Source organism: Paenibacillus turicensis, assembly GCF_050461185.1.
GTDB classification, from domain to species: domain Bacteria; phylum Bacillota; class Bacilli; order Paenibacillales; family Paenibacillaceae; genus Fontibacillus; species Fontibacillus turicensis_A.
On record NZ_JBCMOR010000010.1, the window covers coordinates 1 to 57,671 of the forward strand.

The 57,671-nt window shown below is 38.9% G+C and carries 50 protein-coding genes, 10 tRNA genes and 1 pseudogene (1 of these 61 running past the window's edge); 50 read left to right on the plus strand and 11 right to left on the minus strand.

Going from position 1 to position 57,671, the window contains the following annotated elements:
* The first annotated feature begins 71 nt into the window (after positions 1-71).
* The 16 genes and pseudogenes from ABE099_RS15185 to ABE099_RS15260 all read left to right on the plus strand — a co-directional run bounded on the left by ABE099_RS15185 (position 72) and on the right by ABE099_RS15260 (position 7,697).
* Positions 72-147 (plus strand) — tRNA-Asn (locus ABE099_RS15185).
* Between the two features lie 5 nt (positions 148-152).
* Positions 153-224 (plus strand) — tRNA-Glu (locus ABE099_RS15190).
* Between the two features lie 9 nt (positions 225-233).
* Positions 234-309 (plus strand) — tRNA-Val (locus tag ABE099_RS15195).
* Between the two features lie 13 nt (positions 310-322).
* Positions 323-396: transfer RNA gene (locus ABE099_RS15200), tRNA-Met, on the plus strand.
* 18 nt (positions 397-414) lie between these two features.
* A tRNA-Asp gene (locus ABE099_RS15205) sits at positions 415-491 on the plus strand.
* Positions 492-522: 31 nt separating this feature from the next.
* Positions 523-595: transfer RNA gene (locus tag ABE099_RS15210), tRNA-Lys, on the plus strand.
* A 13-nt stretch (positions 596-608) separates the two neighbouring features.
* Positions 609-690, plus strand: a tRNA-Leu gene (locus ABE099_RS15215).
* Between the two features lie 9 nt (positions 691-699).
* Positions 700-774, plus strand: a tRNA-Gly gene (locus ABE099_RS15220).
* Positions 775-785: 11 nt separating this feature from the next.
* A tRNA-Arg gene (locus ABE099_RS15225) sits at positions 786-862 on the plus strand.
* Positions 863-875: 13 nt separating this feature from the next.
* Positions 876-954 (plus strand) — tRNA-Leu (locus ABE099_RS15230).
* A 1,333-nt stretch (positions 955-2,287) separates the two neighbouring features.
* Positions 2,288-2,461 (plus strand): hypothetical protein, encoded by a 174-nt coding sequence (locus ABE099_RS15235; RefSeq protein ID WP_430031977.1) that lies wholly within the window; start codon positions 2,288-2,290, stop codon positions 2,459-2,461.
* A 67-nt stretch (positions 2,462-2,528) separates the two neighbouring features.
* Complete coding sequence (locus tag ABE099_RS15240) at positions 2,529-3,092, plus strand: radical SAM protein (protein WP_430031978.1); 564 nt, start codon at positions 2,529-2,531, stop codon at positions 3,090-3,092.
* A gap of 174 nt (positions 3,093-3,266) precedes the next feature.
* Complete coding sequence (locus ABE099_RS15245) at positions 3,267-4,721, plus strand: ABC transporter substrate-binding protein (RefSeq protein WP_430031979.1); 1,455 nt, start codon at positions 3,267-3,269, stop codon at positions 4,719-4,721.
* Between the two features lie 35 nt (positions 4,722-4,756).
* The gene (locus ABE099_RS15250) at positions 4,757-6,157 is read left to right on the plus strand and encodes an ABC transporter substrate-binding protein (protein ID WP_430031980.1); all 1,401 of its coding nucleotides are present in this window, start codon (positions 4,757-4,759) and stop codon (positions 6,155-6,157) included.
* 337 nt (positions 6,158-6,494) lie between these two features.
* The gene (locus tag ABE099_RS15255; RefSeq protein ID WP_430032071.1) at positions 6,495-7,172 is read left to right on the plus strand and encodes an ABC transporter transmembrane domain-containing protein; all 678 of its coding nucleotides are present in this window, start codon (positions 6,495-6,497) and stop codon (positions 7,170-7,172) included.
* Between the two features lie 96 nt (positions 7,173-7,268).
* Positions 7,269-7,697 (plus strand): annotated as a pseudogene (locus ABE099_RS15260) (ATP-binding cassette domain-containing protein).
* A gap of 278 nt (positions 7,698-7,975) precedes the next feature.
* Here ABE099_RS15260 and ABE099_RS15265 read toward each other — a convergent pair.
* Complete coding sequence (locus ABE099_RS15265) at positions 7,976-9,157, minus strand: serine hydrolase domain-containing protein (protein WP_430031981.1); 1,182 nt, start codon at positions 9,155-9,157, stop codon at positions 7,976-7,978.
* A gap of 171 nt (positions 9,158-9,328) precedes the next feature.
* Between ABE099_RS15265 and ABE099_RS15270 the strand changes: the two genes are divergently transcribed.
* Positions 9,329-9,772 carry an Lrp/AsnC family transcriptional regulator gene (locus ABE099_RS15270; protein WP_430031982.1) on the plus strand — a complete coding sequence of 148 codons (444 nt, stop codon included), beginning with the start codon at positions 9,329-9,331 and terminating at the stop codon, positions 9,770-9,772.
* A gap of 103 nt (positions 9,773-9,875) precedes the next feature.
* On the opposite strand, the gene ABE099_RS15275 is transcribed toward ABE099_RS15270, so the two are convergent.
* Positions 9,876-11,075 carry an MFS transporter gene (locus ABE099_RS15275; RefSeq protein WP_430031983.1) on the minus strand — a complete coding sequence of 400 codons (1,200 nt, stop codon included), beginning with the start codon at positions 11,073-11,075 and terminating at the stop codon, positions 9,876-9,878.
* Positions 11,076-11,371: 296 nt separating this feature from the next.
* On the opposite strand from ABE099_RS15275, the gene yhfZ reads away from it, so the two are divergent.
* Entirely contained in the window at positions 11,372-12,289 is a 918-nt protein-coding gene (yhfZ, locus tag ABE099_RS15280) for a GntR family transcriptional regulator YhfZ (protein ID WP_430031984.1), read from the plus strand.
* 134 nt (positions 12,290-12,423) lie between these two features.
* On the opposite strand, the gene nagB is transcribed toward yhfZ, so the two are convergent.
* A complete protein-coding gene (gene nagB, locus ABE099_RS15285) occupies positions 12,424-13,149 on the minus strand; it encodes a glucosamine-6-phosphate deaminase (RefSeq protein ID WP_430031985.1) in 726 nt (241 codons plus the stop codon).
* Between the two features lie 176 nt (positions 13,150-13,325).
* Between nagB and ABE099_RS15290 the strand changes: the two genes are divergently transcribed.
* From ABE099_RS15290 to ABE099_RS15360, 15 genes are all read left to right on the plus strand, one after another.
* Complete coding sequence (locus ABE099_RS15290) at positions 13,326-13,670, plus strand: PRD domain-containing protein (protein WP_430031986.1); 345 nt, start codon at positions 13,326-13,328, stop codon at positions 13,668-13,670.
* A gap of 28 nt (positions 13,671-13,698) precedes the next feature.
* Entirely contained in the window at positions 13,699-14,055 is a 357-nt protein-coding gene (locus ABE099_RS15295; protein ID WP_430031987.1) for a DUF2620 domain-containing protein, read from the plus strand.
* Between the two features lie 72 nt (positions 14,056-14,127).
* Entirely contained in the window at positions 14,128-15,423 is a 1,296-nt protein-coding gene (locus ABE099_RS15300) for a YhfT family protein (RefSeq protein WP_430031988.1), read from the plus strand.
* A gap of 21 nt (positions 15,424-15,444) precedes the next feature.
* A complete protein-coding gene (locus tag ABE099_RS15305; RefSeq protein ID WP_430031989.1) occupies positions 15,445-16,377 on the plus strand; it encodes a phosphotriesterase family protein in 933 nt (310 codons plus the stop codon).
* Positions 16,374-17,480 (plus strand): aminotransferase class V-fold PLP-dependent enzyme, encoded by a 1,107-nt coding sequence (locus ABE099_RS15310; RefSeq protein WP_430031990.1) that lies wholly within the window; start codon positions 16,374-16,376, stop codon positions 17,478-17,480. Before ABE099_RS15305 ends, ABE099_RS15310 begins: the two co-directional genes overlap by 4 nt.
* A 56-nt stretch (positions 17,481-17,536) precedes the next feature.
* On the plus strand, positions 17,537-18,649 hold the full coding sequence (locus tag ABE099_RS15315) for an alanine racemase (protein WP_430032072.1): 1,113 nt from the start codon (positions 17,537-17,539) through the stop codon (positions 18,647-18,649).
* A gap of 1 nt (position 18,650) precedes the next feature.
* A complete protein-coding gene (locus tag ABE099_RS15320) occupies positions 18,651-19,844 on the plus strand; it encodes a phosphopentomutase (RefSeq protein WP_430031991.1) in 1,194 nt (397 codons plus the stop codon).
* A 189-nt stretch (positions 19,845-20,033) separates the two neighbouring features.
* Positions 20,034-21,281 carry a HipA domain-containing protein gene (locus ABE099_RS15325; RefSeq protein ID WP_430031992.1) on the plus strand — a complete coding sequence of 416 codons (1,248 nt, stop codon included), beginning with the start codon at positions 20,034-20,036 and terminating at the stop codon, positions 21,279-21,281.
* A gap of 366 nt (positions 21,282-21,647) precedes the next feature.
* On the plus strand, positions 21,648-22,568 hold the full coding sequence (locus ABE099_RS15330) for an ABC transporter permease (protein ID WP_430032073.1): 921 nt from the start codon (positions 21,648-21,650) through the stop codon (positions 22,566-22,568).
* Positions 22,569-22,585: 17 nt separating this feature from the next.
* On the plus strand, positions 22,586-23,464 hold the full coding sequence (locus ABE099_RS15335) for a carbohydrate ABC transporter permease (protein WP_430031993.1): 879 nt from the start codon (positions 22,586-22,588) through the stop codon (positions 23,462-23,464).
* Between the two features lie 247 nt (positions 23,465-23,711).
* A complete protein-coding gene (locus ABE099_RS15340; protein WP_430031994.1) occupies positions 23,712-25,412 on the plus strand; it encodes an extracellular solute-binding protein in 1,701 nt (566 codons plus the stop codon).
* A 145-nt stretch (positions 25,413-25,557) separates the two neighbouring features.
* On the plus strand, positions 25,558-27,273 hold the full coding sequence (locus ABE099_RS15345; protein ID WP_430031995.1) for a histidine kinase: 1,716 nt from the start codon (positions 25,558-25,560) through the stop codon (positions 27,271-27,273).
* The gene (locus ABE099_RS15350; protein ID WP_430031996.1) at positions 27,248-28,855 is read left to right on the plus strand and encodes a response regulator transcription factor; all 1,608 of its coding nucleotides are present in this window, start codon (positions 27,248-27,250) and stop codon (positions 28,853-28,855) included. Before ABE099_RS15345 ends, ABE099_RS15350 begins: the two co-directional genes overlap by 26 nt.
* Before the next feature lie 137 nt (positions 28,856-28,992).
* Positions 28,993-29,916, plus strand: coding sequence for an oxidoreductase (locus ABE099_RS15355; RefSeq protein WP_430031997.1), 924 nt, complete (start codon positions 28,993-28,995; stop codon positions 29,914-29,916).
* A gap of 127 nt (positions 29,917-30,043) precedes the next feature.
* Complete coding sequence (locus ABE099_RS15360; protein ID WP_430031998.1) at positions 30,044-31,057, plus strand: glycoside hydrolase family 5 protein; 1,014 nt, start codon at positions 30,044-30,046, stop codon at positions 31,055-31,057.
* On the opposite strand, the gene ABE099_RS15365 is transcribed toward ABE099_RS15360, so the two are convergent.
* Both ABE099_RS15365 and ABE099_RS15370 read right to left on the minus strand, forming a co-directional pair.
* A complete protein-coding gene (locus ABE099_RS15365; RefSeq protein ID WP_430031999.1) occupies positions 31,048-31,758 on the minus strand; it encodes a MerR family transcriptional regulator in 711 nt (236 codons plus the stop codon). The genes ABE099_RS15360 and ABE099_RS15365 overlap by 10 nt on opposite strands.
* A gap of 9 nt (positions 31,759-31,767) precedes the next feature.
* Positions 31,768-32,409, minus strand: coding sequence for an Hsp33 family molecular chaperone HslO (locus tag ABE099_RS15370; protein WP_430032000.1), 642 nt, complete (start codon positions 32,407-32,409; stop codon positions 31,768-31,770).
* A 186-nt stretch (positions 32,410-32,595) separates the two neighbouring features.
* Here ABE099_RS15370 and ABE099_RS15375 point away from each other — a divergent pair, with 186 nt between their 5' ends.
* From ABE099_RS15375 to ABE099_RS15395, 5 genes are all read left to right on the plus strand, one after another.
* Complete coding sequence (locus ABE099_RS15375) at positions 32,596-33,036, plus strand: OsmC family protein (RefSeq protein ID WP_430032001.1); 441 nt, start codon at positions 32,596-32,598, stop codon at positions 33,034-33,036.
* Between the two features lie 270 nt (positions 33,037-33,306).
* A complete protein-coding gene (licT, locus tag ABE099_RS15380) occupies positions 33,307-34,167 on the plus strand; it encodes a BglG family transcription antiterminator LicT (protein ID WP_430032002.1) in 861 nt (286 codons plus the stop codon).
* Between the two features lie 148 nt (positions 34,168-34,315).
* Positions 34,316-36,256 (plus strand): beta-glucoside-specific PTS transporter subunit IIABC, encoded by a 1,941-nt coding sequence (locus ABE099_RS15385; protein ID WP_430032003.1) that lies wholly within the window; start codon positions 34,316-34,318, stop codon positions 36,254-36,256.
* A gap of 74 nt (positions 36,257-36,330) precedes the next feature.
* Complete coding sequence (locus tag ABE099_RS15390) at positions 36,331-37,800, plus strand: glycoside hydrolase family 1 protein (protein ID WP_430032004.1); 1,470 nt, start codon at positions 36,331-36,333, stop codon at positions 37,798-37,800.
* 140 nt (positions 37,801-37,940) lie between these two features.
* Positions 37,941-38,225: a hypothetical protein gene (locus ABE099_RS15395; RefSeq protein WP_430032005.1), complete on the plus strand. Its 285-nt coding sequence runs from the start codon at positions 37,941-37,943 to the stop codon at positions 38,223-38,225.
* A 102-nt stretch (positions 38,226-38,327) separates the two neighbouring features.
* Here ABE099_RS15395 and ABE099_RS15400 read toward each other — a convergent pair whose 3' ends face one another.
* Positions 38,328-39,380, minus strand: a complete 1,053-nt coding sequence (locus tag ABE099_RS15400; RefSeq protein WP_430032006.1) for a hypothetical protein — start codon at positions 39,378-39,380, stop codon at positions 38,328-38,330.
* A gap of 223 nt (positions 39,381-39,603) precedes the next feature.
* Between ABE099_RS15400 and ABE099_RS15405 the strand changes: the two genes are divergently transcribed.
* From ABE099_RS15405 to ABE099_RS15430, 6 genes are all read left to right on the plus strand, one after another.
* Positions 39,604-40,290, plus strand: a complete 687-nt coding sequence (locus ABE099_RS15405) for a hypothetical protein (RefSeq protein ID WP_430032007.1) — start codon at positions 39,604-39,606, stop codon at positions 40,288-40,290.
* 128 nt (positions 40,291-40,418) lie between these two features.
* Positions 40,419-40,958 (plus strand): hypothetical protein, encoded by a 540-nt coding sequence (locus ABE099_RS15410; RefSeq protein WP_430032008.1) that lies wholly within the window; start codon positions 40,419-40,421, stop codon positions 40,956-40,958.
* 129 nt (positions 40,959-41,087) lie between these two features.
* Positions 41,088-41,795, plus strand: a complete 708-nt coding sequence (locus tag ABE099_RS15415; protein WP_430032009.1) for a response regulator transcription factor — start codon at positions 41,088-41,090, stop codon at positions 41,793-41,795.
* A 1-nt stretch (position 41,796) separates the two neighbouring features.
* Positions 41,797-43,113, plus strand: a complete 1,317-nt coding sequence (locus ABE099_RS15420; protein WP_430032010.1) for an ATP-binding protein — start codon at positions 41,797-41,799, stop codon at positions 43,111-43,113.
* A gap of 191 nt (positions 43,114-43,304) precedes the next feature.
* Complete coding sequence (locus ABE099_RS15425) at positions 43,305-43,904, plus strand: DUF1349 domain-containing protein (protein ID WP_430032011.1); 600 nt, start codon at positions 43,305-43,307, stop codon at positions 43,902-43,904.
* 243 nt (positions 43,905-44,147) lie between these two features.
* Positions 44,148-44,618, plus strand: coding sequence for a hypothetical protein (locus tag ABE099_RS15430; RefSeq protein ID WP_430032012.1), 471 nt, complete (start codon positions 44,148-44,150; stop codon positions 44,616-44,618).
* Positions 44,619-44,785: 167 nt separating this feature from the next.
* Here ABE099_RS15430 and ABE099_RS15435 read toward each other — a convergent pair whose 3' ends face one another.
* Positions 44,786-45,859 (minus strand): FAD:protein FMN transferase, encoded by a 1,074-nt coding sequence (locus ABE099_RS15435; RefSeq protein ID WP_430032013.1) that lies wholly within the window; start codon positions 45,857-45,859, stop codon positions 44,786-44,788.
* Positions 45,860-46,077: 218 nt separating this feature from the next.
* Between ABE099_RS15435 and ABE099_RS15440 the strand changes: the two genes are divergently transcribed.
* The gene (locus tag ABE099_RS15440; RefSeq protein WP_430032014.1) at positions 46,078-47,127 is read left to right on the plus strand and encodes an NAD(P)/FAD-dependent oxidoreductase; all 1,050 of its coding nucleotides are present in this window, start codon (positions 46,078-46,080) and stop codon (positions 47,125-47,127) included.
* Between the two features lie 201 nt (positions 47,128-47,328).
* Here ABE099_RS15440 and ABE099_RS15445 read toward each other — a convergent pair whose 3' ends face one another.
* Genes ABE099_RS15445 through ABE099_RS15455 form a run of 3 tightly spaced genes read right to left on the minus strand, consistent with a single transcriptional unit; the run spans position 47,329 to position 49,731 of the window.
* A complete protein-coding gene (locus ABE099_RS15445) occupies positions 47,329-48,063 on the minus strand; it encodes an ABC transporter permease (protein ID WP_430032015.1) in 735 nt (244 codons plus the stop codon).
* Positions 48,064-48,067: 4 nt separating this feature from the next.
* The gene (locus tag ABE099_RS15450) at positions 48,068-48,817 is read right to left on the minus strand and encodes an ABC transporter permease (protein ID WP_430032016.1); all 750 of its coding nucleotides are present in this window, start codon (positions 48,815-48,817) and stop codon (positions 48,068-48,070) included.
* Positions 48,817-49,731, minus strand: a complete 915-nt coding sequence (locus ABE099_RS15455; protein ID WP_430032017.1) for an ABC transporter ATP-binding protein — start codon at positions 49,729-49,731, stop codon at positions 48,817-48,819. Before ABE099_RS15455 ends, ABE099_RS15450 begins: the two co-directional genes overlap by 1 nt.
* 165 nt (positions 49,732-49,896) lie before the next feature.
* Between ABE099_RS15455 and ABE099_RS15460 the strand changes: the two genes are divergently transcribed.
* From ABE099_RS15460 to ABE099_RS15470, 3 genes are all read left to right on the plus strand, one after another.
* Positions 49,897-50,637, plus strand: coding sequence for a response regulator transcription factor (locus ABE099_RS15460; protein ID WP_430032018.1), 741 nt, complete (start codon positions 49,897-49,899; stop codon positions 50,635-50,637).
* On the plus strand, positions 50,634-52,007 hold the full coding sequence (locus tag ABE099_RS15465) for a sensor histidine kinase (protein WP_430032019.1): 1,374 nt from the start codon (positions 50,634-50,636) through the stop codon (positions 52,005-52,007). The genes ABE099_RS15460 and ABE099_RS15465 overlap by 4 nt, the downstream gene beginning before the upstream one ends.
* 100 nt (positions 52,008-52,107) lie before the next feature.
* A complete protein-coding gene (locus tag ABE099_RS15470) occupies positions 52,108-52,743 on the plus strand; it encodes a hypothetical protein (protein WP_430032020.1) in 636 nt (211 codons plus the stop codon).
* 143 nt (positions 52,744-52,886) lie between these two features.
* Here ABE099_RS15470 and ABE099_RS15475 read toward each other — a convergent pair whose 3' ends face one another.
* A complete protein-coding gene (locus tag ABE099_RS15475; protein WP_430032021.1) occupies positions 52,887-53,066 on the minus strand; it encodes a hypothetical protein in 180 nt (59 codons plus the stop codon).
* Positions 53,067-53,088: 22 nt separating this feature from the next.
* Here ABE099_RS15475 and ABE099_RS15480 point away from each other — a divergent pair, with 22 nt between their 5' ends.
* Both ABE099_RS15480 and ABE099_RS15485 read left to right on the plus strand, forming a co-directional pair.
* Positions 53,089-57,633 (plus strand): beta strand repeat-containing protein, encoded by a 4,545-nt coding sequence (locus tag ABE099_RS15480; protein ID WP_430032022.1) that lies wholly within the window; start codon positions 53,089-53,091, stop codon positions 57,631-57,633.
* 23 nt (positions 57,634-57,656) lie between these two features.
* A protein-coding gene (locus tag ABE099_RS15485; RefSeq protein WP_430032023.1) for a DUF7507 domain-containing protein crosses the window boundary here: on the plus strand, positions 57,657-57,671 show its beginning. It continues 1,941 nt past the right edge of the window; 15 of the gene's 1,956 nt are visible here — the first part of the coding sequence; its start codon is at positions 57,657-57,659; the stop codon falls past the right edge of the window.

Consider the following 57,671-nt stretch of genomic DNA (forward strand, 5'->3'; position numbering starts at 1 on the left):
GGGTCCTGGGAGAGTAGGACGCTGCCAAGCAGACAAGCCATGAGATTCTAAACCAATCTCATGGAATCTATTCCCTGATAGCTCAGTTGGTAGAGCACTCGACTGTTAATCGAGTTGTCACAGGTTCGAGTCCTGTTCGGGGAGCCATTTAAGGCCCGTTGGTCAAGCGGTTAAGACACCTCCCTTTCACGGAGGTAACAGGGGTTCGATTCCCCTACGGGTCATTTATATATGGAGGCTTAGCTCAGCTGGGAGAGCATCTGCCTTACAAGCAGAGGGTCGGGGGTTCGAGCCCCTCAGCCTCCACCATATATAATATTGACGCGGGGTGGAGCAGTTCGGTAGCTCGTCGGGCTCATAACCCGAAGGTCGTAGGTTCAAATCCTGCCCCCGCAATTAAAAATTATTTAGTGTGGAGCCGTGGTGTAGAGGCCTAACATGCCTGCCTGTCACGCAGGAGACCGCGGGTTCGAATCCCGTCGGCTCCGCCATTAAAAATTTTTAAAAAGACTCTCTTATTAAGAGCCATTAGCTCAGTTGGTAGAGCACCTGACTTTTAATCAGGGTGTCGAAGGTTCGAGTCCTTCATGGCTCACTTTTATGAATGCGCGCGTATGGCGGAATTGGCAGACGCACTAGACTTAGGATCTAGCGTCTAACGACGTGGGGGTTCAAGTCCCTCTACGCGCATCATAAATTGCGGACGTGGCTCAGCGGTAGAGCATCGCCTTGCCAAGGCGAGGGTCGCGGGTTCGATTCCCGTCGTCCGCTCCATAATTTAAAATGCGCCCTTAGCTCAGCTGGATAGAGCGTTTGACTACGAATCAAAAGGTCGGGAGTTCGAATCTCTCAGGGCGCGCCATTTAACTTAATAAGCCGGTGTGGCGGAATGGCAGACGCGCTCGACTCAAAATCGAGTGGGAAACCGTGGAGGTTCGAGTCCTCTCACCGGTATAAGTAAAAGAGTTCATTAGAGATATTTCTCTGATGGGCTTTTTTTGTTTGAGTTTTACTACCCTATTCATTGTCTGAAATGGCAACAACGTGTAACGAACATCTAAAATAATTTTGCTAACTGTCATAGCGAGTCGCTAACGATGGGAAATATTTTAATTTTAGAAAAGGACTCGGCTAGGTGGCGTTCTTTGTATAAATGCCATCGACTTTCCATGGATGTAGACTATTCTCTCTATGTGGAATGGTATAGTATGCTTTCTTGTGGCTGACCCAATAGCTAATGGTTTTCTGACTCTTACGCTTTGTAACAGTGAATATGACCTCCTGTAATATCAAAGTGTTGGAGTAACTCTACCGCTTGAGAGATGTCGTTAACTTGACCTCCTGTTAGAAGAATGAAGGCAGATTTCCGAGTCCATCTTCGAAAGTAAAAAGTGCAGTTATTTTACTCATGGGCTCGGACCGAAGTGCTGATTAACGCCAAGCATCACAATTACTAGCAATTCAAATAATGGCATTCAACATCGTAGAATCATTGCTTTTGATGGATATCCAAATCGATAAGGTGTGAACATATCCTTCCTTAATTTGTTCCCATTGTCCATCCTTAGTTTATACTATCTCTGATTCATTATTAAGGCTTCAATCGTTTTTCTCAAATGATACCACGATTTCTTAGACACGTCCTAGTTAATAATAATAAGGTAATTTTCTACTTATAATTTGATGATATCTTATAAAAAATTACTGTTTTTTTATATATTAATAGTTTAATATTAGACTAAAGGTTGATTTATGAACATTAATGTGATTTTTTTCACTTTATAAATTTGGTTTTTATAAATAGTTTTTTTATTGAATCCTGTAAAATAGAAAGTTTATAAAGAATAGCATAATAACTAACATCTATATTCTATTTAATTTACTAATCTTCTAGATATACTCCTTAATTACCCCACGATAATTACACTACAAAATTCTTTTATAATGTAATACTGAATTTTCGTTTTCTTATCCATCCCATGAAAAATAAAAGAGACTCTAACTTACAAATGTTTGTGAAACGGTTCCAATTCTTTTTAGTAAATGTATTTTTTTAAACCGCAATTTTCATTTTGTTCCTATCCCTGAGATCGGAGTCCAATAGGAGTAGAACTATGGAAATCTTAATTATAAATTAGAGTATTCATAATTAAGATACAAGCATGTAATCCCATAAATATCAAATTCAAATGCTGTTCTTCCTTTCTTATTTTTAGTTACTAATATTATTTTTTGAATAAATTTAATATTTAAAGAAGCAATAAATATATTAAGAGGAGGATTTTAGATGAACAACTCATTAAAGGTAGCAGGAATTCATAATGAAATTCACAAGTTTAAGGAACTATTTATTAATTTGAAAAAGGGATTTAGATTTTCTAGATTAGGTAAGCCTTTTAAAACTTCTAATTGTAAATACTTTCTAGATTCTGGAACTGGGAAAGTATTTTACGCTCGATGAGAATACCTACCGAGTAATAGAATGCTTATGGAACACGGATGAATTTGAACGTTTGTTTGAGTTAGAAATGACTTCTGAGGAATTGTTACATAGCTTAAAAGAAGTAGAGGAAGCTGTAAATACTGAGAATATATTAAAGATTCCCTCGATTGACGAAATGTATAGCTATAATGGTGAAGTTTTTTATGCTAAGGAAGCCCCTAATATTCAAACCGAACATATTTCATTTGAGATGACAGAACGTTGTAATTTAAGGTGTAGATATTGTATTTACCATGAAGGTGAAGCTGGATTCCGTTCGTTTGGAAATAGAGATATTAATTTAGATACTTGCAAAAAAGCGGTGGATATGTTGTCAGAGTCAACGAAAGAAGAGGTCTACATTACTTTTTACGGTAGGGAACCTCTACTTCGGTTTGATATCATGAAAGATACGATAGAGTATAGCAAGGTCAAGCTTCACGGTAAAAAAGTATTTTATAATATGACCACAAATGCGACTTTGATTACTGACGTAATCGCAAATTATTGTGCATCGTTAGAGCACCATTCTACATTGGTTAGCTTAGATGAACCTGAATGGATGCATGATAAAAATAGAGTCTATTGCAATGGAATAGGAATGTTTTAAATTTAACAAAGCATCACATGTTCTATTAAGTAATCTAGGTTTGACTTTCCTGTAAAGTAGAAGTGTGATAAGTGAGGTCTTATTATAATTCATTTAATGTTCGCACATTTGCATGAGATCATACTTCAGAACATTATGGGAAAGTTGAATAATTTTTCGAAAGGGGGGATTAGTTTGCCCAAGTCCCATCTACTGTCCTTACTTCTTATAGGTTTAGTTATATTTGGATTAGTAGGGTGTACAAGCTTGCCAGCAGGTGACACTACACAGTTAAGAGTAATGACTTACGACAAAGAAAACCGATACTTTAACAGTAAATACGGTGATATGTTCCATACCCAGAACGATTCAATTAAGATTGATCTTGTTAGAACCAAAAGTATAGAGCTTGATAGGAATGCATCTAATTATGTACAAGCTCTACAACAATCTATTGAACAAGAAGAATTGGATGTCCTTCAGTTAAGTACTTATGAATATAAACAATTATCAGAAGCAGGGTTTTTATTAGACCTCGAACCGCTAGTGGTGCGGGATAACTACAATATCGATACTATTTATCCTTCAATTACCCACTTCTTAAGGGAGCAAGGTAGTGGAAGGTTATATGGTTTTGCACCTACTTTTCAGCGACAAGCTATCTATTACAATATTGATTTGTTTGAGAAATATAGAATTGAACAGCCACACGATGGAATGACTTGGCAAGAGCTTATTAACTTGGCAGAGCAATTTCCTACAGATGGAGATGAGCAATCTAGGATATATGGTGGATTTGATACTTTTGGATTAAGCCAAGAAGGTCATTTAAGAAATTTAGGTTTGACGATCGGTTTATCTATGGGATTAAAAGCGGTAAATCTTGATATAAAACAAGCTACTATGGATACAGAAGGCTGGAAGCAGGCATATCAACAAGCTCAAGCGGCATTAGCCACTAATTCCATCCATAAGAGAGGGCATAACACGGATAAAGATTTCAATGAACAGCAACTATTTTCGCAGGGACGACAAGCAATATTGATAGATGATCCTAACTATGTATATAGTGAGCTTGCCAATATAGGTGAGGGAAAATCAGGGGTTAAGTCCTTCAGAGTAGGTATGGTTGTTGGTCCGGTAAATCACTCTGACAGAGAAATAACAAGGGATCTGAATTTGAATAATGACTATGTATATGCAATTCGTGCCAAATCATCGAATGTAGATGCTGCATGGGAATTATTGAAATTTATGCAGGGTGATGAGGTTGCAGGTGAATTGGCAAGAAGACCTGATAACGGGATACCTTCACGAATGGGTCAAACAAGTAATTTTTATGGTATTAACCTAGAAGGATTTTATCACTTAAATTCTGTACAACAGGGTGGTTACTTTGATGATCCAAAGAAGATTCTTGCGGATGATTTCCCATTAAAATATGAGGAGATTACGTATCGTGAATGGGCTCTAGTAGAGAAGTCTCTAAAAACCATTGATGAGGCGCTACAGAGTATTCAACGAGACTTACAAGTTGCTCTTGATGAAGCAATCCTATCTAAGAAAATGAATGGAGAAAATGGTGAAATGAAGACAGACAATGGTATGACAATTCATTGGGATGATTTTAAGACAATTCCCTTTAAATGACTATGCTGCAAGTTGAGCAGAGATCGGAGTCAATGATGTATAGAAAATGGTTACGTATAATTACGATGCTTATTGTTAGTTGCTTGCTAATAGTAGGTTGTACAGATAAATCAAAGGTTCCGATTGGACCAGAGAAGAATCAGGATATGATTACGCTTAAGGTCATCTATTATGATTCTGAATTATTTTACAAGCAATATGGAGATTGGTTTACTACACTCAATAATCATATTCAGTTTGAAGTAATTAGTGATGCAGATATTTACAAGGATATGGGGGATAAGACGAAGGAAGAAGTGTACGCACAGTTTATCTCTGAAGAACAACCAGATATTTTAATTCTGAATACAGATCAGTTTAAAAATCAACTAAACGATGGTAGTTTGACAGAACTTGGTTCGCTAAGTGTTAGAGATGAATATAGTTTGGAGGGGTTCGTTCCTGGTTTAGTTGAGCAATTGCGTGAACTAGGCGGTGGTGGATTGTATGGACTGACTCCGTCATTCTCAAGCAAGGCAATATTATATAACAAGGATCTGTTTAAGAAATATGGTGTAACATTGCCGACTGATGGAATGAGCTGGTACGATATCATTGATCTTGCCCGTCATTTTCCTACTGGCGGGGATAAGCAGTCAAGAATTTATGGATATACCGATGGAAATATATATGAAGCTCCGATGGAGTTAATTACATTAATAGATAAGATGAGCCAAACTGAAGGATTATCTATCGTCAATACAGACAAGATGCAGATGACTATAGATACAACTGCGTGGAAGAAAGTAATTCAGACCGCAATACAAGCAGAACAATCTGGTGCCATTTTTAATTCTATGGATACATTATTTACAAGTGGAACAAGAGATGAGTTTTATGATAGCCAACCATTTCTAATGGGACGTTCTGCTATGCACATTGGATCCGTAACGTCACTAGCACTTTTAGATCATTTTAAGCAAGATTTAAAGGAAGATATGCCCTTTGAGATGGGCATAGTTGCTGGACCAGTCGATCCCCTTGATCCTGATTCCACTTATGTGACTCCAGACGATGTATTCGCCATTCACGCAACATCCGTTAATCAAGATGCAGCATGGGAATTTATTAAGTATGTGTGTGGTGAAGATTACGCTCGTGCTAGCTCCAAATCTAATGAACTATTGTTAAGTCAGCAACTGTTATTAAGTCGATCTGGGTTTATGAAGGAATATGAAGGAGTAAGCTTAGAGCCATTTTATAAGTTGAAAGCAAAGCTACTAAAACGAAGTAGTGATTGGGAAAAGCTGCCGGATTCATTTTTTAATGATTTTGCTACGATCTTAGGTAGAGAATTAGAGCTAGTGATAAAAGGACATAAGAGTCTTGATGAGGCATTAGCAGTAGTAAAGACTGAGTCTCAAGGTAAACTAGAACAATCTGTTAAGAATAGATAGGATAATGAATTTAAGCTAAAACAAATGTAAGATGAAGGGAAGCAGCACAATGAAAAAATATAAAAAAGATTTTGTGCTATTTTTAAATACTTTAAAAAAGCTGCATATACGAAAAAGTTCAATACTGCTAGTATATTTATAATGATAATATCAAATTTATTATCATTGGCTTTCCCTTTATTCTTTGGAAACATTATTAATGCTATAGTAAGTCAATCATTTTATACAATAAAAATGAATTTATTGTATATGTTATAATGTTTTATAGTTTCAACTATGCTAGATTATAAAAATCAAAAATTGATTATTAAAACTTAGCTATTCTGTAGAACTTAATATTAAAGAGGATTTGTTTAATTCGATTTTGAAGATGCCTTATTCTAGGTTTAATAAAATTGATAAAGGGAGACTAATCAATAATATTGAAAGTGATTCATCAATTCTTTTTGATAATATGAATGTTGTAGTTCAGACATTAAGTATGCTAATTTCCTTAATATTTATGGTATACATAAGTCCGCTACTAACGCTTGTAACCATAGTTACATTTCCTATTATATTCATAATATACATTTATTCGGGTAAAATGATTAAATCTAAAGAGATTGAGTATATGAAAATGCATGATTCTTTTATATCATTTTTATATGAATCCATATCAGGATTGAAATCAATAAAACTTTTTAAGGTTGAAACCAAATGGAATGAAACTTTTAAAAAGAATGTCAAGGATATTAATAATAAAAATATAGAGAAGTTTAATGTTCAACTAATAACTCAAGTGATCATTAGTTCAGTAACATTTGTAATAAATAATTTAAATATAATTTTAGCAATATATTTGATATTTAATGGTAGACTAAGTTTAGGTATGATGACTGCTTTCAATGAATACTCGGATAAGTTTAAAGGTGTACTGTTACTATTATCAAGTCTTAACTCTAAAATACAGCAGCTCTCTGTTTCCCTGCGTAGAGTAATTGAAATTTTAGAACATGGAAGTATAAAGTTGTAGGAAGTTAATAGACCAGAAATATATAACAAGATTGAAAAAATAGAAATTAAAAATTTAAATCACACTACACAAAGCAATGTTGAGATTTTTAAAGATATGAATATCAATTTCTATAAAAATAATATATATATTATAAAAGGTGAAAGTGGTTCTGGAAAAACATCTTTATTAAATATATTATCAAAATTAATTGACGATTATACTGGGGAAATATTAATTAATGGTATAGAATTAAAATGCTATAGTGAAGAACAACTAAGAAATAGAGTGAGTTATATAACACAAGAAAACTATATATTTTGAATTAATAATAAGTTTACCAATCAATACGATACTGTGTTTAATGAAGAGGGTTTAAACTTCTCAGGGGGGCAAATACAAAGAATATGCTTTGCGAGGGCAATTGTAAGTAATCCTGATGTATATTTATTTGATGAAATTACGTCAGCCACTCATGAAAAATTCAAATTTAATATTCCTATAATTGAATGTAGTGTAGTTAATAAATCAATAATACAATTTTAAGAATTGCATTTAATCTAAGATGATGGTCTACCCATTTTTCAGCAAGTAGGTATTACTAAGTATCATCTTATGGTTTACTGCCTCAATGCTTGATGTCTCTGATCCTGATCAGAGCATTAAGCGTTTTTTATTATTACTACCCTATTGATTGTTGAAACTGAAGACCGCTTTCATCCTCACATTACTTAACTCAATTGCCGACCATTTTAACCAATCAGACAGCTATAAAATAAAAAACGGACGTTACTCTTGCAAGAGTACGCCCGTTTAGAAATATTCTATTTACTTTTTCCTTTACTTAACCCTCGAATACCCTTGTAGACAGATTCGCACAACTCCGTGGTAAACCTGCCTGACATTCCTTCAAGCGCGGTATTGGTGAACGCTACAACACTAAGCTCCTCGCTCGGATCAACAAACCAGGAGTGACCATAGGTGCCGCCCATCCGCCATGTTCCCGGCGATTCTGGTGTATTGGCATCCGCTGGATCTTTAAGCAGCGTGAATCCAAGTCCAAAGCCTCTTCCCGGCCAATAGGGCATGACAAGGTCTCCAATTTGATTGCTTGTCATTTGTGTGACAAGAGCACTTGGCAGAATCGGATCTCCTCCTTTTCGCAAAACTTCCAACAGTTTAAGAAAGTCCCCTGCGCTGCCAATCATACCAGCTCCCCCGGAAGGATAAGCTTTTTTATCGGTAAACCTATTGGGTGAAAGGAGGAATCCTGCTGTCCCCTCCACAAAAGGAACCGTATCAAAATCATGCAATCGCCGAGGTTCTCCAGCGTTGTCTGCGTAAGCAGTGGTCAATCTTTCAATATCCACGGCCTTGAAATCCGTGTCCATCATGGAAAGCGGATGAGTTACAAGCTTTTGTATAGCTTCAGGTAGTGGCATTCCAGTCACCTTTTCAATTACCGCTCCGAGCACGTCTGTGGCTATGGAATACCTCCACATCTTCCCCGGCTCATATAGAAGCGGAACAGAAGCGAGTCTTTGCAGATTCTCTTCAAGTGTAATTTCCGTCAGATCCATGCCGTCCGATACTCCGGCAAGCTCATAAGTTCCCGTTTCTTCCTGGAAGAAACGGTAGGTTAGACCAGCGGTGTGTGTCATCAGATGATGTATGGTCATGCGGGCATATTGTCCGTTTGGCAATTTGGGTCGAAAGACGGGCAACCATTTCTCCACTGGATCGTTTAACTGCAATCTCCCTTGTGAAATTAATACTAAGGCCGCCGTTGAAACAATCGGCTTGGTTACTGATGCATATCTAAACAAAGTATTTTCCTGCATCGGCCGTTTTTGCTCGCGGTCGGCCCAGCCAGCAGGCCTGTTGTAAACAAGGTTTCCGCCTAATGCAATTTGGACGACGGTACCCACAATTCTTTTTTCCTCAAGTGTATGGTCAATTACCTCATTGACGCTTTTATACAGCAATTCCAGATCTACTGTTTTCATGCTTCTCATCCTCTCCTGTTGTAATTTCCTTGATTATTTATAGCAAGTGTGTTTATTATATAAATAATTTCTGTTACCTTACATAAAACAAACAAGTTAGAAAAAGAAATTTTTGATGATTATAAAGGTATTTAAAGGAAATAACTTTTAAATTAAAGGGAGGCAATTTTCTTGGACGAAATCGATAAAAATATTCTGCTTCATTTGCAGAACCAGGCGAGATTATCAATGACGGATTTAGGAAAGCTGGTGGGACTGTCACAGCCAGCCGTAACTGAACGTGTAAAACGCATGGAAGAAAAGGGGATTATTGAGGAATACCGAACCGTCATTTCTTGGCAAAAATTCGGTAAGCAATGCACAGCTTATATGCTTGTTCGGACCCGTAATTGCTATCCTTTTCTTGACTTTTGTCATTCTTCACCAGAGGTTATGGAGTGTTACCGGATAAGCGGAGAACATAATTATGTATTGAAGGTCCTCACGAATACAACCCAGGAGCTGGAGGAGTTTGAAAACCGATGTGATCAATACGGAACCTATACGACTATGATCGTAATGTCTTCACCGATTGCTTATAAAAATCTCATTGGAGAAGCGGATTTACTCGTATAAAATATACTTCTTTAGACCGTACACACCCTAATTCAAAAAAAAAGAATCCGCGTCATATAGCAGATTCTTTTTTTGCTTATGTTACATATACTCCTGTATTCCTTTAGGAAGGAAAGCCATGCTTTTTAGCTTTCAAAGCTGCATGCAAAGAGGGGATTAGTAGGAATATTAATGACCACGGAAGGAATTTAGCTCCAAGCAACTCGAGAAGGAACCCGCCGATAATACCTCCTCCGCCGATTGCCACATTCCACGCAGTAACCAGCATCGATTGGGCTATATCTGCGCTTTTTCCCCCAGCTTGTGCAATTGCTGTTTGCAGTAAAGTGGCGGCTCCACCAAACGTTAGCCCCCACACTGCAACGCCAAGCATGATGATTACAGGTTGATTCATTCCGATTCCTAGCGCTGTAGAAGCCAAAGAAAATCCTGCAATACTGATTAAAACGAGTATTCTTAGAAAACGGTCAATCAGTATGCCTATGACCCAAATCCCGACTACTGATGTAATTCCGAAAATAAGGAGAACCAAATCCACTCGGTGAGCCAACTCAGTTTCCGCAAGATATGGGGAAATATAAGTGTACAAAATATTATGAGCTAGTACCCAAGTTAAAACGACGAACAAAATCGTCCGTATGCCAGGAATTAAGAAAACCTTGTGAAAAGGAAGTTGGTTACCTGAAGGTTCACCTGCGTAATCGGGCACTTTCCAGAGTACCCAGCCAATAAGGGCTGCAGTCAGTAAAGATACAGCTCCGAAAATAAGACGCCACCCTGTATATGTTCCCAAAAAGGTACCAAGCGGAACGCCTAGTGCCAATGCTAGCGGGGTACCGACCATGGCCACGGCCATCGCTTTTCCTTTCAGCGAATCAGGTACCATCCGCCGTGCATAACCGGCTGTCATCCCCCAGAGAACACCCGCAGATACACCAGCGAAGAAACGCGCAACAAGTGTCAATACATAAAAGGAAGATAACGCAGTAATGGTGTTAAATACAAGAAAGCCGATGATGCACAACAGCAGAAGCGGCCGACGTCTCCACCCACGTGTAGCCGTGGTCAAAGGAATGGCGGCTAGAAGAGATCCAATCGCATAGAGAGTGACCAATTGTCCTGCAAGAGCTTCTCTAACCCCAAGATCCTGTGCAATTTGCGGCAGTAATCCAGCAGGTAGGCCTTCCGTTAGAATGCAGATGAACCCCGCCATGGCTAAAGCTAGTAGCCCGGCCCACGGGAGATGATTGGAAGACGGCACATTTGGACAGTAAACTTTTCTAAGAGCAGTGTTTAAGTTCACGAAATAATCTCCTTTAATAATTTTTTTGCGGTTACAAAAGTTTTCACTCCTATAAGCTTATATAAATAAAGAGCCTTCTTACATAGATGATTAAAGGTGGACGAAGTAAATTACGATGAAATTATTTTTATTTTTATAGAAATACCATGATTTTAAAACCAATGAGATAGTATCAATAGAATGGAGGGGACTACGTCAGTTTTTTCCAAAAATATTTGTTGAAATTACAATTTGAAGATGTTATGATCCATTTATCTAAAATACAGAAAATTGTATATTGAAAGGAGGAGTTATTGTTGTTTGAAGGGCTAAACTCGAAAAGCAGTATAGTAATTCAAAAGGTTGCTGAAGAGCTTCTGTTTGTTGAATTAGATTCAAGAATTCCTAAAATTGATGATTTATCGCAAAAGTATAACGTAGGACGTGGCACTGTACAAAGTGTGTTGAGAAAATTAGAAGAGACTCACTGCATTTCTTTAGAGTCCAGAGGACACTTGGGAACATTCCTTAGAAGCAAAAATGTAAATTTACTGCTTCAATGCTGCGGTTTAAATAATATTGTAGGCGTTATGCCTTTGCCTTACTCCCGTAAATACGAAGGACTTGCTACTGCGCTGCATGAAGTATTTGAAAAGTTGGGTCTGTCTCTTCATTCCGCATTTATGAGAGGAGCAACTATCCGAATAAATAATGTGTTGGAGGGCAGATACGATTTTGCGCTTGTATCCAAGTTTTCAGCGAATGAAGCTGTGGCAAAAAATGATGATTTGATGATTGTGAAAGATTTTGGCCCCAATTCGTATGTTTCTCGTCATGCACTTATTTTTGCCGAGGAAAAGAGCGAAATTGAAGATGGAATGAAGATCGGCGTTGATAGTTATTCTATTGACCAACAAGTTTTAACTCAATTGGAAGTGAAAGAACGAAATGTGGAGTATGTCAATTTGAACTATATGCATTTGCTGAAACATTTAAAAGCAAAGTTAATTGATGCTATGGTATGGAATATGGATGAAATCGACAGTAGTTCTTTGTATTTATCAGGCTTGACGTCGCCAGAAGCTTTAGAGATGGACCACGAGATGAGCCAGGCAGTATGCGTAATACGCAAAAATAATAAGAAGATTGAGTATTTGTTTAATCTGATTTCAACTGCTGAAATTGTAAAAACCCAGCAGGATGTGGAATCTGGCAAATGCATACCCAAATATTGATGCAAATGAACACTTCTGAATAAGCAAGATCAATTTCTTGCTATTCGCTATTGTAAGCGCTTTATAAAGATGGTGCTTAAAAAGCCACCGCGATATGCAATGGCTTGATTTTTGATATTTTGAGATTCTAGTTGCTAAAATGCGCCTGCATCGGCATCCGTTAATATAAGGACACGGGGATGAACCTGTAGAAATGATGCTGGACATTGAGTGGTGATGGGACCAGAAATAGCCCTTTGTAGTGCGTCCAATTTTTCCTTTCCTTTAGCAAGAAGTAATATCTGTTTGGCATGTAATATAGCTCCAATCCCCATCGTAATCGCCTGAGTTGGAACATCTTCTAACGATGCAAAGAAGCGTGCATTAGCTACACGTGTTGATTCATGAAGGGAAACGACATGCGTATTTCCAATCAGTTCATTACCTGGTTCATTGAATCCAATATGTCCATTGTGACCAATACCCAGTAATTGCAGATCAAAAAATGGTGACTTTTCAAGTAATGAATTGTAGTGGGCAGCGGCTTCATCGGCGTCTCCCGAGTTTCCATCGGGAATAAAAGTGTTAGCTGGATCAATATCTATATGCTCAAATAGATGTTTTTTCATAAACTGTGAATAGCTCTGATCATGATCTTTTGGGAGGCCGACGTATTCATCAAGGTTGTAGGTCGTTACGTTGCGGAATGATAGCATTCCCTTTTGATATAATTCTATAAGTTTATTGTATACTCCAATCGGCGTGCTCCCTGTAGCTAAACCTAAAACCGCTTTGGGGTTTGTTTGGAGCAGGCTGGCAATAATAGCGGCCCCTGTTTCATTAAATTGTTCCTCATCGTGCACTCTAATAATATTAAACATTGTTTCCTCCTGGAGAAATAATTTTGCTTATAAACTATTGAACTTAATGTAACACGATGATATGATTAGTTCAATACAAAATACAGAATATTGTATATTGAAAAGATGAGAACAAGGATCAATTCCTCTGCTAGGTGTTTATACAGGGGAAAATATCAAGAGGAGCGTGAAGAAAAGTGAGTGCTTTAAGAGAAAGACTTGATATTTTGTTTACTACTAATACCATCACATTAAGCGCTATGAAGCTGTGTGAGGCAACAATTTCAAAATTTATAAATGCAGATAATGAAAAGCAATACACTAAGTTAATTACTCATCTCGCTATGGCTGTCACACGGATAGAGCGAGAAGAAGAACTGATTGCTCCACCTGAAGATATTATGGAAGAAATCAGACGATCGCCACATTTCTCTCAAGCTGTTGAAAACGTGAAATGGATCGAGTCCCAGATGAGCAATATGTTTCCTAATGAAGAACGACAATATCTGATCATGCATTTTGTTAATGCTTCGCATCATTAAAAAACTTTCGGAAAAGAGGAGAGCACATATGAAAATTGTAATTGGTGGGCAAGTGGAGAAAAAAGAAATTGAGGCATTGGTTAAACAATACGGCGGGGATGCTGTGGAGGTAACCGTAAAAAATGATTTGGAAGCTGCAATGGCACTTAAATCGGGACAAGCTGATTATTATTTGGGCGCTTGTTATACAGGGGGAGGCGGTGCTTTAGCTATGGCGATTGCTCTTGTTGGCAAGCCAAATTGTGCAACGATTTCCATGCCTGGTCAGCCGCCAACACAAGAGAAAGTAGATCAGGCTGTCACTCAAGGTGCAAAAGCATTTGGATTTACTGGCGACCATAAAGACAAAGCTGTTGAGCTTATTATGAGAGCGCTTACCAAGTGAGCATTCCTTCAATACCGATAGGCATAACATCAATACCGGTAGACATTACATCAATATTAAGGGGGGCACTTTATGTTGGAAGCTTTGTTAATCATCGCGTTAGGAACTGTAACTGCTATTATGGCCAATCTAGGAATTGCTGTATTTAATGATGGTCTTAGACCTATTGTCCCTGAAAACCTGGAAGGAAGAATGAGTCGAAAGGAGTTAGGTGTGACCGCTTTTGCCATGAGCTTTGGGCTCGTGATCGGATACGGTTTGCCTATTTCGATTTCAGCTAGTATTTTGCTTATTCACAGTATTTTACTGGGAACGGATATCATCGGGTTAGTTTTTAATCGTGGGAAATTGAGTACAGCTATTGCTGGTGTGCTTGGTGGCTTATATGGTGCTGGCATTTATTTTGGGCTTCAAGCGGTGGTTAAAGCATTTGAAATGCTTCCGCTCAACTTTATTGATGGTTTTAACAAAATAGGTGAGCCTGTCGTTGTTTCCTTTATGGTGTTTCCTGCTCTCGCCATTGCGCTTCAATTTTCGGTGAAGAAAGGTATTATCGCTTTTCTAGCAGCGGCATTAGTTAGACAAATTGCTGTCTTTAGTAACACTAAACAGCTTATTCAAATTGACGGCACGCCAGTTGTTTTGAGTCCGGAAGGTATTGCGTTGATTGTGGGCATGGTATTTTTAATTGTATTTGCGATGAAGGAAAAATCGGACGATCAGAGTCTTTCAACGTTGGCTTCGATGTTCACGGATCGTGTGACACGAATTAAAAAGTTTTCGTGGATCATTATGATCAGCGGCGGTTTGGCCGCAGCTGCCACTAATCTCCTGCTGATTGCTGGCGATCCAATTTCGTTAAGCTTACTGGCAGATGGAAAAATTACAGAGGGTGGGATTGCTGCCTTAGCCAAAGCGATTGGATTTGTACCTCTTATTGCTAGTACGGCAATTGCTACCGGTGTTTTTGGTCCGGTTGGATTTACATTTGTATTCGGAGTAGGGATATTTTCACCGAATCCGCTTATTGCAGCACTGCTTGGTGCGGTCGTTATTTTCTTGGAAATTCAGCTGTTGTCGAAAATGGCTAAATTTTTGGACCGTTATCCAGGAATTCGTTCTTCTGGAGAAAGCATCCGAAATGCAATGACCAGAGTGCTTGAGATTGCACTTTTGATTGGTGGGGCCAATGCGGCTAACGCCATTGTACCGGGACTTGGATATTTTGGAATTGCAGGTTTCTACTTGTTGAATGAAGTAGCAGGACGTCCGATCGTCAGAATGGCAGTAGGTCCTGTGGGAGCAATTGCTGTCGGTATTATAGGGAACATATTAGTTCTGCTAGGACTGTATACACCGCCGCTGTAAGAAGAGAGGGGAGAGTGGAAAATGTATATTCAGACCGTACTTGGTGAAATAAAACCAGAGGAACTTGGCGTTTGCGCCTGTCATGAGCATCTTTATGTGGATTTGAGCCGGATTAAAAAAAATGAGGATACGTGCTTGCAGGATACGAAACTTGTACTGGATGATTTGAAAAGTTTTTATGGTTACGGAGGACGTGCCATTATTGAGGTTACTAATGATGGAATGGGACGGGACGTAAGTAAGCTTGCTGTGATTAGTAAGGCTGCAAACATTCATATTATTGCAAGCACTGGATGTTATAAAGATCCTTTTATTCCTGAGGAGAAGTTGCAATGGAATCGGGATCAGTTCGCTGACTGGATGATTCGGGAAATACAATATGGGATTGATGATACAGGAATCAAGCCTGGTGTGATTGGTGAGATTGGAAGTAGTCTGAACGAGTTTAAGCCGATAGAAATAGAATTGTTTCACGGAGCGATCGTAGCAGCGATAGCGACTGGTCTTCCGCTATCCACGCATACAACGCTTGGAACCTGTGCGCTGGAGCAGATTGAGTTATTTACAAGAGAAGGAATACCCTTGGATCAGATTATTATCGGGCACCAGGATCTTAATGAGCAAGATGATGTGGTACTGGAGGTGCTGAAAGCAGGTGCCTATGTTGCGATGGACACAATTGGGAAGGAAAACTATCGTAGTGACAAGGCTCGCTTGGAATCCTTAGTGAAGTTTATAGATCATGGATTTGAAAACCAACTGCTGTTGTCAACCGATTTGACTCGGAAATCGCATCTTCGTGCACGTGGAGGACAGGGCTATGATGTAGTATTAAGATCGTTTGTACCTTCATTACAAGATAGGGGAATAACAGATGAAGTAATCAATAAGCTGTTGGTGACCAATCCACAGCAGGCATTCAGCATTAGGGAGGCGGGTGACACTTCAGCATGAGATATGAACAATCCGTATTGAAAAACCGCACGATGGAGCAGGCCCAACAGTTGCAGTTTAAATTGATTGATGAAATCACTAAGGAGTTTACAAATAATGATTTTTTCCAAATTGGAGATGTGGGACTGCATCCACAGTACAACAGACCGCTAACTACCGCTAGAGTTGAAAAAGTACTTGCTCGAACATTTGGTGGAGAACAGTGTGCACTGGTACGAGGAAGTGGTACCGGAGCAATTAGAGGGATTTTAAGTGTGTTGGTGGAACCAGGTGACTCTGTTATCGTTCATACCGCACCAATGTACACCACGACAAAGGAAACTTTCCGTTTGATGGGACTTCGCCAGTCTGCTACGGATTTCAACGACATGAATGCTGTGGCGGATTTGCTAGAGAAAGATCAGACTTCCAAAGTATTTTATATCCAGCATGCAAGACAGCAGCCGACGGATACGTATGAGCTCCAAGAACTGATTGAGTTTGTTAAAACCAATCGACCTGATCTGCCAATTGTGGTAGATGATAACTACTGTGCGATGAAAATGCAGGGGATCGGTTCAGAATATGGAGCAGATTATTCTACATTTTCAGGTTTTAAGCTAATGGGTCCGCAAGGGATTGGTGCCATTATCGGTAAAAAGGATGGAATCCAGAAGCTACAAGCTAGCAACTATTCGGGTGGTGGCCAAGTGCAAGGGTATGAAGCACATGAGTTGCTGCGCAGTATGGTGTTTGCTCCGGTTATGCTGGCGATTCAAAACGAACAGGTAGAAAAGTTGTGTCATCGTCTAGCAAGCGGAGAAGTTGCAGGGATCAAGGAAGTATATATCACCAATTCGCAATCCAAAAACGTGATTGTAGAGCTGGAACAGCCACTTGCATCATTAATTATTGAACGTGCTTCCCACTATGGTGCGGCTACTTATCCAGTAGGGGCAGAGTCTCGCTTTGAGCTGATACCGATGATTTATAGGGTATCGGGGAGTTTTCTGGAAAGTCAACCAAGGCTTAAGGAGTATGGTCTTCGTATTAACCCAATGAAAGCCTCGGCAGATACGGTTATCCGCATTTTAGAAAATGTGCTGCAGGAATTTAGGGGGTAAAACAAATGTTTATAGATATGACTTTAAAACGGAATGAGGGATTGATCACAGCAGCGATGCACCTTCACCAGAGAGGGGAGATCCCCCCTAATACGTACGTGATTGATGCGGACGGGCTTACCCATAATGCCCAAGTTCTGTCAAAGACAGCGGTTGAGCATGATATGAAGCTCTATTACATGACCAAACAGATTGGGCGTGGAGGTTTTGCCGGAAGGCTGATTGAAGAAAACGGGATAAAGCAAGCAGTAGCTGTTGATATAGATGAAGCTTACGCGCTGTCCAAGGCTGGATGTAGTATTGGCAATATCGGGCATATCGTACAGCCCGGCAAAAGCCAGTGGCGTGATGTTTTAAGCCAAATGAAACCAGAGGTGGTAACCCTATTTTCTCTGGAACGAGCTGTGCAATTGTCAGATGCCGCCTTGGCACTTGGGTATGTGCAGGATGTCATACTGAGAGTCATACGACCAGGTGATGCTATTTTTCCGGGACAATTCGGTGGATTTCTACTGCATGAGCTGAATTCATTGCTACCTGAAATGTTGAAACTACGTGGAATACGAATCGTGGGGGTTACGAGTTTTCCTGTGCTACAGATTAATGCGGAAAATACGGACTTTGCTTTCACATCAAATTTGCAGACACTACTGACTTCAGTAGAAACCTTAGCATCGTATGGCATTGAGGTAAAGCAGGTAAATGCTCCGAGTGCAACAAGCTGTTATACTATTCCACTGTTGAAACAATATGGCGTCACACATGGTGAGCCGGGTCATGCGCTGACAGGGACAACACCGCTTCATGCTTACAACGATAAACTTGCTGAAATTCCAAGTATCGTCTATGTTTCGGAGATTTCGCATATGGACGATGAGTACGCCTATACGATTGCTGGAGGTTTTTATGCTCGCTCTCATATGCAACAGGCCTTATACGGTGCAACATCGGAAGAGGTTACTTCTCAAAGGGCAAAGATAAGTCAAGTTTCTGCGGAAAATATTGATTACTACGGTTGTCTGGATCACGAGAAGTCAATGAAGGTCGGTGATACCGTGATTTATGCCTTCCGTACGCAAATATTTGTAACCAGAGCCCATGTCGCTTATATAAGAGGGGTAAATAGCCTCAAACCCGAATTGGTTCATTTCCAGAAAAGAGGGATTTAACGTGGGAAAACTCACCTTGTTTGTGCTTGATGGATTTGGTATTGGAGCTATGGCAGATTGCCATAAGCTTAAGCCAGAAGATGTTGACGCCCATACGTATAGACATATTCGAGAAACAGTGCCGTTAAATATTCCAGTCCTGTATAACTTAGGTCTTGGTAAGCTAGTGGATGATATCGGAGAGCCGCTTGGAGCATACGGTCGCAGTAATCTGGCTCATTATGGAGCGGATACCTTTATGGGCCATCAGGAGTTGATGGGGAGCAAACCCGGGATGCCAGCAACACGACTAATGTCAGAGATCGGTGCGGTGCTAAAGTCTGCACTTGAAGCGGCGGGATATCGAGTGGAAACCCCCATTGCTGGCGCAACAGTTTTACTTGTGGAAAGTGCTGTTGTTGTGGGGGATAATCTGGAGTCACAGCTAGGGAATATTATCAATGTGGTAGGGGATTTGAACCTGCTATCTTTTGATGAAGTTGTGAAGATTGGAAAAGTCATCCGTGCCAATGTAGACACGAGTAGGGTGATTGTGTTTGGCAATAAAAAGACAGATATCAATGTCATTTTATCGGTGGTACATGAAAAAAATCCAGGACAATGGGGGGTGGACGCACCCAAGGCTAATGTGTATGGTGAAGGCTACCAAGTCGTGCATCTTGGCTACGGGGTGGAGTTTGAGAAGCAATTTGCTTACATGGCCGAGAAAAGTGGAATTCCAGTGTATCGTATCGGAAAAACGGCGGATGTTATTCAAGCTGATGGATTCAGTGATCCTGTAGTAGAAACGAAGGAAGTTTTGGCCACGTTTGAACAAAAGTATCATGAAGCTGAACATAATGCTGTGTTCTTAGTTAACGTGCAGGAAACTGATCTTGCTGGGCATAAGGAGGATTCCCTCTGGTATAAGGAGGTGCTCGAAGAATCGGATCGCTTCCTAGAAACCTTTATTAAGGAGCTTGGAGATGAGGATCTGCTCATTATTACAGCCGATCACGGCAATGATCCCACCATCGGTCACTCTAACCATACCCGTGAACAGACGCCGATTTTAATAATAGGTAAGCAAACTCTACCTGTATTTATAGGAGAACGGGCTACGATGGCTGATATCGCAGCGACGATGGCGGAATATGTAGGTATTGAAGCACCGGAATATGGAACAAGTTTTTTACAGTTAATCAAAAAGAAGTAACCACTCTCGCCCAGAGGATGAAGAAAGCAGAAATGTAGTTAATGGTCCATTAGAGAATTTCTCTAGTGGGCTTTTTTTGTTTCTGGCTTTACATCCCTTGGGTATATAGTTTGAAACACAATTTATAGATTGAATAAAATATAAAATGTAAAATATAAAATTAGATAATCAGAAGTGGAGGAAATAAGGATGGCTGAATCCTGGAATAAATTTTATACACTCATGCACAAAAGTGAACCCGTGGCCGAGATTGAGCTCGATGATGCGACTAATTCCATTTCAGCGATAAGACAGATTTATGCACCACAACATGTACCAGTGGGGATACGTGTTAAAGACAGGAACATAGACCGCGCAGCATTAAATGAATGGTGGAGGGAACGAGCGATTCCCATCACTCGTGACGGAATTAAGGAAGCATTGCTTGAATTGAACGTGCCCACAACACAGAAATTGCTAGATAGAAGCTACGGGCTTAGTTTGACCGATCAATATTGGATTTCCCCATCTGCATCACATTTGGAATGGAATGATATTAACTTTTTTCACAATCCTTTTTCGGAGGATGTAGGGAATATATTGATTGGGCAAGGTTCATCTGATCCGACGAATCTGGTGTCACCAGATAATACAACCGATGGCTGGTTAAAAAAGAAATGGACGATTATAGATGGGAAGCGTTACTTGTTAAAAGCAGGAAGCGGAGAGACTAGACAGGAGCCATACAATGAAGTCATTGCCACCAAGATTATGGAGCGCCTGGGGATTCCTCATGTTCCCTACACGTTGATAGAACAGGAAGGTTCCCCCTATAGCGTGTGTGAGAATTTAATAACTCCAAAGACAGAACTCGTCACTGCGTGGTACATAATGCAAACTAGCAAAAAGCGGAATCATATATCTGTGTATCAGCATTATGTGAATTGCTGTGAAGCGCTGGGTATCGCTGGCATAGTGGAGGCGCTTGATCAAATGATCGTGGTGGATTATCTGATTGCAAATGAAGATCGGCATCAGAACAATTTTGGCGTAATTCGCAATGCAGAGACCTTGGAGTGGTTGGGTCCAGCACCAATTTATGATAGCGGTTCGTCTCTTTGGTTTGCTAGTTCACTTAGTCTGATTCGTGCAAATGCTAAGCTGACATGTAAACCATTCAAGTCTGACCACAACGAACAAATCAAGCTAGTAACCTCCTTCGATTGGCTAGACCTATCTCTATTAGACGGAATTGAAGAGGAGGTGCAGACTATTTTTTCTAATTCACATTTTGTAAATGAAGCCCGTTGTCATAGAGTTTGTCAGGCTCTGCGTGGACGCATTGAACGTTTGCAGAAATTTATTGATCGTCGTGATCCGCATCTATGGGTGGATGATCATAGTACTGATGTGAAAGAAAACATTGCATACAGTGGGTTGCAGGAAGAAGACAAATAGGAAAATTAACTTATATAGTTGATAGTATCCTTTAACCATAACAGCATTAACGTCTTTACGAGACTAAATCGTAGAGGCGTTTTTTGTTGTGCTAATAAATGAATACTGATTTGATAAAGGCAATCATGTAAAAATGACAACTCATAAACATTTGTATGCTTTCATTTTGTTATCCAAGCTTTGAATTTATCGTATATCTGACAAAGTGGACTAGTTATGATAAATCTATAGAATATTTTCGGGTCATGTTAACCGACAAAGGGGCGTAAAGACATGAAGAGTTCGACTTCTCCTACCGATTTAAAGTCCACAGAACTTACAAAACCAACAAAAACAACAAAACAAACACAACAGATACAACCGACTATGGAATACGAAAGTGTAAAGAAAAAATCGAAATGGAAGCAGACGATTGCACTTGATTTCATGGTGTTACCGGCATTAATTATTACGTTCATCTTTTCGTATATTCCAATGGCCGGTTTAGCTATCGCTTTTAAGAATTACAAACCGGGCTTGGGTTTTATGAAATCGAAATGGGTGGGATTTGAGCATTTTGAATATTTATTCAGCATTCCTGAGAATGTACAAATCATATGGAATACGCTTATTATTGCTGTTTTGAAAATGATTGCAGGTTTAATTGTTCCTTTTATTTTTGCACTGCTTTTGAATGAAGTACGAAGGATGGCATTTAAGAAAGTAGTCCAAACGATTGTGTACATGCCACATTTTTTATCATGGGTAATTCTCGGCGGTATTTTAACCGACCTACTTGCACAAAATGGCGGTTTGATTAACCAAGTTCTTGTAAGTGTATTTGGGATAAAACCTATCTTTTTTTTAGGTGACGGAAATTGGTTTAGATTCATTGTTGTTGTCAGTGATGTGTGGAAGGAATTCGGATTTAGCACAATAGTATTTTTAGCTTCGTTAGCAAGCATTAATCCAGCTTTGTATGAGGCGGCAGAGGTAGATGGCGCAGGAAGATGGCAACAAACACGCGCAATTACAATTCCTGCTTTGCTCCCCATTACAATCGTTGTGGGAACACTTGCACTTGGTAATGTTTTAAATGCAGGATTTGACCAAGTTTTTAACCTGTATAATGCGCTTGTATTTGATAAAGGGGATATCATTGATACGTTTGTTTATCGAATAGGTATTGTGGATGGTAAATTTAGCTTTTCAACCGCAGTAGGGTTGTTCAAATCCGTTGTTAGCTTTGTTCTAATTGTTTCGGCCTATCGTTTATCGTACAAGCTAGCCAATTATCGTATCTTCTAGGTGGGGGGAACATCAAAATGTATTATAAAACAAGGGCTTATCGAGTTTTTAGTTTTTTTAACTATACACTGCTTATTGGAATTTCAATATTGTGTTTAATACCTCTTATCCATGTATTAGCTGTTTCCTTTAGCGGTAAAGCGGCAGCAAACGCCAATCTTGTTGGATTGATTCCGATAGATTTTACATTTGATGCTTATGCAAAAACAATAGCTAATGAAAATTTTGTTCGCTCCATATGGGTTACTTTACAGCGAACGGTGATAGGCACTGTGTTTAGTATGGTCGTAATTATTTTAGCAGCCTACGCTTTGTCAAAGGAAAATAGTAATTTCAAGCGACGTAATGTGTATGTTTGGATTTTTGTATTCACCATGTTGTTCAGTGGTGGTCTGGTGCCTATGTATATTTTGATTCAAAAACTAAATTTGATGAATACGATTTGGGTATTGATTCTCCCAGGTGCCGTCTCGGTCTGGAATTTAATTTTGCTCCTTAATTTTTTTAGGGCTGTGCCAAAGGAAATGGAAGAAGCTGCCTTTATTGATGGCGCTGGTCACTTCCGTACACTTTTAAGTATCTATTTGCCCGTATCGATGGCTTCGATCGCTACATTATCTCTGTTCACTTTAGTAGGACATTGGAATTCTTGGTTTGATGGGTTGCTATTTATGACTAATCATAGAAACTACCCGTTAGCTACGTTCCTGCAATCTGTCATTGTACAGCAAGATTTTAGTAAGGTAACAGTTAGACCAGAGGATTTAGAAAATATATCTCAAAGAACCGTTAAAGCCGCACAAATTTTTATTGGCATGGCACCAATTCTGATCATTTATCCATTTTTGCAGAAGTTTTTTGTGAAAGGTATTGTTTTAGGGGCGGTAAAGGAGTAGTGCTCTCTAAACATTAAATCTTTCAAATTCAACTTAGATTTGTTCAAATGTAGTTCTAAGTTGACTCTAGATAAAAATTTAGTACAGGGTAGAGAGGTTTGTAGGGAATGTACGAGAGAGGGAGTAATCATTTAAAAGGGGAGGTGATGTATGAAGGAGACGGCTGATTAGCCTATATTATTTAATTTCGAGCTAAATTGAATTACATTAAGTTACTTTTAAATTCAATAAAAAGGGGTTGCGCAAAATGCTTAATAAAGTAAAAAAAAGCTTGGGGGTTGTTTTGACTGCAACGTTAATGATGGCCTTGCTTGCGGGTTGTGGAGGCAAGACAGAATCTAACAATACTTCGAGTGGAAACAATGCGGCAAAAGGGGATTCCATGTATTCCGCTCCATTTGAAAATGGAAAATATACAACCCCAGTTACAATTACGACTGTATTTCCGATCTCAAGCAGTGTTAAGTTCAAAAATGGTGAGAATATGGAAAACAACGTCCATACAAAATGGGCAAAAGAAACACTCGGAATTGATATTAAATATTTATGGACTGTAAGCGATCAAAATAATGCCTATGAAACTAAGCTCCGTCTTATGTTGACTTCTGGTGAAAAAATGCCCGATATCATTTCATTTCGTGGTAGCCAAACTTTAATTTCTGATCTTATTGATAGTGGGCAATTTGCAGATGCAGGCGAGTTGTTTGATAAGTATGCTTCGGATTTTTACAAAGAGGCGATGGCAGATGATCCAAATGTGTGGATTCCATATATGCGTGATGGTAAACGTATGGGTATCCCTATTTTAGAAAACGCATACAACAACGATCCAGTGATGTACATTAGAGAAGATTGGTTAAAAAAGCTTAATCTCAAAGCACCTACGAATCTAGCAGAATTAGAGACAGTATTAGAGGCATTTACAAATGGTGATCCAGATGGCAATGGTAAAAATGATACTACTGGCTTATCAATTGGCTTTAAAAATAACTTAAATACATGGATGGCGGATGCAGGCTGGATTTTTGGGATGTTTGGGGCTATGCCTAACCAATGGAATAAAGCCGCAGATAACACGCTCGTATATGGCTCAGTACAACCAGAAATGAAGCAAGGGCTTGCGACGTTGCAAAGCTGGATGAAGAAGGGGTACATTTCCTCAGAATCGGGATTGTATGATGAACCTAAAGCAACAGAAGCATTTACAGCGGGTAAGTCTGGTATTATCGTGGGTCCTTATTGGATGACAGGTTGGCCGATTCCTGATTTGCAAAAAAATGTACCTGATGCTGAATATAAAGCATACCCACTTCCTGCAGGTCCAGATGGAAAAATTGGACGTCACGGAACTAAGATTAGTACTGGAGCTGTATTAATCAATAAAGATATGGAGCATAAAGATGCATTTTTTGTATATCAGAACTACTTATTTGATCATTGGGCTAATCCAGAAAGTACTACATTTGTAAATGGCTTTGCAGAAGGCTATGATTACGATTTTGGTCCTAATGGAGAAATTCTTAGAGAACAAGATAGTGATAAAATTCCAGGTGGTTGGGTGGATGCTATTCGTTATACTTTAACGTTTGATGGGGCAATTAAGCCTAATCTAGCCTTAAATACATTAGCAAAATTAGCTGAAGGAGCGGAGCCGGCTAATCAATATGAGAAAAATATGGCGATGCGAATTCCTGAGCAAATTCAGGCTGCAAAAATTGTAATTGATCAAAAGGATTATGTTATGCCTGAAATGTTTACAGGCCCACCAACAGAAACACAGCTTTCTCGTGGTGATTTGCTTACCAAGCTCGAGAAGGAGATACTTAACAAAATTATATATGATAAAGCTCCCGTAGATGAATTTGATTCCTTTGTGGAAAAATGGAAAGCTTCGGGTGGGGACAAGGAAACGGAAGAGGTTAATGAGTGGTATAAGTCAGTTCAATAACATTAACTACATTTTTTATAGCTGTTCAGCCACATTTAAAAGGATTTTTTGGCATTTTATAGCTTACAGCTTTAACAGCATATAAGGGCGATCTATAAGGATCGTCCTTTATTTCCTTTTGATAAAGCTTACTGGGGGATTTTAAATGACAAGACGCCTTTCTATTTCCGGTTGGCTACTATTTGTGTTGACGCTTATGTTACTTACCATTGTAGCTGCTTTTTGGATTATTTATAGACTAAATGTAAAAGATATTCAAAGTGAACTTAATAGAAACAAAATGAAGGAGGTTGAATTTATGACCTCGCAATTATCAACACAATTTGAACAAGTGCTAATGAACACAATTACGCTATCACAGGATCAATCTGTTCGTGGGTATCCGTATGTACTTCAACTCGGAGATCAGTATTCAAAATACGAGATGAAATTAAACATTATTGATAAGTTAGCCCTCAACTCGGCTTCTACCTCGTGGAAAAATACAGTTATTTTATATTATCTAGAAGAAAAAGAAGCGGTATCATCGGATTCCTCTTATTCCTTTAGTTCCTTTAATCTTCCTTCTCAAGATTATAATCATTGGTTTTTGAATATCGAAGAGCAGGGGACAGGCTATTATTCTAACGTAATGCGAAGTCACTTGAGTCCTATACTTATTGAAGTAAGGGTTTCTCTTGAAAATCTGAAAAAAATGATGGAGCAATATGTTTCAGGAACCCCTTTATTATATGATTCACAGCAAAAGCAATTTATTGCACAAGGAAAAACGTTTAGTGAGGAACTTTATGCCATGCTTAAACCACATATTGTTGGGGAGAGAGGTACCTTATCGATAAAACAAGGCGGTCATGATTATTTATTTAATTTTATGAAGTCAGATATGTTAGATCTTTATTTTATTGATGTTTCCCCAAAGCAACAATATATTGAGCCTATAAAGCGAAATAATCAATTATTTATGTATGCGGTGTTTATCGTGTTAGTTGGCGTCATCATCTATACCTTTCTACTGCAAAAGCAGGTGCAAAAACCTGTCATTACATTAAGAAAAGCGATTGATCGGTTCGATCGTGGTGATTTCTCCAGCCGAGTACCTGACCTTCAGGTGAATGAATTCCGTATGCTTGGTAACTCCTTTAATCGAATGGCTGAAAATACACAACGGCTTATTGAACAGGTTTTGCTAGGGGAAATAGAAGTGAAGGAAGCAAAACTGAAGCAATACCAAGCCCAAATTAATCCTCACTTTTTATATAATTGTCTTAATTTTATTCAAAGCAAAGCAAGTATAAGAGATTTTGAAGGTGTTACGGCTATGACACTTCATTTGGCATCCTACTGTAGATATATTCACAAAATAGAACAAAGAGATTCCACACTTGAGGAAGAACTTAAATTTGTTGAGCATTATTTGTCTATAGTGCATTTGCGGAAAAGGCAAATTACTTTTGATATCGATATCCCACTCCATATTGGAAAGCAGCTTATACCAAGAATGATCTTACAGCCATTAGTAGAAAACTGTATTAAGCATGGCGTTGAGCCTAGTCTGATGCCTGGTGTCATTACTTTAACAGCAGAGGAAACTGAAGAACAACTCCTGATTAAAGTTAAAGATAACGGGGTGGGGATGACAAAGGAAAGATTATTTGCGGTACAAAAAAATATAGAAGATGATTTTCTCATTAAAAATGAAGCAGTTGGAACGGGGTTACGGAATGTAAACCAGCGGTTGCAGCTATATTTTGGTAAACAATCTAGACTTTTAGTAGAATCCCATTTATCTCGAGGAACCGTTTATGTTATAAAAATTAACAAAATGGAGGAATATGATGGTACATATTTTACTAGTGGATGATGAGCAATATGTTGTAGACGATCTTATGCTTGCCTTTCCATGGGAAGAACTTGGGCGTATTAAAGTATATAAAGCATATTCTGCTTATCAGGCTTTAGAAATCGTTGCGTCAACGCCTATAGATATTCTAATCACAGATATTGCGATGCCTGGTATGAATGGACTAGATCTGGTGAAGCAGGTTCGACAAAAAAAGCAAAAAATAAGATGTCTTTTATTAACAGGGTATGCAGAATTTGAATATGCCAGAGAAGCTTTGCATCAAGGTGTAATTGAATATCTTGTTAAACCACTTGACCATAACCTATTGAAGATAGCCTTAGAAAAAGTTATTCACTCTATTCATGCTGATATTGAAAGAAATGCTTCCTATGAAAAAGCGTTATTAACCTTTCGAGAAAATCTTCCTGCCCTTAAGGAAAAGCTTCTTCATGAGCTGATTCAAGGGAAGGTGTATTCACCACATGCATTACAGGAGAGGTTAATTAACTACCAATTGAGCTTTAAGCAGGATGATACGATTTATGTGACCTTAATCCGGTTGGAGGAGCATTTTACTAGCTTTGGTCACGACAGTCAGTTGTTATTTGAATATGCGGTATCCAATATTACTTGCGAGATGCTCGCAGATTTTGAAGTGTGGCATTGCCGAGATAATTATGAAAATCTAGTATTCCTTGTTAAGAGTAGAGATAACTTGCTCCAGCAGGATCCTGAGAACATAGTCCAACAATTAGGAAATATTACACAACAGTTGCATCATAATGTGAATGATTATTTAAAAGGGGGAATTTCAGTCATTCTTTCCTATGGAGGTAGATTTAGTAATGATTTAAATTCGATGTATGAGGATGCCTTGGCAGCACTAAGACAGCAAATTGGGAATGAGAAGGGCTATTTTCTATCTCTGACTAATAAATGGAAATCTACCAAAATTGAGCCGCTAAAACTGATCTATTCACCCCCAACCTTAATGCATTTGCTAGAGACAGGACAGTGGGCCTCTTATAAAAAAAGATTGCAAGACTTAAATGAAGCTTTGAGCAATTTACCTACCTATAACGAGGAGTACATTGAAGAGATTCATAGCTTAATCCTTAGTTCTTTTCATTATATTGCGCATACCAATCATGTGCTTTTGTCAGAGCTTGTTGGAAGAGAATTGTTAGAAAAAACTACTTTTCGTTCTGTTTCACAGCTTATTGAATGGAGTGAGACGCTGGTAGATACGCTGGCTTCAAAGCTGGAACGAGAGACGACAACAAATCAGAAAATGGCGATTACCGAGATTCAAAACTGCATTGTTGAGAATTTAGCGCAGGCAAGCCTTCAATACGTTGCAGACTGTGTTTCCCTGCATCCTGCTTATGTGACTAAATTATTCAAACAATGTGTGGGAATAAGTGTGAGTGAATTTATTTTGAATAAAAAAATGGAGCAGGCTGTTTCTTGGTTACGTGATTCTGAGCTAAAGGTGTATGAAATTTCTGATCAATTAGGTTATTCTAATTCGCAATATTTTATTAAGGTTTTTAAGGAGAAGTTTGGGATTACACCGCAGGAGTATCGGGTGAAGGTCTGAATAAGTATAAAGTAAATTCAAAAATAGCTTCTCTATAAATACGGCTGTATTATAGTTGTATGACAACTTAAATGATACAGTAGAAATGGTGAATGGTTCCAATTAATTCAATATTTTATTTATGGAGGGGATTAGGTATGAGTGGGAATTGGACAAAGGAAAGTATGCCAGACTTAACGGGGAAGGTCGTTATTATTACTGGTGCGAGTAGTGGCTTGGGATTAGCCACGGCAACAGCAATGGCTCAAAAAAATGCAACGGTAATTGTTGCAGTTCGAAACCTACAGAAGGGACAAGCTGCACTTAATCATATTAAAACAGTATATCCGATGGCTAACGTAAAGCTGATGAGGCTTGATTTGACTGATTTAGCACTGATCAGGTCCTTTGCGGATCAATTTCTTCATGAATACCAGACCCTCTCCATCCTTATTAACAACGCTGGAATTATGAATACACCTTTTAGATTGACTAGCGATGGCTTTGAGTCTCAATTTGGATGTAATCATTTGGGACATTTTGCGTTGACGGGGTTACTATTACCAAGGCTTCTTAATACGCCTTCCTCAAGAGTTGTTACAGTAAGTAGCTTAGTAGCCCACAAGGCTTCCATTCATTTTGATAATTTGGATGGATCAAAAGGCTATAGTGGCTGGAAATTTTATGGACAAAGTAAGCTTGCAAATATGATGTTTGCTAGAGAACTAAATAATAAGCTGGCAGAGCATCAGTTGGACACAATCAGTATAGCTTGTCATCCTGGTTTTTCAAATACAAATCTGATGTCATTTGGCTCTGGTAAGCGAGCGAACCCGTTGCTTCGAATGATTAGCAATCTTGCAAGTCAGTCTGCCGATATGGGGGCATTACCATCCCTGTATAGCGCAACTGCACTAAATATCAGTGGAGGCGAATATGTCGGACCTGATGGACGTAGTGGGAGAAAGGGCTATCCGAAGCTAGACCCTATTATTGATAAGCTCTATCAATCTGACATCTCACAAAAGCTATGGGAAGTATCTGAACAGCTTACAGGAGTTAAATATAAGTTTGAAAAATAATATAGTCTGCACAATAGGTTAGTATTTAAGCACAATGTGTTATTTCGTTAAGCAAGCTGTTTATTTATGCTAAAGTCAGTGGTATGGAAGGGAATGAACGATAATATAAAGGGAGATGAGTCATATTATGAAAATATGGAACGGGTATTCCAAAGGGATTAACCTAGGAGGATGGTTGTCACAATGTCCTTATAATCATGCACATTATGATAGTTTTATTAGTGAAAAGGATATTGAAACGATTGCATCATGGGGACTTGACCATGTCCGTTTGCCAGTTGATCATGAGGTCATTGAGAAAACTGAAAATGTGGAAGCGTATGCTGGATTTAAGTATATAGACGACTGTATTAACTGGTGTGCTAAAAATGGGCTGAATTTAATTATAGACCTACATAAAGCACCAGGCTTTTCGTTTAATAGTGCAGCAACAAATTCCTTGTTTGACGACGAGCAGCTTCAGCTTCGTTTTATCCAAATATGGAAGGAAATCGCGATTCGATATGCTAAATATAAGGATACGGTAGCTTTTGAACTTTTGAATGAAATTGTAGAAGAGGATAGCTCAAGATGGAATCAACTAGCACTTAAAACAATTACAGAAATTCGCCAGCTTGCGCCTGAGACTAAAATTGTTATTGGGGGAATTCAGTGGAATAGTGTGCATACACTCGAACTGCTGGACAAGCCATATGATGAAAATATCGTTTACAACTTTCATTTTTATGAACCATTTTTATTTACTCACCAAAAAGCAGAATGGGTAGAAAATATGCCTGAAAGTCATATGGAGTATCCAGGAAAACTCGAAGTCTACCGTAATACGGCTAAACAGATCGGAGCTTATGGATCAGGATTACATTTAGAAGAGTTAGAGGAAATGGGTCCACAATATATTGAAGCGATGATTACTAGAGCGATTGAGGTTGCAAATGAACGTGATGTATATCTGTATTGTGGAGAGTACGGTGTCATTGAGCATGCCCCTTCACAAAGTGTAGTTAACTGGTACAAGGATGTGAACGGGGTGTTTGAGCATTACAATATTGGCAGAGCCGCTTGGACTTATAAATATATGTCGTTTGGAGTTAGTGACCGATACGAGAGTAGTATTAAACCGCAGATTATTTCTTATTTGTAATTATCGTATTCTTTAATTAAATTTAATAAATACTTATATGTTCCCTCTGTCATTCCATAACTACTTGAAGTATTTTGTTGGTAATATTCCTCAGCAAATGAGACCATATCAGCAGATACTTGATTTGCATCAATAATGCTCTCTTTCCAGTAGTGGATACACGCTATTGCTTTCTTGTCTTTTACAGATAACTTGTTTTTATAGCAATAGTTCAAATTTTTGATAAAGGAATTCCACTCCTTAATATTAAAATTAACAGCTTGATTTGTACTTTTTATTAAATGGTCAATCTGTGATTGTGAAGCTGAGGAATTGCTTGCAATTTGTGCAAAAAGCGAAAGAAGGGCAGGGGGGACCTCTTGCCTTTCTTTCATTTGCTCCTTAAATTTGGATAATGACTTTAAGCGCAACTGTAAGTTCATAATCTCTGCTTTAACTCTACGCTCTTCCTCACTTATAAAATTAGCAACATCGAAGCTGTTTCTATTTACGTATTGATGAATATCCTTTAAAGTCATGCCCATATTTTTTAGTGAAAGAATAACAAAAATTTTGTTGAAAGAAGCCGCGTCATAATATCGATGACCCTGTTCATTCATGTATGCGGGTTTAAGTAGGTTTATTTCATCGTAATATTGCAACGTTCTTACACTTACACCTGTTAGTTCAGCAAAGGCTTTTATTTTTATATATTGTTCCATAACTTCACTCTATTCGATCGTATTTTCTGATACAACATTTGCTAAATGACTAAATAAATTTGGTAGCTCGTTCCAATGCTCATTTTCTAATCTCTGTCTTAAATAAACTAATTCAGCATCAATCTTTTCCATTTCCTTTTCATCAGCAAACGGCAAGGGCTGCATCAACAATCCTCTTGTAGAACAATACTTTCCAGCAATGATGAAATGACTAGGAAGCTGTTCACTTTGTACTGAAAAATGGGAAAGCAGCATACTAACGTGATCTATAGATGCTTCGACAGTGCCCGTATGCAATCCTGTATTCCTGTCACCACTAGTGATCGACAACACCGATTTAATATTAAATAAATCTGTTATCGTTCCTGTAAATTCATGAAGACTGTCTGAATATTCCATACAAAACTTCTGATTTTCAATCATACAAAAAATAGAAATGTCATTAGCTAGACGAAAAGTAAAGCTTACCTTTTGGGAAAAATCATTTATAGCTGACAACAACGTACATCCTGTAATGACTTCTTCTAGCAAAGTACGAATGTACCTTTTTCCTGTGAAATTAAACAACTGTTTTTCAGCAATTTGGGATGTGTCCACAACAGCCAATCTAAAATCTTTATTTAAAGAAAGCATTTTTATAATGTTATCCATTTTAATCACCTCTTAAAACGATTGTATCTTATCACGTAACGTGATAGACAACCGTTATCTTACTCCAATTTTTAAATTTGTATTGTTAACCATAACAGTGAACGCTTGATTTCATAACCTAAGGATGCTACAATCTCCAAAACTTAACTTTGTTTCCCACAAAGTCACTAGGAGGATACCTGTTTTATGTTAACGACATTTAAGGCTACTGCTACAAAGTTACCGCAAGGGTTGCAAGTCGAAGCAGAGTCCAGCGGTTTCAAAATTTTGATGGACGAGCCTAAGCAGTTAGGTGGGACAGATCAAGGCATGAACCCCGTGGAGGCTCTTTTATGTGCGCTTGGTGCATGCCAATCGATTGTAGTTGCCGCGTTTGCCAAACGTTTTGGGTTTTCCTATGAGCAATTTCATGTTGAACTAGAAGGGGATTTAGATCCAGATGGATTTATGGGTTTAGCAGATGTACGTAATGGTTTTCAAGAAATTCGGTATGTGATGCATTTTAAAACAACTGAAAGTCAAGAGAAAACAGAGGAGTTTGTTGCCTTTGTGGAAAATACATGCCCTGTAGGTGATTGCTTAACAAATGGCGTTAAATTAGTACAAGCAGGTGTTATTCGGAGTTAATTAATTTAATGATGGATTAAAATTACCCCAAACTTATAGGGGACAGAGGATTGTTAACTATTAATTCTAAGCAAACAATTATGGACTTATCTCCTTAAAACTTCCATTGACAACGATTACATGATCCGTATACAATACCAATATAAACGGAGTGTCACTGATGCGATCAGGCACCACCATTTGTTTTCATAACATTGGATTTATTTCCTTTGTTTATGAGAATACTATGGTGGTGCTTTTTAGTTTTTGTCCGTAAAGGAGGTGGGGGAGATGAGATTTAGGAAATCGTTAAACAACAATATTGCCTTGGCTGTAGATGATGATGGCTGTGAGATCATTATTATTGGGACAGGTGTTGGTTTTAAAAAGGTCAAGGATCAAATTATTGATCAGGCAACGATTCAAAAAACTTTCCGTATTGGCATGGATGATAAATACCATAAGATTGAGCAATTTTTTAATGTAATCCCGCTTCAAGTGATTGATGTTACTGAACGTATCATTCAATATGGTAAAGACTTTTTAAACCAGACACTAAACGATTCCATTTTGCTAGCGTTGGCAGATCATATTCATTTTGCTTTGGAACGATCCAAGCAAGGTGTTCAAATGCAAAATCCTTTACATTGGGACATCCGTCATCTTTACCCCAAAGAATATGCTGTAGGTCATGAAGCAGTGAGGCTCATTAATGAAGCATTTGGTATAATCTTACCTTTATCAGAGGCTAGCTCGATCGCGCTTCACTTTGTAAATGCCCAATATGGCAGCAGTAGTATGGATCAGACGATTAAAATCACAAAAATTATTAACGAAATTGTAGATGTAATGATGGAGCATTTTCAAACTAGCTTGGAACAAGAATCAGTCAGCTTTTCAAGATTTGTAACGCATTTGCGCTATTTCATTGTTCGCCAGTTTAATCAAGAATCGTTATCGTTTAAGGATGAAAATTTTCTGTATGAAGTATTATCACAACGTTATCCTCAGAGCTTTGAGTGTGCAAGTAAATTAAAACTGATGTTAGAGCAAAATTATAGCTTCAACATTACAGCAGATGAGATGGTTTATCTGATGATACACATCGAGAGGGTAACTACAAGTGCAGATGAGGATGGTCCATTGTTGTAATTTATATTGTTAAATAAATTAAATATGGAGTGTTACTGAGTCAAATCAGGCACCACCAAATGTTACTGATCCATATAGATCTATATTCTATATGGGCAGGTGAAGCATTTGGTTTTTTGTGTTTTCAACAAATAAGGAGGAACTTCCTATGAATAATAAAGAGCTATCTAAAGAAATTATTTCTTTGATCGGTGGAAGCAGCAATATTAATCAAGCTTGGCATTGTATTACGAGATTACGTTTTAATGTCGCCGATGAGAAGAAGGTACAGCTAGAGAAAATAGCAAGCTTGGATGGCGTATTAGGTGCACAATTCCAAAATGATCAGTTTCAGGTTGTCATTGGCAATCATGTTGCCGCTGTTTATGAGGAGCTTGAAGCACAGCTAGAGCAAGGTGGATCCCCTGCATCATCTAACGAGCATAGCAGTCAACCTCAGTCTAAAGCTAGAGGGATCAACGCGGTGTTAGATACAATTTCGGGTATTTTCACCCCCGTTTTGCCTGCGATTGTCGGTACAGGGATGCTTAAAGGTGTATTGGCACTCTTAGTATCTTTACATGTTTTGCAGGAAAAGAGTGGCGAGTTTCAGGTTATGAGCATGATTGCAAATGCAGCCTTTTATTTCTTACCTTTTCTATTAGCAGTATCTGCGGCACGTAAATTTAAGGTCAATGAATATTTGGCATTAACTATGGCAGGGACATTGATGTATCCAACCATCTTGGATGCATTTAATGCAAACAAGCTAGACCCGATCCAATTTTTATCGCTAAATGTATCGATTGTAAATTATTCACAGTCGGTCATTCCGATTATTCTTGGTGTATGGTTACTTAGTTATGTGTACCGATTCGTGGATAAACTGATTCCAGCTACAGTTAAAATTATTTTCACGCCAATGCTAGTTTTAGCAATAACAGTACCAATTTTGCTCATTTTCATCGGACCTTTGGGCAACTTTATGGGGGTATATTTAGAAAGAGGAACGTCTTGGCTGTTTGCCCATGCAGGGGCACTTACAGGAATTATTTTAGGTGGGCTAATGCCGTTAATTGTTATGACAGGGATGCATTATGCTTTCTTCCCAGGCACATTACAAAACTTAGGCAAGCTTGGTTATGACGTGTTGTTATTGCCTATCAACTTAGTTACGAATATGAGCCAAGCGGGTGCAGTTTTTGCGGTATTTTTAAAAACTAAAAATAAAACGATGAAATCTATTGCGTTATCTAGTGGGATCTCTGCTTTATTAGGGATTACTGAACCTGCATTATATGGCGTTACGCTTAAGCTGAAGAAGCCATTCTATGCTTCAATTGTAGGTGGTGCAGTGGGTGGCGGATTTATTACAGCTGTTGGGCTAAAATGCTTTGGTTTTGCAGTGCCTGGTTTATTATCTTTACCGCTCTACATTCAGCCTGACGGAGGCATGAAAAATTTCGTTTATGCGTTGATTGGACTTTTTCTTAGTATGGCAGTCTCCTTTACACTCACATTAATTTTAGGGTGGGAGGATGGAACGCAAGCGGCTCAGAACGAGCAAGCTAATGCTGTAAAAGATAGCAATTCTAAAACAAATCTAACACTTTCGCCCGAGGATGAGCCTAAAGTTTTATCCATAGCAGACCGCAAAGGGAAAGTTATGAGTCCATTAGCAGGTGAGCTTGTTCCACTAAGTGAGCTTTCAGATGAGACATTTTCTAAGGAATTAACAGGTAAAGGAATGGCGATAAAGCCAAGTGAAGGAATCGTAAGAGCTCCTTTTGATGGAATTGTGACGATGATAGCAAAAAGCAAACATGCTATTATGCTGCGCTCCCAAGACGGAATCGAATTACTTATTCATGTTGGGTTAGATACGGTCTCATTAAAAGGAAACCACTTTGATGTGATGGTGTCTGTAGACCAAGAGGTACGCCAAGGTGATGTGTTGATGACCTTTGAACTAGACAAAATTGAGGCGGCAGGGCTTGAAATTGTATCGCCAGTTATAGTTACCAATACACTTGATTATCTTGAGGTAGTTCCTGTACATGTGAAAGGGGTGATTTCAGTGAGTGATTTGCTCTTATTCACTGTCCGCTGATGGCCTCCGTTCACATCGATGATTGAAACTGGTCATGATTTTAATTTTATACTATACAAAAAGGAGAGAATATAATGTTGAAAAAAACAGTAGTACCACAATTTCAAGAAGGTTTTTTATGGGGAGGCGCTACGGCTGCCAATCAGTTAGAGGGAGCATTTGATGCTGATGGGAAAGGTTTATCCACCTCAGATATGGCTCCATTTGTACCTTATGATGCACGTAATGGAAAGGATTTTACCTTTGACGTAAATTCGGTTGAACTTGAGCAATATTTGAATGGAGATACAGATACTTATTTTCCAAAACGTAATGGGGTAGATTTTTATCACCGTTATAAAGAGGATATTGCACTTTTTGCTGAGATGGGCTTTAAAGTGTTTCGGATGTCCATCGCTTGGCCACGTATTTTCCCAACAGGTGAAGAGGAGACCCCTAATGAAGCAGGGCTAGCTTTTTATGATAAAGTGTTAGACGAGCTTTTAAAATATAATATCGAGCCGTTGGTAACGATTTCTCATTACGAGATGCCTGTTGCACTTTCTCAGAAATATAATGGCTGGGAAGATCGTAGATTAATAGATTTGTATCTTAAATTTGCGAATACCTTATTTGATCGCTACAAGGATAAAGTGAAGTATTGGATTACGTTTAATGAAATGAACATGATGCTTACAAGCTTATATACAGGTGGCGGAATTTTAGAGGATAAAATTAAGGGGAGCAAGGAGCAAGTAGGTTATCAAGCGACACACCATCAATTTGTGGCAAGTGCGTTAGCGGTGAAAAGTGGGAAAGAAAAAATGCCAAATGCACAAATTGGCTGTATGATTTGCCGTTTAGAGACGTATGCTGCTTCAAGTAAACCTGAAGATGTGCTACAAACGTTAAAAGAAGATCAAATGAACCTCTTTTACCCAGAAGTACAGGTGCGTGGAGAGTATCCATCTTATATGGATCGTTACTTTAAGGAGCAAGGGATTGAAATAGTGAAGGAAGCTGGGGATGATGAAATTCTTCGCAACAACACAGTGGACTTTATCGCATTCAGTTACTATATGACCTACATTGGAAAATATGATCCAAATGATAACAGTAATTCAGGTATGCTTGTAAGTCAGATTAAAAACCCGCATCTAGAGTTGTCCCAATGGGGCTGGCCAATTGATCCGATTGGGCTACGTATTGCATTAAATCGCTTGTATGATCGTTATCAAAAACCACTATTTGTTGTGGAAAATGGATTAGGTGCAAAGGATACGCTCGAAGAGGATGGTACGATTCATGATTCCTATCGAATTGACTACCTACGTGCGCATATTGAGCAAATGAAGGAAGCCGTTGCAGATGGCGTAGAGCTTATGGGCTTCACAAGCTGGGGACCAATTGATATTATTAGCTGCTCTACTTCTGAGATGGCAAAACGTTACGGATTTATTTATGTCGATCAGGATAACTTAGGTAATGGTACACTTGATCGCTATCGTAAAGATTCCTTCTACTGGTATAAGCAAGTGATTGAAAGTAATGGAGAAGTGTTGTAAAGGGAGGTGCATTTGAAGGTGGAGACAACCTTTATTGGAGATCTAAAGATATTTCCGAATTAGGCTATAATTTTGGATTTGGAGATACAGTGTTACTTACACTTGTACCTACTCAAAATGGAGCGCGGTCTCAACTATGGGTGAACAGTAAAATAGTGTATGACCTACCCAATCATAAATCTCAACCAACAACAGCTCGTGTTGCATACACACATGGTTGTAAGGATCAATATGGATATGTCCAACACAATACAGCGACTTGGTCTCAAATTGAAATACTCCGTAATGGAACTTGGGGAGGATGGGGGGCAAGCAACTGGGGATATGCTCCATATAGAAAAAATGCTAATGCTTATGGAATATATACCGAGCATCCTGTCTCTGCCTATTTAGCTAAGCCTAATGGTCCTTCACCAGCAGGATAAAGGAAACGAACATTAAGCTTAAAATAAGTTAGATAGATTCTAAAAACTGCCGAGATTCTCGGCAGTTATTTTTTTAGCTGTTTAAGTTATAAGTTTTATTATTTAATTTTTGATTCTTGCTCCAATTGCAAGGGGGGTGCTTGATACTGCTGGTACAACAACTTGGAATGATTCAGACACCGTTGATGAACCACCCACCTCTAATTCCAAAATATCTAGACCATACCATCCTGGAACATTTCCCCATTGATTATAAGGAGAGTATCTATATCCAATTCCTTTATAGTAAAAACAAGGGAAAAGTGATCCTCCTGAGCTACCAATGAATATTTGAAATTTACGTGAGGAGCTACTAGTATTTCTTATTGGCAATGTTATATTGATTTGTTGACCATAGTTTCCTAAAACACCACCAGATGCCCCACCACTATAATCTGCCACCCATGGTACATCAACGCCGTTAAAGGTATCACCTGCAGCAGCAAGAGTATAATATTTCCCTTTTGAATCAGTTGATGCTAATGCATCAAATTTAGTTGTATTCCAATAACCGCCTTGACCAATCCCCCGAACTCGGTTTGATCCATCAACGGTAGCAGCAGCATTTCCGTTTCCTGAATTTGAAATATAAGCTAAATCCCAAAAGGTAACACTTGCATCCGTATTATTTTGGGCATTAGTTACACTTACACGAGCTATTATTCCAAACACGCCGTTATTTGGAATTTGGTTTTGTAGAAAAATATTTCCGTATCCTCCTGGTTGAATCGTTACTGTAATCGGGGACGACATACTTGTGTTCCAGAATGAAAGCCAAGCGTTAGAATCTGGCTGGACTCCAGCAAATTTTGTTAGACCATAATTAGATGAGGAAACTTTGACTGGAAATGCGTTAGGATTATGAATTAGGATACAGTTAGAGATTGCAGAACCTGTTTTGTTAGAATGCCAGGTATAAATTTGACCTGTACCTTTAACTGGTGCCCGATTTAAAAAATAACCGTTATCAGCTAGGGCTGTTTTTGCAACTGATTCTGGGTTATTGGAATAAAAGAAAAAACCACCAGCTAAATTCGAAGTCCCTGATCCACGCGGCTCAGCACTATTATATCCGAATAAAAACGGAGAACTATTATTAATAACGACAGTACCCATGTTATCACTCCATAACTATAATTTTTTTATGAGAGATTACTAGCGAGTAAATTTCATCTCAAAATTAATCTATGAAAGAAAGTTCATAGATTCTTGTGGTAATGACATGAATTTTATAAGATTTCTAAAATTTAGCATGGGGGATACATTTTTATGAAAGATAGAAAAATATATTTATATAGTATAAAATTGGAATAATATAAATCTAAGCTGGAGGACTGATATGAAACGTTCGTATTTGTTTCTTATACTGTTACTGGTATTAAGTGCATGTGATACTGCTACAAATAATATGAAGGCAAATGATGTGTCTAAGGTGGAGAATAGCGCAACGATGGTTACTCCAACTAACGGTGATCAGAATAAATCAGAGACGAAGATATCTCCTGCTTTTTTAGCAAAGGATGATAAAAAATTATCGATTCAGGACTATGAAACTGCGTATAAAATGACGACAAAGGCATTAACCCAATATTATAATGCAATTCGGAATCATGCAGAGTTCGATGTTGATACTTATTTCTCAAATGAAAATTTAAAGCAATATACGACTAAAAAAATAAAAGATCAATATAACCTTGCTCTAAAGCATGATCTTACGAGTAACATTGTGACAAATGTTGAGTTTGAAACCGATGCGGTAAAATTTGTAGATGATGAAAATCAATATTTATATCTGAAACTAAAAGCAGATATCCAGCATGACGTAGGTGGTTATGGTGAAGTTACTGAGTTCCTTGTCCAAAATCAAGAGGGCAAGCTTGTCATTGTAGATTGGTATTGTGGTGCAAAGGATAGCTATGACATGACTGTACGTGGAGCTGGTCAGGTCATCAACAATCCTAACGTTTGGAATGATCATGAGTGGGTTGAGCAACTTATGCTTAAAGCTGCCACAAACGAAGTTTAACTAAGCTGATTGTTCTTATTTGTTTCAGATTGAGCCTCTTTTCATATACTTTTTACATATTTATCTCATAGAATTGCCCAATTTGGTTGTTATTCTTAATACAAATCCAAACAAGAGGTGATTCAATTATGAAAAAGTGGACAAAACAAGTAGCAGCATTAGTAACAGCAATTAGCGTGATGGGCGCAGGTACAAGCGCATTTGCGGCTTCCTCGGAAGTTTCAAATAGTAAGGCACCTGTGAAATCATCCGTAACCAGTTCAAGCAGCACAACTAAAGCACCTGCATATAAAGCAGCAGAGAAGAAAACTACAACAGGTATTACACCAAAAACGACTACCAAGCAAACACCAGCTACAAAAACAGAAGCTAAAAAAGCGACAACTACAAAACCAGCAACAAAAATGACAACTACAAAGCCTGCAACTAAGAAAACTACTAAAGCTGCCACACCAAAAACGACTCCCAAAAAAGTAGTGAAAAAAGCCAAGGCAGTTAGCAAAAAGCATAAAGCAATTAAAAGCAAGAAACAACACAAAAAAGTTAACAAAACAGTGAACAAAAAACATGTAAGTAACAATAAAAAAGTAGAAACTAAAGGAACAACTAAAACAACAAAGCCAGCAACAACTACTAAAACAACTACTCCAGTAACTAAGAAAAAATAATAAAAGCTTTAAATTTTCATACTGAGATTTACTGATATTCAGAAGGCGAGAGCTCCCATTGGACTCCCGTCTTTTGTTCTATTAAAATATCGTTAGTAGTTTTTATTTTGTTGTGGGGAGAGAATGGTCATGCAGAAAATCGTTGTTGTGGATGATGATCAATTTATTTTACAGCTTCTATCCGAATATTTACGTAAGGAAGGGTATGAAGTTACTTCATTTCTGAATGGGAAAGAGCTGATTCCGTTTGTGAGATCGTCATCACCAGACTGTATGATATTAGATATTATGATACCAGGTATCGATGGCTTGACTTTACTAACAGAGCTTCGTTCCTTTACTGAAATGCCTATTATTATGATCTCCGCACGTGGAGAGGAAAATGATAGAATTCAAGGCTTGGAATTAGGATGTAGTGATTTTTTGAGCAAGCCCTTTAATCCACGTGAACTAGTGGGTCGAGTTAAGGCGATGCTTCGTCTCTCCGAGGCTGGTTATGGACATAGCAAAGGCCAAGAGACTTCTAAAGATAAGGGTTGGGCTATCGGTAATGTACGGATTGAACCTGAATTTCGTCGGGTAACGATCAATGAGGCGGAAGTTCCATTAACCTCGCGTGAATTTGAATTGCTGCAATTTTTAGCGTCTTATCCTGAACGACCCTTTGAGAGAGAGCATTTAATCCAGCAAATATGGCAATATGATTTTTTAGGGGATATTAGGGTGGTTGATGATCTTGTGAAGCGTGTCCGCCGTAAGTTATCTGACTCTGATTCTACCTTAATGATTGATACGGTATGGGGTTTTGGCTATAAAGTATCCGTTCGGCAGGTTTAATATGAAGACGATTAGAGGTAAGCTATTGTTTTCTATGTCTGCTGCGATGTTAGCAACGATTGCAATTACGATTGTGCTGTTCATCCATCTCATCGATGATCTTATTTTAAATCAAGCCAAGGCGCAGCTTCACCAGCAAGTGCCTAGAGCTTTGGAAATTTTAAATAGTGGGGATTTAAAGGATTTGGATCGAACAAGCTTTAAATATATTGTGCGTGATGTGATGTTTGATGCGGATTACTTAGTGTTTGATAAAAATCATCGTATTATAGCAGCTAGCGATATTAAAGAGGAAGGGACAGTTTTTCACTTTAACAGTCATGATGGTGAAGGAACAAGCTCACTCCAAGGCACAAAAATTATTTATGCTCAAGCGGAATTAAAAAATACACCGTATCGGATTTTAATTTATTCTCCTTTGTCATCTGTACGAGCATTGGCAGGCTCTATTCTTAAAACAACCTTATTAGCAACGGGAGCTAGTTTTGCGGTTATACTCTGCATTGGTTTACTAACCGTTTCTCAAATTGTAAAGCCGCTTAATCGTTTAAAGGAGAAGGTAAGTGTGTATGAGCCAAGCCACCCAGCGGTGAATTCATTTCCAAGTGATGAGAAGGGGGAGATTGGTGAGCTTAGTCATACTTTTCAGTTAATGGCTGACCGAATTTCCTCTCATCATCACAAGCAAATCGAATTTTTGCAAAATGTATCACATGAGTTAAAAACACCATTGATGTCGATTAACGGTTATGTATATGCGATTCGAGATGGGGTTGTATCTCAGGAAAATGGACTTCAGGTCATCACCTCCCAATCTCGCAGGTTAGTTGAAATGGTAGATAAGCTCTTGCTTTTATCCAAATTAGAGGCATTAGAAGAGGCTTGGCCTGAAGAGGAGATAAATGTACAGCAATTGGCACATGAAGCGATTGAGTTAATGACTCCTGCTGTTGTGGAGCGCAACCTATCTTTACAACTTGAAGGTCATAATTTTGAGATTAAAACGACAGGGGAGCAATTGTTCCGTATCCTTTTAAATTTACTGCAAAATGCAGTGCGGCATACAAATAGCAAAATTGTGGTAACAACAGAGCAAACCGATAAAGGATGGATGTTGCATGTGGATGATGATGGGCCAGGCTTAGCGGAGTCGGAGCGCACAGAAGTATTCGGAAGATTTGTCACTGGGGCAAATGGTGTCACTGGGTTAGGTTTAGCAATTAGTTTGCAAATTGCACGCCATCTTGGTGGTGAACTTGTTTATTCTGATTCTCCTTTAGGTGGTGCTAGATTTAGCTTAATTCGATCTCATGGCTAGAAAGCCATCAATGATCTATTGTCACCGTTTAGGTAAATCAGCTTATAGATTGAAGTAAGGCTGCTAGAATATCCAACCCTCATACTATGTTATATAATGTGAAATATAAAATGATAAATGAAAGATTCAGTAACTAAGCCGTTTAAGGCTATCTAAATATTGATTGAATTCTACGTAAGGGAGTATGCTATATGATCAAAAAAATGGACTGGGAACTAGGGAAATGGCTTAATCCACCATTATCTGCACAAAAAGAAGGTGATTTCTTTAAAATTCAACCCGAAAAAGGAAGAGATTTTTGGAAAAAGACGTTATATGGTTTTGAATTTGAGGACGGCGCCGCATTGTTAGAAGAGTGGGATAACAGCACAGCGGTAGAAGTTTCCTTTTTGCTATCTTCGTTTACAGAGCTATATGATCAAGCAGGCATTTTACTTTATCAAGGGCCAGAGCAATGGATTAAATGTGGAGTGGAAATGAACGATGGAATTCCGCAGGTGTCGGCCGTTGTTACTGATGGCTATTCCGATTGGTCGCTTGCCGCGGTACCTGATTGGGTGAACGAGGAGGTCACGCTTCGGGCATCCATTATAAAGGATGCTGTCATAATACGTGCTCGAACGGAGAATCATCCTTGGCGAACGATTCGTGTTGCTCGTTTCCCTTATCAGACAGGGAATCAAGCGGGTCCTTATACTTGCTCGCCAACACGTGAGGGCCTAGAGGTCACCTTTACACGTTGGGCATTTACACAACCGGATGAAAACCTTCATACTGACCCAGAGTTATAGATTTTATGGCATACAATTTTATATAAATAATATAAATTCATTATTGCTGTGTGTTCCCTAGCGAATATACATGCAATAATGTTTTTTGTTTGAGTAAATTCATACATATAAAGTAGCACATGTGGACTCCAATATAACATTTTTTTCTGAGAAAAAATTCACATAGAAGGAAATAAATTTATAACAAAAAGGTTTAATATACGAAGCAGTATCCAGCAACTACATGGGGAGGATGTGTTAATGATGAGAAAACCATTTTTTTTACTTTGTTTGTTTCTTTTAAGTACATCGTTGCTCGCTTGTAGTGAAGCCAAGGAAAAGGAAATGCAGCCAGAAAAGAAAATATATACAGGATACCTTTCTTTAGAAGGGAATAAGTTGCTAATAGATGATTTCGAGTTTATAAGCTCTAAAGACAAAGCAAGAATTAAGGAGTTAGGGTTAAATGATATGGATATGCCAAATGGGTATTATATTCATAATGAAACAGATGAATTAAAGACATTTATATTGGATGAAAATACTAGTTATATGTTTTTTGACTCTCAGAATCTTTTTGTTAAGGAAGAAGATGATAAAAAATATACTACAAAGAGTCTGGATGAATTTAAAACCTACTTAAATCCCGGTGGAAACGATCCAAATACAATCCCATTTGAGATCGAAACGCAAGGAGAAAAAGTAATTTCTATTAAAGAGATTTATGTCCCTTAAGCTACGTAGCTAAGTGGTGATCAATTTTACCAGAAGGTGTCCTTTCTTTTTTAAAAAATAATAAAAACCGATGAATTTTTTTACGAATCGTAAATGTTCACCGGTTTTTTCATCTATAGGCTGGGTTATGTCCAAGGTTTACTTGTTAATTCTAAATAACTTAACACTTAATAAATTAAAGTATAAGCGGGGTCACTAATTTTAAGTCTATCTTTTAACCCTGAGGTGGCGTATATTTTTTGCTCATTCGTAATAAACAGAGCTTCAACACCATCTAAACCTTCGATATATTTTAGTCCTTCTTTCACGCCCATGACAAAAATACCTTTCGTAAGAGCTTCCGCTTCTACGGCATCTTTACCGATAATCGTCACACTTTCCAACCCGTTTTGAATCGGATAACCGGTTCGAGGATCAAAAATATGATGATATCTCACTCCATCTTGCATAAAGAAACGTTCATAAACACCAGACGTATTAATGACCTCATTATTTAAGGTTATTGTTCCAAGGGAATTACCTCTGCTTTGATCTGGATTTTGAATTCCTAATAACCAATCCGAGCCATTTAGCTTTTTACCTACGGTAATAATACTACTACTTCCCATATTGATTAAGGCACTTGAATGACCGTTTTTTAACAAATATACTCTAATTTGTTCCGCAGCGTATCCTTTCCCGATTCCACCAAGGTCTAGCACCATACCTTTACGCAAAAGCTTAACACTATGCTCCTGCTTATTTAATTCAATATCCTTATAGTTGGTTAATGCCATTGCAGTGTTAATTTCGTTTTGCTTAGGAACATGAGCACCCTCGTTCCCGATTTTCCATAAGTCAACGAGAGGGCCAATTGCGATATCAAAAAAACCATTGGTTTTATCTCCGTATTCAATAGAACGAGCAATTAACTCAAACAAATCAGGGGAGACCTTAACTGCAGACACACCAGCGGCAGCATTAATTTGCTGTATTTCACTACCAACCTTATCTTTATTCATTTTATCGTCTAAATCATGAAGTAAATTTCCGATATCTGTTAATGTTTGTTCATTTGCCTTTTCACCAAATACCTTAACTCTCACCACGGTATCATAAATGAAATAGTCTTCTGTTACAAAATCAGAGGTAGAAGCGGGAGTAGGGTTATCCTTTTTCTTATTTTGAAGCAAATAAATGCTAGTTGCAGTAATTAACAACAATATTATACTGGCTGTAATAATGACACTTTTTTTTCTCATGAAGGGCACCATCCGTTAGTTGAAGTGAAATAATGTATCCAAAGCAAAAAGCATACGTGAATCAGTAAAATCTATTATAACAAATAACTCCTTAGTAGCATGTGAAAATAAATAAAAAATATTTGTATAATTTGTTTAGGATTGCAGTTTAGCTAATAATAACGTAATATATATGATAATAATTATCATTATCATTAACTAGGAGGAATTATATAATAATGAATCATGAAATGATGGATGTAACGATTATCGGCGGCGGTCCTGCGGGATTGTTTGCTGCTTTTTATAGTGGTTTACGTGAAATGAAAACAAAGCTTATCGAGTTTCAACCGATGCTGGGTGGGAAGGTGCATGTGTATCCTGAAAAAATGATTTGGGATGTGGGTGCAATAACACCTGTGCCTGGTGCACAACTGATTGAGCAGATGGTGGCGCAAGGTCTTACATTTGATCCAGAAGTAGTATTAGGTGAAAAGGTGACTTCGATTGCACAAGCGGAAGAAGGTCATTTTATTCTACATACTGCATCAGGGGATCAACATTTAAGTAAGACGGTTATACTTGCCATTGGAGGTGGGATTTTAAACCCTACGAAGCTAGAAATTGAAGGGGCGGAACGTTTTGAGGTGACGAATTTAAATTACACCGTAAAATCGTTAGCTCGTTTCAAAGATAAAACGGTATTAATTTCGGGCGGAGGGCACTCTGCGGTAGACTGGGCAAATGAATTATCATTAATTGCAGATAAAGTATATTTGACCTACCGTAAGGATCAGCTTAAAGCACACGAAGCGGATATTACTAAACTGGCAAGTAATGGTGTTGAAGTTTTATTTAATACCTCTATTAAAAAGCTTATCGCTGGTGAAGATCAATCATTAATTGAAACGGTATTACTAGAGAAAGGTGAAGACAGTTCTGAAATCGAGATTGCTGTGGATGAAGTCATTATCAGTCATGGCTATGATCGTGATAAGGAATTACTTGAGAATTGTGAAGTGAAGTTTGATATGGAGGAAGAATACTGGATTGCTGGAAACTCCATGAGTGAAACTTCTGTACCAGGCATTTATGCGGCAGGAGATATTTTAAATTACGAAGGTAAGCTGCATTTGATTGCGGGTGCTTTTCAAGATGCAGCAAATGCAGTGAATAAAGCGAAAAAATTCGTGGCCCCAGAAGCAAGGGAATATGGAATGGTATCCTCACATAATGACCTATTTATAAAGAAAAACAGAGAAATTATGAAGGATGTTTATAAAAAGTGAGTCATCAGTACTTGACCGCTAACCCAAACTAGCGAAGGGGCAGAGAGATTCTGAAGATTGTCTCTTAAAATCATATTCCATCAATACATTTACTTCAATATAAAAGGAATATGATTTTAACACAATCGCAAGAACTCTCTGGAGCGTAGCTACCACCTACTAGAGGTTATCAAGTACTAATTTATAAATAGAGCCTTATTTTTATCCTGCAATCACATCGCGTTTTTTTAGCCACAGGCTGGCAAACAGCCAACAAGCTAGAATAAATAGAAGGCAGTGTAATATAAAAGTAGTCCCACTGATTGGCATTGCACCCTCTGGATTTGTTGCTTTCATCCCTAAAGCAAGTAGGGAATAAGGGTAATAAGCGCCCAAGCCTTGGGCTAAAAATGCCACGCCACTAAATCCACCAATCAGTGCAATTCCTACGGGTACAGCAAAGCTACGAATGATTAAGGACAAAATAAGCTGGATTGCACAAATAACAATACCTGCAATTGCCCCTCTGACTAACCAGCCCAATAAATCAAGAGGAACCGAGCCGCTGACACCTGCTAACCAACCAGAGGCAATAAATAACACTCCTATCCAAACCATAGTCAAACAAACCATCACAGAAGCAGTAAAAAGTTTAGCGAAATATAAATACGAAATTCGAACCGGTGCTGTCATTGCCGCATTCCAATTATGATTCGTATGCTCCATACGATATAAATAAGAGCAGTACACCCCAATTAATGCAGGGATAAAAAAGTAGCAATTAAATAAAGTATGTTGAGTCCACAGACTATACCAATAGTTTTGTAAAACTGCTTGGTTTTGTAAATAGTTAAAGGTGCCCATAATTGCCGGTAAGATCGGCAGTAATATAAAGGAAAGCCAAACAGGATTACGCTTCATTTTTAACCATTCTGCGGCTATTGTCGCTTTTAGCATGTCGTTACAGCTCCTTTCTTACAAATGCACTTCGACCTAATGCATATACAATAGCAAACACTACAATTAGTATGAAAAAGCCAGACCAGTTGGCAGGTAGCCACTGAAATGTGCTCACTCTGGTTGCTTCATCCCAGGTCATATTTACAACCATTAAGACACCATAATATCCCCAAGGAATTAATTTTTGTAGCCATTGAGGAAAAAACATACTAAATAGACCAAACAAGCCACCAAGTAGGCCAACAGTTAATGCAGCCATTTGATTTTTAAATAAGAGCGATAATACTTGCTGGAGTAAATAAAGTGTTAGGCTGACAGAAGCAACAAATAGTAAATAATAAGCCAGCATTAAAGATGGAAATGGTTCAGTAAAGCCTTTTACATTACCATACCCAATCATGACACCAACCTGAAGAAAAATTGCAGCTAATATATAAAGCGCCCCACAAACAAACTTAGCATCAAATATTTTTCCAGCAGGTATAAATGTACGAAGCAGCTTGAATGTATTTCCTTTATGCTCTATATCACATAACCTAGAGGCAGTGACGGCAGCAACAACTGGCATAATGAGTGCATTGAGCAAAGGCAACTGGTACATAAAACGTTTCCAGCCTTGTGCTAGCTCTGTGTTATCCATTTTACGAAAGGCCCATAGTAACCATAATAGCTCTACAGCGATGAGTGCAGCGATAATGACCCATATTTTACGCTTGCGTGTTTTTTGAAACTCAGCTAAAAGTGCCTTCATTACAAACTCACCACCGTTCCTGTAAGCTCAAGGAAGATGTCCTCCAAGCTCTTGCGACGTTCCTCAATCCGTACAATCCCAACAGCATGCTCAGATAAAATATGCGTCATTTTAGCAAGTAAATGATCTGCCATATGAGGTAACATGATATATCCATCCTTAAACTCACAATGAATACCCATAGATTGCATCACTTGTGTAGCAGTTACGTTATCTATTGCTCTAAGCGCTAAATGGGCTTGACTTCGCTCATGAAGAGTGGGTAGCTTATCTTGGAAAACGAGCTCGCCTTGGCTAATAATTCCGACATTTGTAGCAATCTGATCGATTTCACTTAACAGGTGACTAGAGACAACGACAGTCATTCCAAATTGCTGAGGCAAGGAGCAGATCAGTTCGCGCATTTCCTGGATCCCAGCAGGATCAAGTCCATTTGTGGGTTCGTCCAAAATAAGCAGCTTTGGGTTTCCTAACAAGGCACAAGCAAGTCCTAACCTCTGCTTCATCCCTAATGAAAATTGTCCTACTGGTTTTCCTTTCGTGTTATCCAGCCTAACAATGCTCAGAACCCGCTTAATATCCTTTTCAGGTACGCTACGTAGTGTCTGAGCTATTTTTAAATTTTCCTCCGCTGTTAAGTGACTATAGTAGCTAGGAGATTCAATGAGTGATCCTACATTTTTTAATATAGCGAGCCGATTACGGCTATTCATTTCCTTGCCAAACACTTCAATCTTTCCATCCGTTGGTTTAACTAACCCAAGAATAAGCTTTAAAGTTGTCGATTTTCCAGCTCCATTTGGTCCAAGAAAGCCATAGACAGCTCCCTCTGGTACTGATAAATCGAGGTCTTTTACTCGAAGGGTCTTACCATATTGCTTACATAGACCTTGCGTCTTGATGATGGTTGCCACTAAAAACAACTCCCTTTCCAAATTTGTTTCTAGTGTAGCAATACGTCCTTTCACATAACTTTCAGCTACCTTTCATTTACCTTAAGCTTTTGCGTATTCGTTCAATCCTGTATAGGAATAGGCTATAATGAATTTAAAATTTAGAAAAAGTATAGGTGCTAGGATATGAATAACATTTTTGAAAGCCGGATTTTGGTTATAGATGATGAACCTGATTTAAGAAGGATGATTGAAAATATATTGCGACAAGAAGGCTTTGAACATGTCTTTACTGCTGCTAATTGCGCACAAGCACGGCGTTTATTTGCTTCGATAAAACCCGATGGGGTACTTATGGATGTGATGCTGCCAGATGGAGATGGATTTTCGTTAATGTCTGAGTTTCGTAAGCTTTCCCCAGTTCCGATTTTGTTTCTTTCCGCACGAGATCAGGATGAGGATCGCTTACTTGGGTTGGGACTAGGTGCAGATGATTATATTACAAAGCCTTTTTTACACAGAGAGCTATTATTACGTCTTAAGTCTGTGCTCAATCGTGCTTATTTCCCTGTTTTGTTCAAGCAAGTGGATCACAAGCCCATTTTTTATTTGCAAGATACCAAGGTAGATTTAAATAGTGGCACAATTACAGTAGGAGATGCGCTAAGAAGTGAGCAAGAACAACGTTCATTAACGGCAAAGGAATTTGTAATTTTAGAGAAGCTATATGAAAATCGTGGACGGATTGTAACAGGAGACAGCTTATGTCACGCGGTATGGGGGGAAGGCTTGTATGGGTATGAAAATTCACTTATGGTACATATCCGCCGCTTACGCGAAAAGCTGGAGCCAGAGCCATCTAAACCCCGTTATCTTCTGACTGTACGTGGATTAGGGTATAAGCTGAAGCTGGAGGGTGAGCAATGAAAGGGATGCTCAAAGTATTGTCACGTTATGTTGCAACGGCGGCAACCGTTGCTGTGCTGCTACTTATATTAAATGTGATTGTTGCATTTGTATGGCTTACTGGAACGTATGATAGTGGGCAAACGCAAGGGAATGTGGTGGAAATTGCAAAACAATTAACCCTTAGCAACGGGAGTTTTTCTTTTACAGCACAGGGAAGACAGCAGCTTGAGCAGCAATTTGAGTGGGCGATGCTTCTTGATCACAACGGAGAAGTAATATGGTCAGAACAATTACCCGAAAATTTATTAAGAAAGTATACAACCTCAGATGTGGCAGGATTTTCTCGTTGGTATTTGGATGGATATCCAGTGTATGTGTGGCAGCACCCAGAGGGCTTGTTTGTGCTTGGATCGCCTAAAGATAGCGTTTGGAAAAAAAACTTGGAGATGCCTCAACATGTTGTTAAGCAGTTACCCGAGTGGATGTTAGGTGTATTAATTGCAAATACTGGGGCTGCGTTATTATTAGCCTTGTTATTTGGACTTCGTTTGTTTCGATCACTTCGATCTATCGCCAATGGAATTGAAGATATTGCGAATAATAAAGAGGTTCAGCTTCCCATCCGTGGGGTATTAGGTGATCTGGCACAAGGCCTAAACAAGACTTCAGCTCGATTAAAACAACAGGAAGCAGCACTCCAACGACGGGACGATGCACGAACAACATGGATTGCAGGGGTTTCCCATGATATTCGTACACCATTATCCATCGTGATGGGGTATGCAAGTCAACTGGAGGAAAATTCGAACCTACCTTACCAAGAGCAGGAGCAGGTACGAATTATTCGCAGTCAAACGGAAAAGATCAAGACATTAGTTAGTGATCTGAATTTAGTGTCAAAGTTAGAATATGATATGCAGCCACTTCACTTAATTACGTTATCTCCTGCTGCGGTGATTAGAGGTGTTGCTGTAGATTTTCTAAATAGTGGCCTAAGTAATTTATATACTATTGAAGTTGATGTGAAACCAGATGCTGGGCGTATTCAGCTTATTGCTGATGAGAAGCTATTGCAACGGGCTATTGTAAATCTAGTGTCCAATAGTATTCATCATAATCCCGATGGCTGTCATATTAATCTTGCTGTTCATCAAGAGGATGCAACCTGTCAGATTACAATTGCTGATAGTGGGGTTGGATTCTCAGCTCAGCAGCTTGAAGCTTTGAATTCCCCTCCTAACAGTGTTCAGTTAGATAGTCATGGGCTTGGACTCACTCTTGTGCGGCAAATTATGAAGGCACATCAGGGTACAGCTACATTTTACAATCGTGCTACGGGTGGCTGCGGGGTTACACTGGAGTTACCTATAGTAGTATTACAGCGTTAGGGAATTTTCTCTTTGTCTAAAGCCCATAGGTATACACCGTTCCTATCTCCATTTTGCCTAATATAATGTGGAATAAACAACGGTCTAGAGGTGGTAACCTGTGAAAATTGACATCGGCTGTGGTTTAAATAAACATCCTGGGTTTTTAGGCATAGATATTGAACCTTTTGCAGGTGTGGATCTCATTTGGGACATAAACAAACGTATTCCATTACCAGATCATTGCATTGAATTTATAATGGCAAGCCGCTCATTATGTTATGTGGATGATCTTTTTAATGTATTAGCAGATCTTTATCGACTATGTGTGCATAAAGCAGTGATTTGTATTTTAGCACCTTACGCTCATAATTTTAACCATATTTCAAACCCTTATCTTAAGCAAAGGTTCGATGAATCAAGCCCCAGATATTGGACATCTCAATTTTATCAGCCTACTCATGGCCCTATTTCACCCGAACTTACAGCTTATGGAGAAAATAAACCCGGATTTGATTTTCGCTTGCTACAAATGGAATTTATTTATGGAGATGACTTTGATTCTTCCTTTTATGATGTTGAGGAGTTAGAAACATTGCAACGATTTCAGCCTAATATGGTAAATGAAATTTTATACTTTATTACAGCAGTCAAACAGCCTATTACAAATTCAGAATTAGATTTGCTGAGTAGACAGTCATTTCCACTCCCGTCTGTAATAAAAAAAGATAGAGATAACAACGAAGAACAACATTAGTAAGTTAAACAAATAATCACTTCTTCTCAAATACATGTTAGTTAAGGTCCTTTAACTCACATGTATTTTTATTTTTGACATATTTATAATGTAAATTGCATTTATAGGTAAAAAGGAGTGAAGAAGTTAAGGAGATATTTAATTTAAGTAAAGGGGGGGATTACAATTCCTCTCGTTGTTCGAGCAACCTTTAACGCTACAGGAGCTATCACTTTTACAGGGAATACGTTAGGGCTGAGTAGATCAGAAACCGCTGGTGTTCCAGGGACACAAGACAGTATAGGTGCTTTTGTAACAACTAATACTGCTTCTGTATATGGCACTTATCCTGCAGGTACAACGTCATTGTACCAAAACAATAATTCATCTGCCCAACTCGTCCTGCCTACAGGAAGTACGGTATTGTATGCTGAATTGATTTGGGGTGGCTCTTACATAAATGGTAATGTCAATCTAAGTGCCGCTATTAACAATCCAGTTACATTTACAACTCCGGCAGGTACGTCCAGTGTAACGCCTGATTCGGCTACAGCTCAGCAGGTGGATCTAGGTGGTGGTGCATCTGCCTATGTGCGCTCTGCTAATGTCACCTCACTTGTACAGCAGGGAATGGCTGGAACGTATACGACAGGAGGGGTTGTAGGCACCATTGTTATTGCTGGTGATTCTACAGCCAACCATGCCGGTTGGACATTAGGTGTCATTTACCAAAACCCATCCTTGCCATTCCGTAACATGTCACTTCGAGCAGGTTCAGTATTAGTCCAAGCAACATCAGGGCCTGTCAATACGACAATTACGGGGTTTGCAACCCCTATATCAGGTGCGCTTGGAGGTAGAGCGTTATTCAGCGCGCAAGAAGGGGATGCTAACCGTACAGGAGATCAAGCATTATTTGGACCAACAACATCTTCACTTGTGGCATTATCTGGTCCAAATAATTTCGCTAACAATTTTTTTGCCTCGCAAATCAATAATGATCTTGGGCAACTGAATACGACAGGAACATTTGGCAATCGAAATCAAACTAATGGAGCGCCAGGAACTAATATCTCTGGGGGGAGACAAGGCTGGGATATTACGAATGTGGATGTATCAGCTAGACTGGTAAACAATCAGTCATCTGCGGTACTGAGCCTGACAACTTCAGGTGACGCCTATGTGGTGAATGCTAATGCTATTCAAGTTAATATTAATGCTCCTCAAATCAATTTGACCAAAAGTTCTAATGTTACAGGTGTAGTGAACGGGGATAGTGTTCTTTATACAGTAACCGTTAGCAATACGGGCACAGCAAATGCAGCTAGTGTTGTTCTTTCAGATGTTATGCCACCAGGTTCTACTTTTGTAGCAGGAAGTGTGACCGTAGCTGGTGTCGCTAGGCCCACATTTGATATTACAACAGGTGTCTCGCTTGGTTCATTAAATTTAGGCTCCTCAATTACGGTGACCTACAGAGCAAACGTGACCTCAGTTCCTTCACCACAACAGCTTGTAAATGTAGCCAACGCTGCTTTTACCTTTCAAAGTGTAGCTGGAGGTCCTATCATTACGGGGGTTATACCTTCTAATGGGGTTACACTCCCTGTCTATTCCCCTATTCTTTCTATCGCCAAATCAGCAAATGTAGCCAATGCAACTGTTGGTAACACTGTGACGTATCGTCTTGAAATTACGAATAGTGGAAATATTGGTGCAAACACAACGATTACTGACAATATTCCATCAGGAAGTTCATTTGTAGCAGGGAGTTTTACCGTAAATGGATCACCGATATCAGGGGCTAATCCAGTGACGGGTGTTCCGATCGGGACAATTGCAGCAGGTGCAACCTCTATAGTGACCTTTCAAGTGCTTGTTAACAGTTTGCCATCCCCACCTCAGCTAGTAGACCAAGCCAATGCTAACTATACCTTCCAACCACCAGATGGACGAACAATCTCGGGTTCTGCATCTTCTAACGTATTAACGTTGCCAGTGCAATTGCCTAACGTCTCTGTTGCTAAAAGTGCAAGTCTGCTTAATGCTACAGTTGGTGACACGATTACGTATTCTACTGTGATTGCTAATAACGGAACGGCAGCAGTAACAAATGTAGTTTTAAATGACACGTTGCCCACGGGAACTACGTTTGTAGCAGGGAGTGTTACCGTTGGCGGTGCACCACGGCAAGGCGCTTCGCCAACAAGTGGGATCGCAGTGGGAACCATTGCAGCAGGAACTTCAGTTAATGTTTCCTTTCAAGTCACAGTTACTTCTGTACCCTCTCCTGCACAGCTACTTAATCGTGCTTCTGCTTCGTATAGCTCGGGTACCTTTACAGGGATTTCATTATCAAATACAACAACAACAGCGGTTTTTCAACCTGTTATTGGTATATCGAAATCAGCAGATCGTAGCAGTGCTACACTAGGCTCAATTATTACCTATTCTTTAAATGTAAGTAATACAGGTAATATTGCAGCACAGGTTACCTTAACCGATAATGTGCCAACAGGCAGTACATTTGTGGCTGGGAGTGTCACCGTAGGGGGTGTAGCTAGGCCAAGTGATTCTCCAATTACAGGGGTATCACTAGGAACATTAAATCCTGGTAGCTCGATTCTTGTAACATTCCAGACAGAACTGAATAGTATTCCATCGCCCCCATTCCTCGTAAATCAAGCGGCAAGTAGCTACAGTTATCAGCTTCCTGACGGGCGAACAATATCAGGCTCAAGCTCATCACCAACAGTGACAGTAACAGCATCTGCACCGGATGTAGAGATTGCTAAGAGTGCTAATCTTACCTCAACTACCATTAATGATGTATTAACCTATACGATTTCTGTTGTGAATCGAGGCGTTGATCCTGTTACCAATGTAATTCTATCTGATCCAATTCCAGCAGGAGCTGCATTTGTTGCGGGTAGTGTTATCGTAAATGGTGCTGTAAATGCTTCTGCTAATCCAGAGGCTGGTATTTCTATTGGGACATTAGCGCCTCAAGCAGTAGCTAACATTACTTTTCAAGTGCGTGTTGTCTCCTTACCAAATACAGGAGCTTTATCGAACCGAGCCGCAGTTGCTTTTCGTTCTGGTTCATTTAGTGGAAGCTCTGCCTCAGAAGTGATCGTCACACCGGTCTATATTCCAAATATTTCGATATTAAAAAGTGCAACAAGACTAAATGCCACAGTGGGAGATACTTTTACGTATACGATGGAGGTGAGCAATTCCGGAAATATTGCAACAACAGTAAACTTGTTTGACCTGATTCCAGCAGGAGCTGTATTTGAAACAAATAGTGTTATTGTAGGAGGTGTACCAACTCCTGGTGTCAGTCCAGTCACTGGCATATCTACAGGGTCTATCCAGCCTGGAACTACGGTTATAGTGACCTTCCTAGCAACAATTACTAGTATTCCGCAGTCACAACGCTTAGTGAATCAGGCAACAGCAGGGTACACGTATAATCTACCTGATGGCCGAGGAGCTACAGGGACGGCATCCTCCAATGTAGTTACGATCACAGTATCGGCACCTAATGTTTCTATCGTTAAATCAGTAAGTCCAATCACACCTGTTACAGTAGGTGATGTGCTTACTTATGGTGTTGTCGTAACGAACAATGGAATCAGTAATGCAAACAACATTGTACTAAGTGACGTGTTATCAAGTAATACTTCGTTCATCCCCGGAAGCGTGATTATAAATGGCATTTCTCAGCCGCTTGCTAATCCGTCCTCTGGTATTCCAATCGGTACCCTTGCTCCTAACGCTTCGGCTACCGTAACATTTGAGGTGAATGTAACGATGGCAGTTCCAACACAAATTAATAACCAATCGACAGTTGGTTTTACGTCGGGGACGTTCTCCGCAACGTCGTCCTCTAACATTACAGTTACACCCGTAACCCAACCCCAGATTAGTATGGTCAAATCTGCAAATACAACAAACGCCACTGTAGGAGATTCTATCGTCTATACTATGGATGTAAGTAATACTGGAAATCTCTCAGGTAATTTGATTTTGTTAGATTCAATTCCAGCAGGTACTACATTTATAGAAAACAGTGTGAATGTAGGGGGTAATCCTCAACCTGGCTCCTCTCCAGTGACTGGGATTGCCGTAGGCATTATAGCTCCAGGCGCCACTACAAGAGTAACCTTTGGGGTTGTTATTACTTCATTGCCAACGCCACAGCAGATTAGTAACCAGTCAGATGCTACCTATACCTTTGTAACAGAGGATGGCAGACAGCTTTCGGGTACTGCGGTCTCAAATAGTGTGACCTTTCCAGTATCGGCACCTAATGTGGCTGTTGCGAAATCGACACCTTCCACAGTTGCAGCGGTTGGAGATACAGTAACCTATACCGTAACAATCCAGAACAATGGAATCGAGACGGTTAATAATGTATTGTTCTCTGATCCAATTCCAGCGGGTAGTACATTTGTTCCAGGTAGTGTGGTTGTTAATGGAACAACCATTGCAACGGCTGACCCTGCTTCAGGAATTGCATTAGCTGCTTTAGCTCCATCTGCAGTAACTACAGTTTCATTTAGCGTAATTGTAAATACGATTCCTACGCCTGCAACGTTAAGTAACCAAGCTTCCGTTAGTTTTACTTCTGGCTCATTCTCAGGGACTTCGTTCTCTAGTATTGTAGAGATTCCGGTATCTCAGCCGATTATTGACGTGGTAAAGAGTGCAAATGATGCTCTTGTAACTGTTGGTCAGACGCTCACCTATACGTTAGTAGTGACCAATTCAGGAAACTATGCTGCCCAAGTGAATGTTACGGATAATATTCCTGCTGGAACGTCCCTGTTACCAAACAGTGTTCTTGTTAATAACTTTCCTCAAGCAGGTGTTGACCGTCAACAGGTATTCCAACTGGTGTTTTAGAGCCAGGGGGGACAACAACGGTATTGTTTTCTGTCGTC

What these genes read in the sequence shown, in the direction of transcription:
- ABE099_RS15235 (WP_430031977.1), top strand. Translation starts at nt 2,288, where the DNA reads ATGAACAACTCATTAAAGGTAGCAGGAATTCATAATGAAATTCACAAG.
- ABE099_RS15240 (WP_430031978.1), top strand. Translation starts at nt 2,529, where the DNA reads ATGACTTCTGAGGAATTGTTACATAGCTTAAAAGAAGTAGAGGAAGCT.
- ABE099_RS15250 (WP_430031980.1), top strand. Translation starts at nt 4,757, where the DNA reads ATGTATAGAAAATGGTTACGTATAATTACGATGCTTATTGTTAGTTGC.
- ABE099_RS15265 (WP_430031981.1), bottom strand. Translation starts at nt 9,157, where the DNA reads ATGAAAACAGTAGATCTGGAATTGCTGTATAAAAGCGTCAATGAGGTA.
- nagB (WP_430031985.1), bottom strand. Translation starts at nt 13,149, where the DNA reads ATGTTTAATATTATTAGAGTGCACGATGAGGAACAATTTAATGAAACA.
- ABE099_RS15295 (WP_430031987.1), top strand. Translation starts at nt 13,699, where the DNA reads ATGAAAATTGTAATTGGTGGGCAAGTGGAGAAAAAAGAAATTGAGGCA.
- ABE099_RS15300 (WP_430031988.1), top strand. Translation starts at nt 14,128, where the DNA reads ATGTTGGAAGCTTTGTTAATCATCGCGTTAGGAACTGTAACTGCTATT.
- ABE099_RS15305 (WP_430031989.1), top strand. Translation starts at nt 15,445, where the DNA reads ATGTATATTCAGACCGTACTTGGTGAAATAAAACCAGAGGAACTTGGC.
- ABE099_RS15310 (WP_430031990.1), top strand. Translation starts at nt 16,374, where the DNA reads ATGAGATATGAACAATCCGTATTGAAAAACCGCACGATGGAGCAGGCC.
- ABE099_RS15315 (WP_430032072.1), top strand. Translation starts at nt 17,537, where the DNA reads ATGCACCTTCACCAGAGAGGGGAGATCCCCCCTAATACGTACGTGATT.
- ABE099_RS15325 (WP_430031992.1), top strand. Translation starts at nt 20,034, where the DNA reads ATGGCTGAATCCTGGAATAAATTTTATACACTCATGCACAAAAGTGAA.
- ABE099_RS15330 (WP_430032073.1), top strand. Translation starts at nt 21,648, where the DNA reads ATGGAATACGAAAGTGTAAAGAAAAAATCGAAATGGAAGCAGACGATT.
- ABE099_RS15335 (WP_430031993.1), top strand. Translation starts at nt 22,586, where the DNA reads ATGTATTATAAAACAAGGGCTTATCGAGTTTTTAGTTTTTTTAACTAT.
- ABE099_RS15340 (WP_430031994.1), top strand. Translation starts at nt 23,712, where the DNA reads ATGCTTAATAAAGTAAAAAAAAGCTTGGGGGTTGTTTTGACTGCAACG.
- ABE099_RS15345 (WP_430031995.1), top strand. Translation starts at nt 25,558, where the DNA reads ATGACAAGACGCCTTTCTATTTCCGGTTGGCTACTATTTGTGTTGACG.
- ABE099_RS15350 (WP_430031996.1), top strand. Translation starts at nt 27,248, where the DNA reads ATGGTACATATTTTACTAGTGGATGATGAGCAATATGTTGTAGACGAT.
- ABE099_RS15355 (WP_430031997.1), top strand. Translation starts at nt 28,993, where the DNA reads ATGAGTGGGAATTGGACAAAGGAAAGTATGCCAGACTTAACGGGGAAG.
- ABE099_RS15360 (WP_430031998.1), top strand. Translation starts at nt 30,044, where the DNA reads ATGAAAATATGGAACGGGTATTCCAAAGGGATTAACCTAGGAGGATGG.
- ABE099_RS15365 (WP_430031999.1), bottom strand. Translation starts at nt 31,758, where the DNA reads ATGGAACAATATATAAAAATAAAAGCCTTTGCTGAACTAACAGGTGTA.
- ABE099_RS15370 (WP_430032000.1), bottom strand. Translation starts at nt 32,409, where the DNA reads ATGGATAACATTATAAAAATGCTTTCTTTAAATAAAGATTTTAGATTG.
- ABE099_RS15375 (WP_430032001.1), top strand. Translation starts at nt 32,596, where the DNA reads ATGTTAACGACATTTAAGGCTACTGCTACAAAGTTACCGCAAGGGTTG.
- licT (WP_430032002.1), top strand. Translation starts at nt 33,307, where the DNA reads ATGAGATTTAGGAAATCGTTAAACAACAATATTGCCTTGGCTGTAGAT.
- ABE099_RS15385 (WP_430032003.1), top strand. Translation starts at nt 34,316, where the DNA reads ATGAATAATAAAGAGCTATCTAAAGAAATTATTTCTTTGATCGGTGGA.
- ABE099_RS15390 (WP_430032004.1), top strand. Translation starts at nt 36,331, where the DNA reads ATGTTGAAAAAAACAGTAGTACCACAATTTCAAGAAGGTTTTTTATGG.
- ABE099_RS15400 (WP_430032006.1), bottom strand. Translation starts at nt 39,380, where the DNA reads ATGGGTACTGTCGTTATTAATAATAGTTCTCCGTTTTTATTCGGATAT.
- ABE099_RS15405 (WP_430032007.1), top strand. Translation starts at nt 39,604, where the DNA reads ATGAAACGTTCGTATTTGTTTCTTATACTGTTACTGGTATTAAGTGCA.
- ABE099_RS15410 (WP_430032008.1), top strand. Translation starts at nt 40,419, where the DNA reads ATGAAAAAGTGGACAAAACAAGTAGCAGCATTAGTAACAGCAATTAGC.
- ABE099_RS15415 (WP_430032009.1), top strand. Translation starts at nt 41,088, where the DNA reads ATGCAGAAAATCGTTGTTGTGGATGATGATCAATTTATTTTACAGCTT.
- ABE099_RS15420 (WP_430032010.1), top strand. Translation starts at nt 41,797, where the DNA reads ATGAAGACGATTAGAGGTAAGCTATTGTTTTCTATGTCTGCTGCGATG.
- ABE099_RS15425 (WP_430032011.1), top strand. Translation starts at nt 43,305, where the DNA reads ATGATCAAAAAAATGGACTGGGAACTAGGGAAATGGCTTAATCCACCA.
- ABE099_RS15430 (WP_430032012.1), top strand. Translation starts at nt 44,148, where the DNA reads ATGAGAAAACCATTTTTTTTACTTTGTTTGTTTCTTTTAAGTACATCG.
- ABE099_RS15435 (WP_430032013.1), bottom strand. Translation starts at nt 45,859, where the DNA reads ATGAGAAAAAAAAGTGTCATTATTACAGCCAGTATAATATTGTTGTTA.
- ABE099_RS15440 (WP_430032014.1), top strand. Translation starts at nt 46,078, where the DNA reads ATGAATCATGAAATGATGGATGTAACGATTATCGGCGGCGGTCCTGCG.
- ABE099_RS15445 (WP_430032015.1), bottom strand. Translation starts at nt 48,063, where the DNA reads ATGCTAAAAGCGACAATAGCCGCAGAATGGTTAAAAATGAAGCGTAAT.
- ABE099_RS15450 (WP_430032016.1), bottom strand. Translation starts at nt 48,817, where the DNA reads ATGAAGGCACTTTTAGCTGAGTTTCAAAAAACACGCAAGCGTAAAATA.
- ABE099_RS15460 (WP_430032018.1), top strand. Translation starts at nt 49,897, where the DNA reads ATGAATAACATTTTTGAAAGCCGGATTTTGGTTATAGATGATGAACCT.
- ABE099_RS15465 (WP_430032019.1), top strand. Translation starts at nt 50,634, where the DNA reads ATGAAAGGGATGCTCAAAGTATTGTCACGTTATGTTGCAACGGCGGCA.